Origin of the sequence: Pseudarthrobacter sp. NKDBFgelt, assembly GCF_046097905.1 — a bacterium.
GTDB lineage: Bacteria > Actinomycetota > Actinomycetes > Actinomycetales > Micrococcaceae > Arthrobacter > Arthrobacter polychromogenes.
In genome coordinates this window covers 1-56,046 of record NZ_JBJURL010000016.1, presented here as the reverse complement: position 1 = coordinate 56,046, position 56,046 = coordinate 1, and the positions used below count along the sequence as shown (strand labels likewise).

The window sequence follows — 56,046 nt, the reverse complement described above, 5'->3', positions numbered from 1 at the left end:
GTAGAACCAGCCGCGGGTCTGGCCGATGTACTCCACGATGAAGTCAGCCGGGTTGTGGGTGTCGAACCAGGCCTCGTTCTGGAACGGGTAGTGGACCTGGCCGTACGGCATGGAGCCGGAGTCGAACCAGACGTCCAGGACGTCCTCCACGCGGCGCATGACGGACTGGCCCTCTTCTGGGGTGCGGGGATCGTCCGGGTTGGGCCGGGTGAGTTCGTCGATGAACGGGCGGTGCAGGTCCACCTGGCCGTCCTTGTTCAGCGGCAGGCGGCCGAAGTCCGCCTCGATCTCGGCGAGCGAGCCGTAGACGTCGGTGCGGGGATATTCGGGGTCGCTGGACTGCCACACCGGGATGGGGCTGCCCCAGTACCGGTTGCGGCTGATGGACCAGTCGCGGGCGTTTTCCAGCCACTTGCCGAACTGGCCGTCCTTGACGTTGCCGGGGATCCAGTTGATCTCCTGGTTCAGTTCGGACATCCGGTCCTTGAATTTGGTGACTTCCACGTACCAGGAAGAGACGGCGCGGTAGATCAGCGGGTTGCGGCAGCGCCAGCAGTGCGGGTAGCTGTGCTCGTAGCTGGCCTGCTTGACCAGCCGGCCCTGGGCGCGCAGCACCTGGGTGATGGGCTTGTTGGCCTCGAAGACCTGCAAGCCCACGATGTCGTGCAGGTCGCCGTGCTTGAAGAGGGGCAGGAATTTGGCGCCCTCGTCCACAGAGAGGACCACCGGGATGCCGGCTTCCTCACAGACTTTCTGGTCGTCCTCGCCGTAGGCCGGAGCCTGGTGCACGATGCCGGTACCGTCGGTGGTGGTGACGTAATCGGCAACCAGGAAGCGCCAGGCGTTCTCCATGCCGTACTTTTCGTTGTCCGCGAAATCGCTCCACAGCGGCTGGTACGCCAGGCCTTCCAGCTCGGCGCCGGTGTGGGTGGAAACAACAGCGGCCTGGGCGGCCTCGAAATCGTCGTAGCCCAGGTCCTTGGCGTAGTTGCCCACGAGGTCCGCGGCCAGCAGGAAGCTGCCCGTGACGGGCGCGTCCGCAGCGGCGGCCTTGATGCCGTTGGGGCCGGCCGGCAGCACGGCGTAGGTGATGGAAGGGCCGACGGCGAGCGCGGCGTTGGTGGGCAGCGTCCAGGGCGTCGTGGTCCAGGCGAGGGCCTGGACGCCGGAGAGCTGCCGGGACAGGTCCGACTCCCCTGCCGTGATGGGGAAGGTTACCGTGACCGTCTGGTCCTGGCGGTTCTTGTAGACGTCGTCGTCCATGCGCAGCTCATGGTTGGACAGCGGCGTCTCGTCCTTCCAGCAGTACGGCAGCACGCGGTAGCCGTTGTAGGTCAGTCCCTTTTCGTGAAGCTGCTTGAACGCCCAGAGGACGGACTCCATGTACTCCACGTTGAGGGTCTTGTAGTCGTTGTCGAAGTCCACCCACCGCGCCTGGCGGGTCACGTAGTTCCGCCATTCGTCGGCGTACTTCATGACGGAGGCACGGCAGGCGTCGTTGAACTTGTCGATGCCCATGGCTTCGATCTGGGTCTTGTCCGTCATCCCCAGCTGCTTCATGGCCTCCAGCTCGGCGGGCAGGCCGTGGGTGTCCCAGCCGAACCGGCGCTCAACGCGTTTCCCGCGCTGGGTCTGGTAGCGGCCCACCAGGTCCTTGGCGTAGCCGGTGAGGAGGTGCCCGTAGTGGGGCAGGCCGTTGGCGAAGGGCGGGCCGTCATAGAAGACGAACTCGTTGCTGCCGGGCTCCCCGCCCGGGGCGTCCGCGCTCCGCTGGTCGATACTGGCCTGGAAGGTGCCGTCCTGGTCCCAGTACTTCAGGATGCGCTCTTCGATCTCCGGAAACTTCACGGAGGCGGAAACGGCGGCACCGCCGCTGGACGAAGGGCCGGTGGAGGCTGAGGCCTTGGGGTAATACGACATGTCGACATCCTGGGTTGAGCTTGGCGAACTGCCGGCTTGCGCCTTGTGTTCCGTTCAGGATGCGAGGACGGATCCTGTGGTGTCCGTCCGGACCCCACGCTCACCGCGGTACCACCTCACTTACCGGCGCTGCACGTTTCCCGGGGGAACGTGTGCCGCGACGGCCACTCATTACTGCTGTGACGGGCTTACCCGTCCGGTTCTACTGGCGCGTGGCCCCTGTTGTTTGCCAGGGCGGTCCGCGTGTTCTTCCGGAAGCTCACCGGTGATTGCCGGGTCATAGCCGTTTGAGTCTACTATTTCCGGGCCCGGGCCACCAATAATGGAACCTATGCGAGAGTACGGGGCCGGAGTGCGCGGCGGCAGGCCCCGCCGGTCGTGGTCCCGGTGGTCGGCTGCCGCCGTCGTCCTGGCCATGCCGGGTGCTGCCCTGGTGTTCCTGCGCATGGTTCCGTGGGACGTCGGCACCCCCTGGATCCAGCTTCTGGCCCTCTTTCCCGCGGGGCTGATCACAACGACGGCGGCGCTTGCGGCCGCCGTCGTCCCCCTCTTCCGTAACACCGGACCCCGCAGTGCCGTGGCCCCAGCCCTCGTGGCGGCGCTGCTGGCCGTCCAGCTCGGCTGGGTGCTGGACCGCCTGGTGCCGCCCGGCACGCTGGCCACGCCGCCGTCCGGAAACGTGCAGCCGGCAAACGTCAAGTCCCCTGCCCCGCCAACGGACCTGGCCCCGGGTCCGGTGCTGACAGTCATGGCGGTGAACGTGGGGTACACGGGTGTGGACCCCGGCGCCCTGCTGGCAGAGGTCAGGAACCGCAATGTGGACGTCCTGGCCCTGCCGGAGCTTGCGCCCGCCGGCCTGAAGGCACTGGATAAGGCAGGGCTGGGGACCCTGATGCCGTCGCGCGCCACGGATGTGGACTGGGACAAAGTTGGAAGCGCCCTCTTCTCGCGGTTCCCCCTCGAGCAGGTGGAACGCGTGCCCGGCTCGGCCTTCCATCAAAGCCGCGCCGTGGCCGGCATTCCCACTGCCTCCGGCCCGGTGCACCTGACGGCGGTCCACGTGGACTCACCGCGCAGGGGGCACATCACGTCGTGGCGGGAGGAGCTGCGGCAGCTGGGCGGACTGTGGCAGGTACTACCGGACAGCCGGCTTGCCATCCTGCTGGGCGACTTCAACGCGAGCGCGGACCACGGTGAGTTCAGGGATCTCCTGGCCACGGGGCTGTCCGACGCCGCGCAGGTGACCGGCAAGGGGCTGGCCCCCACGTGGCCCGTAAATTCACCGGCCCCGGCGTTCGTGGCCATCGACCATATCCTGGTTAGCCCCGGCATCGAGGTGGTGGACTTTGACGTGGTCACGCTTCCGGGAACGGACCATGCCGCGGTGGTGGCGCGCCTGGTCCTGCCCTAGGCGCTAGGCCTTGCGGATGAGCTTGTAGTTGGAGGCCTGCGCCACCGGCCGGATGACGATCTGGTCCAGGTTGACGTGGTGCGGAGCGCTGACCGCATAGCGGACCACGTCGGCGACGTCGCCGGCCGTGAGCGGCTTCTCCACGCCCTGGTACACCTTGTCCGCTGCATGCCGGTCACCAAGCCGGTTCAGGGCGAACTCCTCGGTCTGGACCAGCCCGGGCGCCACTTCGATCACGCGGACGTTGTGCTCGGCTTCCTCCAGGCGCAGTGCCTCCGTCAGGGCACGCTGGGCGAACTTGGCCGCGTTGTAGCCGCCACCGCCCTCGTACGCCGCCAGCCCGGCGGTGGAGGTGAGGTTCAGTATTGTCCCTTCGCCGTTGGCCCGCAGCATGGGCAGGAACGCCTTGACGAGTTTCATGGTGCCCAGCACGTTCACCCGGTACATCCACTCCCAGTCCCCGGTGCTGGCGGAGCCGATGGTGTCCGCGCCCCTGGCGCCGCCGGCGATGTTGACCAGCGTGTCGATTCCCCCCGCTTCGGTCACCTGCGACACAAGCCGGGACACGTCGTCGTCCTCGGAAATGTCGGCGGGGAGCGCGACGGCGCCGGTCTCCTTCTCCAGTTCGGCCAGGCGGTCTGCGCGGCGCGCCACAGCAAACACCCTCCAGCCGTCCGCCGCCAGGGCGCGGACGGTGGCCTCCCCGATTCCGCTGCTCGCGCCGGTCACCAAAGCTGCCTTCTTCTGCGAAACGTCAGTCATGGCACCACCATAGCGGGATGGCACGAGGGACGACGCCGATTTTCCCGCCAGGGGGAACTCGCGCCCGGCGCCGCAGCGGGCGGGCGGACAGGCCCGGACATGAAACAATTGGCACATGGCTGAAGACACGCAGGGTACAGACACGCCCACCACCGCCCCCATCAACGTTCCGGACAAGCCGGCCCTCGAAGGCCTCGAAGCTGCCCTCACGCAGCGGTGGCTGGCCGACGGGACCTATAAGTTCGACCGGGAAACCACCCGGGACCAGGTCTACTCGATCGACACTCCCCCGCCCACCGCTTCCGGATCGCTCCACGTGGGGCACATGTTCTCCTACACGCAGACCGACGTGCTGGCACGCTACCAGCGGATGACCGGCAAGAACGTCTTCTACCCCATGGGCTGGGACGACAACGGCCTGCCCACCGAACGCCGGGTGCAGAACTTCTACGGCGTCCGCTGCGACCCTTCCATCCCGTACAACCCCGACTACCGGGCGCCGGCGCAGCCTGCGAAGAACCAGCGGGACTTCGACGTCGTCTCCCGCCGGAACTTCATCGAACTGTGTGAAGAGCTGGCCGTTGAGGACGAGAAGGTCTTCGAAAACCTTTTCCAGACCCTTGGCCTGTCCGTTGACTGGGAGCTCACCTACCGCACCATCGACGACAACTCGCGGGCAGTCTCACAGCGCGCCTTCCTGGCCAACCTGGCTGCGGGCGACGCCTACATGGCAGAGGCACCCACGCTCTGGGACGTCACGTTCCGGACCGCCGTGGCACAGGCGGAACTCGAGGACCGCGAGATGCCCGGCGCCTACTACCGCTACCCGTTCTTCACCGAGAACGGGGAGAAGATCTACATCGAGACCACCCGTCCGGAACTGCTGGCGGCCTGCGCCGCCCTGGTGGCGAATCCCGACGACGAACGGTACCAGCCGCTGTTCGGCAAGAAGGTCACATCCCCCCTGTTCGGCGTGGAGGTTGAGGTCAAGGCGCATCCGCTGGCGAAGGCGGACAAGGGCTCCGGCATCGCCATGGTGTGCACGTTCGGTGACCTCACCGACGTCACCTGGTGGCGCGAACTGCAGCTGCCCACCCGGGCCATCGTGGGCCGCGACGGACGGATTGTCAGCGAAGCTCCCGAATGGATCACCACCGACATTGGCCGCGAAGCCTTCGCCGCGATTGCGGGCAAGACCGTCTTCAGCGCCAAGGAAGAAGTGGTGAAGCTCCTGACCGCCGCCGAACTGCTCGAGGGCGAGCCCAAGAAGATCATGCACCCCGTGAACTTCTATGAAAAAGGCGACAAGCCCCTTGAAGTGGTCACCTCCCGCCAGTGGTACATCCGCAACGGCGGCCGGGACGAGGACCGCCGCGAACGCCTTATTGCACGCGGGCACGAGATCGACTTCCACCCCGCTTTCATGCGCTCGCGCTACGAGAACTGGATTGCCGGCCTGAACGGCGACTGGCTGGTGTCCCGCCAGCGCTTCTTCGGCGTGCCCATCCCGGTCTGGTACCCGCTGGATGCCGACGGCAACCCGGACTACGACTCCCCCATCGTCCCGTCCGACGAACAGCTGCCCGTGGATCCGGCTGCGGACGCCGCTCCCGGGTTCGACGAATCCCAGCGCGACGTTCCCGGCGGCTTCACGGGCGACGCGGACATCCTGGACACCTGGGCCACGTCCTCCCTCACGCCCAAGATCGTTGGCGGCTGGAAGCGCGACGAGGACCTCTTTGGCAAAGTCTTCCCCTTTGACGTCCGCCCGCAGGGCCACGACATCATCCGGACCTGGCTCTTCTCCTCCGTGGTCCGCGCGGACGCCCTGGAGAACACCGCCCCCTGGAAGCACGCGGCCATCTCCGGCTGGATCCTGGACCCCGACCGCAAGAAGATGTCCAAGTCCAAGGGCAACGTGGTGGTACCCACCGACGTGCTGGAGGAGTACGGCTCCGACGCTGTCCGCTACTGGGCGGCCTCCGCAAAGCTCGGAGCCGACACGGCCTACGAGATTGCGCAGATGAAGATCGGCCGGCGCCTGGCCATCAAACTGCTGAACGCATCCAAGTTCGTGCTGAACCTGGGCGCCACGGAAGACTCCGTGCTGTCCACCGACCTTTCCGTCCTGGCCAATCCGCTGGACCGGGCGGTCCTGGCTCAGCTGTCGGAGGTAGTGGCCCAGGCCACCAAGGCCTTTGACAACTACGACTACGCACGGGCGCTGCAGATCACGGAAAGCTTCTTCTGGCAGTTCACGGATGACTACGTGGAGCTGATCAAGGACCGGGCCTACGGCGCCGCCGGTGAGGCCGAACAGGCTTCCGTGCTGGCAGCGTTGGCCACCACCCTGGACACCCTGCTGCGGCTCTTCGCGCCCTTCCTGCCCTTCGCCACCGAAGAGGTGTGGAGCTGGTGGCGCAGTGGCTCCGTCCACCGCGCCCAGTGGCCCGCACCGCTGGATGTCCCGGGCGGCGACACTGCCATGCTCGCAACAGTTGGGGTGGCCCTCAGCGGCGTCCGCAAAGCCAAGTCCGAAGCGAAGGTCAAGCAGCGCACCGAGGTCCTTACCGCGACCATCACGGCGCCGGAATCACTGACCGCGCAGCTGCAGGCCGGCCTGGCTGACCTGAAGGCAGCCTCCAACGCCCGCGAGATCATCCTGGCGGTCGGCGAGGGCGAGCTGAGTGTCAGCGACGTGGCACTTGCCGCGACGGAAGAGCCGGCGAAAGCGTAGCCCAGGTCCGGCCCTGTTTCAGGGCCGGACCTGTTTCAGGGCAAAGGGGAAGCCCCATCAGCGTTTTGCCGTTGGTGGGGCTTCGACTTTTCGGCCATCCGGTGACGTCTTGATGGTCTGGCAGGATCCTCTGAATCTTCAGGTCTTCCTACCACGTCACTGGTAGCTTGCATCTGGCTTTGCCGATGGCTGCGTCAGATGACATATCACTGAATCTTTGGTTCCTGCGTCCCTCTTCTTTCGAAGTGGGTAAGAACCATTGTTGTCCTGCCCACCGGCAAGCGCAAGAGCCCCGGTAGAACTACTTGGTTGTAGTTCTACCGGGGCTCTTGGAGCCCTGCCGTGAGAACCGGGCGGACCAGTCCTAAGTGAACTCGGGCCGTTCGGTGCGGCTGCGCTTGAGCTCAAAGAAGTGCGGGTAGGCGGCAATGGCTGTGGTGGCGTCCCACAGTTTGCCGGCCTCCTCCCCGCGGGGAATCCTGGTAAGTACGGGACCGAAGAACGCGGTTCCGTTGAAGGCCACGACCGGAGTTCCGACGTCCTGGCCCACCAGCGAGATGCCCTCCTGGTGGCTTGCCCGGAGTTGGTCGTCGAAGGCATCCGTTGAGGCGGCCGCGGCAAGGGTGGCGGGAAGCCCGCAGTCGGCAAGCGCCTTGGTGATGACCACGTCACGGTCCTGCTCGCCGGATTCGTGGATCAACGAGCCCATGGCATCGTAGAGCGCCTTGACTGTTGAATCGCCATGCTGCTGCTGCGCTGCAATGATCACACGGACCAGGCCCCAGGCGTTGTCCATGGATTCGCGGTAGGCAGGTTCAAGGTCGCGGCCCTCGTTGAGGACCGCCAGGCTCATGACGTGCCATTCCGTTTCGATGTCGCGGACGCCTTCCACTTCGCCGATCCAGCGGGACGTGATCCAGGCGAAGGGGCACAGCGGATCGAACCAGAAATCGGCCTTATTCTTCACGGAATTCGTCATGGGGCATTCCTTCGCTGGTCTCCGTGGCGCAGGGATGCCACGGTGTGTCGGGGGGGGTGGTGCGGGGTGTCGGCGCCGGACCGGTACAGACCGACCCGGGACTGGCTGTTCAGGGAGTAGCCGTACGGTCGAATCAGGCAGACTTACGGCGTTTGGTGACGTGCGGAACGATGGTTGGTTCGGCACCCTTCAGGACAACGTCCTCCGTGATGACCACGCTGGCGACGTCTTCGCGGCTTGGGAGATCGAACATCACGGGCAGCAGTACTTCCTCCATAATGGCACGCAGCCCACGGGCGCCGGTCCCGCGCTCCAGCGCCTGCTCGGCGATGGCGTCCAGGGCGGTGTCGTCAAACACCAGCTCAACGCCGTCTATCTGGAACATCTTCTGGTACTGCTTCACCAGGGCGTTCTTGGGTGTGGACAGGATCTGGATCAATGCGTCGCGGTCCAGGTTGGACACGGTGGTGATGACGGGCAGCCGGCCGATGAATTCGGGAATGAGGCCGAATTTCAGCAGGTCTTCCGGCATCACCTCGCCATAGGAGTCCACCTTCTTGCTGGCCTCGTTGAGGGGGGCTCCAAAGCCGATGCCCTTCCGCCCGGACCTGGATCCGATGATCTCCTCGAGGCCCGCGAAGGCGCCGGCAACGATGAACAGCACGTTGGTGGTATCGATCTGGATGAATTCCTGGTGCGGGTGCTTCCTGCCGCCCTGGGGAGGAACGGAAGCAACGGTCCCCTCAAGGATCTTCAGCAGCGCCTGCTGGACGCCCTCGCCCGAGACGTCCCGGGTGATGGAGGGGTTTTCGCTCTTGCGTGAAATCTTGTCGATCTCATCGATGTAGATAATGCCCTGCTCGGCCTTCTTGACGTCGTAGTCAGCGGCCTGGATGAGCTTGAGGAGGATGTTCTCCACATCCTCGCCCACGTAGCCGGCCTCGGTCAGGGCCGTCGCATCGGCGACGGCGAACGGGACGTTCAGCCGCCGTGCCAGGGTCTGGGCCAGGTAGGTCTTGCCGCACCCTGTAGGCCCGATCAGGAGGATGTTCGACTTGGCGATTTCGACGTCGTCATGATGCCCGCCATCAGCAAGGCTTCCGGACTTGGGTGCGTGGCCGGCCTGGATGCGCTTGTAGTGGTTGTAGACCGCGACGGCGAGGGAACGCTTTGCGGGTTCCTGGCCGATGACGTATTCCTGCAGGAAATCAAAGATCTCGCGGGGCTTGGGGAGTTCGAAGCTCCCCAGATCGGCAACTTCCGCGAGTTCCTCTTCGATGATCTCGTTGCAGAGCTCAATGCATTCATCGCAGATGTAGACACCGGGCCCGGCAATGAGCTTGCGCACCTGCTTCTGGCTCTTTCCGCAGAAAGAGCACTTCAGCAGATCCGTGCTCTCGCCAATCCGAGCCATATGTGAACCCCTTAGTATCTTGCTGCCAGGCAGCCTCGCACCGTTGCTGGAATCTTCACCAGCCTGCATGGACCGGTTGTGACAACATCCACTCTAGGTCACATTAGCTTCCCAGGGTGGAAGGAAAAGGCCGGTGGGGCCAATTGATTGGCCCCACCGGCCCATTACTTTACCGCTACCTGGTGATTGCCTGCGGTTTGATCTTGCGGGAATCCAGGACCTGGTCGATCAGGCCGTACGTCTGGGCTTCCGCGGCCGTGAGGATCTTGTCGCGCTCGATGTCGTTGTTGACCTGCTCCGACGTCCGTCCGGAGTGGTGTGCCAGCGTGTCCTCGAGCCAGGAGCGCATGCGCATGACTTCGGCAGCCTGGATTTCGAGGTCCGAGGCCTGGCCGCCCTGGCCGCCGGACAGGGCCGGTTGGTGGATCAGGACCCGGGCATTGGGCAGGGCAAGGCGCTTGCCGGGAGTACCTGCCGCCAGCAGGACCGCCGCGGCGCTTGCAGCCTGGCCCAGGCATACCGTCTGGATCTCCGGTCGGATGTACTGCATGGTGTCGTAGATGGCCGTCATGGCGGTGAAGGAACCGCCCGGGGAGTTGATGTACAGCGTGATGTCGCGGTCCGGGTCGGTGGACTCGAGGACCAGCAGCTGGGCCATGACGTCATCGGCGGAGGCATCATCCACCTGGACACCGAGGAAGATGATGCGGTCCTCGAAGAGCTTGGTGTAAGGGTCCTGGCGCTTGAAACCGTACGGTGTGCGCTCTTCGAACTGGGGCAGGACGTAGCGGCTGGTCGGGAGGTTGCCGGCAGTCGATCCGAAGTTGTAGGTCATTTTTTGGTGCTCCTGATCTAAGTGTTCTAAATGCCGGATTACTTCTCGGACGCTGACTCGCCGGAGGTTCCGTTGGCAGTTCCGCCGCCACCTGACACCGAACCGGCGTGGGCGGCAATCTTGTCGAAGAAGCCGTACTCAAGCGCTTCGGTGGCCGTGAACCACTTGTCACGGTCGTTGTCCTTGAGGATGGTCTCAACGGTCTGCCCGGTCTGCTCGGCAGTCAGTTCGGCCATGACCTTCTTCATGTGGAGGATAAGCTCGGCCTGGATCTTGATGTCAGAGGCCGTGCCGCCAATGCCGCCCGACGGCTGGTGCATCAGGACGCGGGCGTTCGGGGTGGCATAGCGCTTGCCCTTGGTGCCGGACGAGAGCAGGAACTGCCCCATGGATGCAGCGAGGCCGGTGGCAACCGTCACGACGTCGTTCGGGATGAACTGCATGGTGTCGTAGATGGCCATGCCGGCGGTCACGGAGCCGCCCGGTGAGTTGATGTAAAGGTAGATGTCCTTTTCCGGGTTCTCCGCGGACAGGAGCAGCAGCTGCGAGCAGATGGCATTGGCGTTGTCGTCACGCACCTCTGAGCCGAGCCAGATGATCCGCTCCTTGAGGAGCCGGTTGTAGATGTAGTTGTCCTGGGCTGCAGGATCGACAGTCGCCATCCGGGGGGACTCTGGGTGCTGTGACATGTGTACTAACCTCTCGCTGGTGACGGTGACATCACTGAAAATCACTACTTGGACACTAACCGGTTTCACCGGCGTTTTGTTCGCGCAGCCGCGGCTGTTCGCTGACGGCGCACGATCGGCCGGGCAGGTCCGGCAGCGGCCGGATTTTAACGCGAAGGGCCCCCGGATCGTGTGATCCGGGGGCCCTTAGGCGGCGCGTCCTAAAGCCTAGGCCTTGGCCTCTGCCTTGTCCTCGTCAGCTGCGCTCTCTTCGGTTTCAACTTCAACAGCCTCGGCTGCCGGAGCTTCCTCTTCGCCGCCGGGGCGCACGAAGTCGCTGAGGTCGACAACCTTGCCCTCGGTGTCAGTGACCTCGGCCTGGCCGAGGACAACAGCCAGCGCCTTGCGGCGGCGGACCTCGGAGACCATCATGGGCACCTGGCCGCTCTGGTCGATGATCTGGGCGAACTGGTTCGGGTCCATGCCGTACTGGCTTGCCGTGGTGACGATGTAGTCGATCAGCTCGTTCTGGCTGACGTTGACTTCTTCCTTCTCGGCAATGGCGTCGAGGATGATTTCGTTCTGGAAGGCACGGGCCGTGTTGGCGCGGACCTCTTCGCGGTGTTCCTCGGTGTCGTGCTCGCCTTCGCCGTGTCCGTTGCCCTCCTTGAAGTGGGCTTCGAGCTGCTCCTCGACCACGGAATCCGGAACGGGAACCTCAACGAGCTCAACGAGCTTGTCCAGTACCTTGTCCCGGGCCTCGACGCCCTGCTCAACAACCTTGGAGTCGGCAGCCTGCTTGGCCAGGTCCTCGCGGAGTTCGGCCAGGGTGTCGAACTCGGAAGCGAGCTGGGCGAAGTCGTCGTTTGCCTCGGGGAGTTCGCGCTCCTTGACGGCCTTCACAACAACCTTGACCTGGGCCTCTTCGCCGGCGTGGTCACCGCCCACCAGGGTGGTGTTGAAGATGGCGTCCTCATCGGCGCTGAGGCCGGTGACGGCTTCGTCGAGTCCGTCGAGCATGGTGCCGGCACCAACCTGGTAGGACAGGCCGGCGGCGGAGTCAACCTCTTCGCCGTCGATGGTGGCGGTGATGTCGATGGTGAGGAAGTCACCGTCGGCAGCGGGGCGCTCGACCGACTTGAGCGTGCCGAAGCGGCCGCGCAGTTCGTCGAGGGCCGTGTCCACGTCTGCTTCGGACGATTCGGCGGCTGCAACCTCAACCTTGATGCCTGCGTAGTCCGGGAGTTCAATCTCGGGACGGACGTCAACCTCGGCAGCGAACTTCAGGCCGCCGTCGGTAGCCGACGGGTCCGGAACCTCGGTGATTTCAACCTCGGGACGGCTCAGGGGACGGATGCCGGATTCCTGCACGGCAGCCTGGTACCAGCCGTTGAGGCCTTCGTTGATGGCAGTCTCCAGGACGTAGCCGCGGCCAACGCGCTGGTCGATGAGCTTTGCCGGTACCTTGCCCTTACGGAAGCCAGGGACCTGGATCTGCGAAGCAACGGTCTTGTAGGCCGAGTCGATGCTGGGCTTCAATTCCTCAAAGGGGACCTCAACATTGAGCTTGACCCGCGTGGGGGTGAGGTTCTCGACAGCGCTCTTCACGGTCTAAGTACTCCTGGGTTTGTGGGATGGGTTTCTGCAAACGCAATGTTTTGCCCAGGCCAACAGGTCCGGGCCGCAGAGTCGGGGTGACAGGATTTGAACCTGCGACTTCCTGCTCCCAAAGCAGGCGCTCTAGCCAAGCTGAGCTACACCCCGTAAGTGCACAGGCAAGTCTACGGTCATACGCGGCGAGTTTGCACATTTGACACGTAGGCCATGGATTAGGTTTAGTTGTATCCGGCTTGAACAGCCAGCCCGAAGTCGCAAGCCTGCTAATGTTGCAGATGCAGCTTCTTCCGGGGACGTAGCTTAATGGTAAAGCCTCAGTCTTCCAAACTGATTACGCGGGTTCGATTCCCGTCGTCCCCTCCAGAAATGAAGGCCCCTCAGTTGAGGGGCCTTTTTCATGTCCTAAAAACGACGGCACCGGCAAGCCATCGTGGGGCGCTTTGAGGGCTCAGGTGCCGCAATCTGCGGCGGAAGACGGCGTGTCCGTGCCGAAGTGCCCCAGTCCGGTTCGCCCCAGGACCACCGGCGCCGTGTTCAGGACTGGCAGGACGGGCACCAGTACAGCTTGCGGCCCACCAGCTCTGCGGCCAGCACCGTGGTGCCGCAGACCCGGCAGGGCAATCCGTCACGCTTGTACACAAAATGGGCGTTGTCCCGGGCGGGAAAGGTGCCGCTCTTCATCGCGGCGGCTTCGGCCGCGGGTTTGGACGCCTTGCCGTTTCCCGTCCAGTAGCGGGGCGTCGTGGTGATGATCCTGCCGTCGGCAACGCCGTCGTTCATCACGGAGACGACGTCGCGCCACAGCTTCCGCGCCTCACTGTCCGCAAGGTTGCTGCCCGGCAGCCAGGGGTCCAGCCGCCGCCGGAACAGGACTTCCGCCCGATACACGTTGCCCACGCCGGCAATGATCTTCTGGTCCATCAGGAGCGCGGCCACGGGTGCCTTGCGGCTGTGGAGGTTGGCGGCGAAACGCCCGGCGTCGCCCCGGCGGTTGACCAGGGGATCCGGCCCCAGCCGGGCCCGCACCATGTCAGTCTCGGCCAGGGTGATGGCCTCACACGTGGTGGCACCCCGGAGGTCGGCCCAGCCGTTGCTGCTGGCCAGCCTGACCCGGACGGCGCCCACCGGTGCCGGCGGACCAGCGTAGGCGTCGTCCCCGTCGCTGCCCGCGCCTCCGCCGTCGTCGCTTCCTTCCGCAAAGGTTTCCCGCTCCCCCACGCGGCGCGGCGCACCGATGCTGGACGATCCGGCGAAAGTGCTGTCGCCGCCGAAGCTCCAGGCCCCGTACAGCCCAAGGTGCACGTGCAGCACCAGGGCGTTGTCGAAGTGCAGGAACAGGTGCTTGCCGTGCGCTTCGGCCGCGAGGAGGGTGTGCCCGTCCAGCAGCGCGGCGCCTGCGCTGAATTTGCCCTGCGGACTGGACACACTGAGCCGGCGGCCGCCAAAGACGTCCCCGAACTGCCGCGCCAGCCTGCGGACGGAATGCCCTTCAGGCACTACTCGATAACCTCGCCGGTTGTTTCGTAGGCGGCAATCATGCCGATGCGGCGCACATGGCGTTCATCGTTGCTGAAAGGCTCCGCCAGGAAGGCCTCGATGAGCTCAGTGGCTTCCTCCACGGTGTGCTGGCGGCCCCCCACGGCAACGACATTGGCGTCGTTGTGCTCGCGGGCCAGGACGGCGGTGGAGTGGTTCCAGGCCAGGGCGGCACGAACGCCTTTGACCTTGTTGGCGGCAATCTGCTCACCGTTGCCCGAGCCGCCCAGCACGATGCCCAGGGCGTGGATGCCTGCCTGCTGGTCCGCAACCACCGCAAGGGCGGCGTTGATGCAGAACGACGGGTAGTCATCCTGTGCGTCGTAGGCCTTGGGACCGTGGTCCACCACCTCGTATCCCTTGGCGGACAGGTGCTGCACCAGGTGGGCGCTGAGCTCCATGCCTGCGTGGTCGGTGGCGATATGGACCCGCGGGAAAGCAGGGGAAGAAGTCACGAGCAGAATCCGTTCGGTTGGGGGCGCCGGCAGCCGGCCGGGACGGCGCAGGCGAGGGTCAGGACAACAGGGTCAAGGATACTAGGACTCCGGCTGGGCGGCTGGTGGCTGGCCGCCCCCTCCGCGGCGTGCCCTTGCGGCAACACGGGTCAAGACTTCAGCCAGCCTGGCAGCGGACGCGGGGCTGCCGCCGCTCACCGCGAGGCGCTGGCCGTCAGTTTTGCTGACGACGACGGCAGGGCCGCTGCTGACGAGCATGGCTGAGGTTGCGCCGTGGTGCCGGTAGCCCCACCCGCCATAGTCTGCCGCCTTCACTTCTGCCGCCGTGGCGCCGGAGATGGCTCCCGCCGGCACGTTCATGACCGGCACGATGCCGGCCAGGAGGACCTTCAGGCCCTGCCGGTCGGCTTTGATCCGGGCAAACAGGAAGGCGGCGCCCACCACTGCGAGGAGCACCAAAAGCATCCCAAGCCAGGGCACGGCGACCGTGATCAGCGCGGAGGGAAACAGCGACGCTATGGCGATCATGATGAAGACCGAACTGCGGGCGTGCACCCAGAGGCGGATGCTGTCCCGCGCCAGGTCCGGGTCCGCTTCCCTGGCGAGGGTGAGTTGCAACGCGCGGTCATCGTCGAGCGACCACTGCTGGTCGGCCTTGAAAACGAAGGCGATGATGACGCCCAGCGCCACGGCCGCACCGCTTCCCAGCGCGAGGACCGTCATGTCCACATGGGATTCCCGGGCATCTGCCAGCCCTGCCTGCCCCACCAGGCCGGCAGCGACGACGCTGGTGACAAAAAGGCTGAGGAACAGTCCGGCACCCATCATGATCCGTCGCATGATGGCAGGCCTGTTGAGGCTCACAGCCTGGGAGAGGACCAGCCAGCCCGCCGCCACGATCGCCGCCGCCCCCACCCCCACATAGGTGCCGAAGGGCGCGAAGGCCGCGCCGCCGTCGTCCGTCCACCTGACGGCGAGCGGCTCGGGAAGGTCCGGCCGGATCAGGAAGGCGCACACCACAAAACCGGCGGCAAGGACCACCGGAAACCCTGCGGCGAAGCGCAGCGCCCTGGCGTCCACCGAATCCATAAGCTTGCCCATGATCCAACGCTACTCCGGCTGCAGGCACCTGGCGTCCTGACTCTTTCCCCGTCCGCTGTGAGCCGCGCTACGTTTCCGGCGCTGAAGGAATGCAAGAATGAGCAGTGCCGCCGCTGGGCACCGCCAGCTGCGCAGACGCAATCTTTCTGGAGGTCCCTGTGCCAGGTATGAATCTCACGCGAGTTGAAGCCAATGAACGTGCCAAGCTGATTTCCGTCGAGTCCTACGAGGTCAGCCTGGACCTGACCCGCGGCGCAGACGTCTTCGGCAGCACCACCACCGTGAAGTTCAGCGCCAGGCCCGGGTCCTCCACTTTCATTGACGCTGTCACCTCCGCCGTCCACAGCGTCACCCTGAACGGCAGGAGCTTGGATCCGGCCGCGGTGGCCGACGGCGTGAGGATCCAGCTGCCGGAGCTCGCGGAGCAGAACGAGCTCACCGTCGTGGCCGATGCGCCCTACATGAACACCGGTGAGGGCCTGCACCGCTTCGTGGACCCGGTGGACAACGAGGTCTACCTGTACACCCAGTTCGAGGTTCCGGATTCGCGCCGGATGTTCGCCGTGTTCGAACAGCCCGACCTGAAGGCGGCGTTCACCTTCACGGTCACCGCGCCCTCGCACTGGGACGTCATCTCCAACTCCCCCACGCCCGCACCCCTGGAGACCACGCCCGGGGACGACGGCGGCGCCCGTTCCGTCTGGTCCTTCTCCCCCACGCCGAGGCTGTCCTCCTACGTCACGGCGCTGATTGCCGGCCCCTACCAGTCCGTGCGCAGTGAAGTGGTGAGCTCCGACGGGCGGACCATTCCGCTGGGCGTCTTCGCCCGGAAGTCGCTGATGCAGTACCTGGACGCCGAGAACATCTTCGACCTCACCCGCCAGGGCTTCGCATTCTTCGAGGCGCAGTTCGGCTGCCCCTACCCGTTCGAGAAGTACGACCAGCTGTTTGTTCCGGAGTTCAACGCCGGCGCCATGGAAAATGCCGGGGCGGTGACCATCCTGGAAGGCTACGTCTTCCGCAGCAACGTCACGGAAGCCCAGATCGAACGCCGTGCCATCACGGTGCTGCACGAGCTCGCCCACATGTGGTTCGGGGACCTGGTGACCATGCGCTGGTGGAACGACCTGTGGCTCAACGAGTCCTTTGCCGAATACATGTCCCACCTCGCGGCGGTGGAGGCGACGTCCTTCACCAGCGCGTGGACCACCTTCGCCTCCGTGGAGAAGTCCTGGGCCTACCGCCAGGACCAGCTGCCCACCACGCACCCGATCTTTGCCGAGATCAACGACCTGCAGGACGTCGAGGTCAACTTCGACGGCATCACCTACGCCAAGGGCGCCTCCGTCCTCCGCCAGCTGGTGGCGTGGGTTGGCCCGGAACAGTTCATGGCCGGGGTGCGTGAATACTTTGCCAAGCATTCCTGGCAGAACACCGAGCTGAGCGACCTCCTGGTGGAACTGGAGAAGGCCAGCGGCCGCGACCTTGACGACTGGGGCCGGCAGTGGCTGGAAACCGCCGGGGTGAACACCCTGACGCCGGAGCTTGAAGTGGACGGCGACGGCGTGCTCACGTCCTTCGCGATTGTGCAGTCTGCGGTTGAGGAGTGGCCCACGATCCGGCCGCACCGCCTGGCGGTGGGTTTCTACAACCTCAACGGGTCCGGCAAGCTTGAGCGGGTGCACCGCGAGGAGCTGGATGTCGACGGCGGACGCACCGAGGTGCCCGGGCTGGTGGGGCTTGCCCGGCCGGACCTGGTCCTGGTCAACGATGACGATCTGGCCTACGCCAAGGTCCGGCTGGACGAAAAGTCCCTGGCAACAGCCACGGCCCACCTGAAGGACTTCAGCCAGAGCCTGCCGCGGACCCTGGTCTGGAACTCGGCCTGGGACGCCGCCCGCGACGGCGAGACACCGGCACGGCGGTACATTGACCTGGTCCTCGCCAATGTGGCGGCGGAGTCTGATTCCTCCGTGATCCTGGTCCAGCTCCGCCAGCTGGCCACCACCCTGAATTTCTACGTTGCGGAGAAGCACCGCGAGGCCACCGCGGTGGCAGCCGCGGACCGGCTGTGGGACCTGGCGTCCGGGGTGGCCGGCGGATCCGACGCGCAGCTGCAGTTCGTCAAGTCCTTTGCACTGCTGGCCCGCAGCGGGCCCCAGCTGGACACGGTGGCGGGGCTCCTGGACGGTTCGGCCACCCTGGAGGGGCTGGCCGTGGACCAGGACCTGCGCTGGGAGCTGGTGGCTTCCCTGGTGGCCGGCGGACGCCTCGGCCAGGACGGCATTGATGCCGAACTCCAGCGCGACAACACCTCCAGCGGCCAGAACGCCGCGGCCCTTGCCAAAGCTGCCATCCCCACCCCCGAAGCCAAGGCGGAAGCCTGGGAGTCCATCGTGGTCAAGGGCGAACTCTCCAACGCGCTCCAGGGTTCGGCGGTCACCGGCTTCATGCGGGTCCTGGACCGCACCCTGCTGGAGCCTTACGCCGAGAAGTACTTCGAGGCGGTGCCGGGCATCGTCGAAACCCGCACCCACGCACTGGCCCAGCAGATCGTCGTCGGACTCTACCCGGCGCTGCTGACCACCCAGGCGACCGTTGACCGCACGGACGGCTTCCTGGCGGCGCTTCCGCCGGCGAGCGCCGCGCTGCGCCGGATGATGCTGGAAAACCGCGACGGCGTTGCCCGGGCACTGCGCGCCCGCGCGGCTGATGTCCTCCCGGGCGAGGCGTAGGAGGCCGGGATGGGACTCAGTGAGCACCGGTATGGGCTGACCGTCCAGTGGACGGGCAATTTGGGTGAGGGGACGTCCTCCTACCGGGGCTATTCCCGGGCCCACAACATCCTGATTCCCGGGCTGCCGGTCCTGAAGGGCTCAGCGGACCCCACGTTCCACGGGGACAAGGAGCGCTACAACCCGGAGCAGCTGCTCCTGGCGGCCCTGGCCCAGTGCCATATGCTCTCCTACCTGCACGTGGCCGTAAAGCACGGCGTGGTGGTCACGGACTACCGCGACGAGGCGTCCGGGACGCTGAAGCTGAACCGGGACGGCAGCGGCCAGTTTGAGAGTGTAACGCTGCGCCCGACGGTTACGGTGGCGGATCCGGCGCAGGTGGAGCTGGCCGGCCGGCTGCACCATGAGGCGAACCAGGTGTGCTTCATTGCCCGCAGCGTGAACTTCCCGGTGGGGCATGAACCGGTGACGCTAACGGCCTGATGGCCCAACCAGGTAGCGCTAAGTGTCGTTTTCAGGGCTCAAAACGACACATAGCGCTACTCAGTTCTGCGAGGGCCTCGAGCGCCTCAGTGGCAGGGACAGGATCGCGGGCGACGTCGACCACGGCGTCCGACTCCCCCGTCGCGTCGGCGTAGGCGTTCCCGCCCAGTGAACGGTCCGCCCTGAGCCAGGATGCATCCTGGGGCGGAACCGCGCGCCAGGCAAATGACGTCATGCCCGGCCGCCACGGCGCTGCGGACGATTTCTGCGGAGAGGAAGGCCGTTCCGCCGAGGACGAGAATGCGCATGTTGAGAGGCTGCGGCGATAGTGTTGAAGGAGAACAGAGCCGTCCGCGCCGGGCGTAACCGGCAGCACGGCACTCCCTTCCCGGCACAGCCAAACAACAGCAGGAGTACTACCCCCTTATGGTCAGCACGTTGTCCATCCTTCCTTCCGCCGCCAGCGAGCCGGACGGCATCAGCGTCACCGGCATCGTGATCAGCCTCGGCGTCGGCGTTGCCATCTGGCTGGTGGCCACCTTCGTCATCTCCCGCATCACCCGGCGCGTGGCGGCAGGCAGCAACTTCTTCAAAAAACCCACCTTCAAGTGGGCCGCCCCTGCCTTCAGGGCCCTGGACCATGAACGGCGCGTACAGCGTGCGGAAACCATCGGTTCACTGCTCAACAGCATCGTGGGAGTACTGGTGGTGGTCATCACCGGCATGTACGTCCTGCAGAACCTGGACATCAACATCGCACCCCTGCTGACCAGCGTCGGCATCCTGGGTGTGGCCATCGGCTTCGGCGCCCAGCAGCTGATCCGCGACTTCCTGGCAGGTATTTTCATTACCATTGAAGACCAGTTCGGTATCGGCGACGTGATCGAAACCAGCGAGGTGGTGGGCGTGGTGGAATCAATGGGCCTGCGCATAACCCGCGTCCGGTCCGACGACGGCGCCATCTGGTACCTGCGCAACGGCGAGATCCTGCGGGTCGGCAACCGCTCCCAGGGCACCTACGTGCCCCTGCACGAGTCGCCGGACGGCACCACGGACCAGGGCTCGGACCACGGCGCCGAGAACACCAAGACCGAGCAGAAAGCCGGAGAATAGCGATGACGATTCCCATCGAACCGCAGAGGCCGCAGCTGATGCAGAACGATCCGTTCAGCAAGCCCGGCTACACCGACAACTTCTATGATGCCGTGGGCGGGCACGACACCTTCGTGAAGCTGATCGATGTCTTCTACGACGGCGTGGCGACGGATCCCCTGCTGCGGCCGATGTACCCCGAAGAGGACCTTGCACCGGCGAAGCGCCGCTTCCTGATGTTCCTTGAGCAGTACTGGGGCGGGCCCACCACCTACGGCGAGGAACGGGGCCACCCCCGGCTCCGCATGCGGCACATGCCGTTCAAGGTGACACCTGAGGCCAAGGACCGCTGGCTGTTCCACATGCGCAAGGCTGTGGACGCCCTGGAACTTCCGCCGCTGTACGAGGGCACCCTGTGGGACTACATGGAGCGCGCTGCACTGTCCATGGTGAACAGCCCTTCAGCGCCGTGACCGATGGCGCCGTAACCGCCGGTTAGAGGAGTCCGCTTCCGGTCCGCGCCAGGACGTGGCCGCGGGTGCCCGTGAGGCGGAACCAGCGGCCGGCCCGGTAGAGCTTCTGGTCGCCATCGGCAAGGAACCCCAGGGCCAGGGCGGCGAAGGCGGCGCCGGCGGGCAGCCCCGAGGCATCGAGTTCCCGGCCCCACACCGCTGCGCGGGCGTTGTTGACGATCAGGGCACCGGGCTTGTCCGGCACGATTCCGGCCACCTCCGCAATGCCTGCCTCGGCGGCTTCCCTTAATTCGGCATCGGAGCGGGAGCCGATCAGCTCCCACCCGCTCCGCGGGGCGCTCACACCTGTCCAGGACTCGGTGACGGTGGACGGCGGAACGGGAAGTTCGACGTCGTCCTGGCCGGCGCGGGCCAAACGGTCCAGGACCGCGGACAATGCCACGGTCACATCCGTCGCCGAGGGTTCTGCCAGGGCCATGGTGCGTAGCCCGAGGATCGTGGGAGTCGATTCGCCCAGGAGCCTCGGCCGGAGCACGCACACATACGCGGCGAGGACGGAACCTGCCGCCTGAAGCCGGATGGCGCCGTCGTCAATGGCTTTTGCCCGCGTGGCGAAGGTCTTCAGATCGGCAAGATCCTGGGAGTCGGCAAAACGGAAGGAAGAGGTGAGGAGATCAGACACACCAAGAACACTACCGGCTGGGGCTTTGTTGAGCAGTGCCGGGGCGCCGTCTAGAGTCGAACCATGACTGAAGCCGACGCCGGACTGCTGGCGCTCCCCAGCGAAGATCCCACCTCATCGCTCATCTCCCTCCTTGACCTCGGTGAGCTGGAGGGGGCGCGGACGGACGAGGACATCTTCCTGGGACCTTCACAGCAGCAGCCCCACCACCGGGTGTTCGGCGGCCAGGTCCTGGCCCAGTCGCTCGTTGCATCCATCAGGACTGTGGCCCCTGACCGTTTTGTTCACTCGATGCACGGCTACTTCCTTCGGCCGGGCGACGCCAACAAGCCCATCACCTTCGGCGTCCAGCGACTCCGCGACGGCCGGTCCTTTTCGGCACGCCGGGTCCATGCCTACCAGGAAGGCACGCCCATCCTGTCGATGATCGCCTCCTTCCAGGGGGAGGATGAGGGGATTGAGCACCAGTCCACGATGCCCAGTGGCATTCCGGACCCGGAGTCGCTGCCCAGTACCGCTGACCTGCTGGGAAAATTCGACCACCCGGTGGCGCGGCACTGGGCCTATGAGCGTCCTTTCGACATCAGGCACGTGGATCCGCCGCTGTACGTCTCCGCGAAGGGCCAGCGGGAAGCCCGCAATGCGGTCTGGATGAAGACTTTCGGGCCGATGCCGGACAACCCCAACCTGCACCGGGCGGCCCTGGCGTACGCCAGCGACTACACCCTCCTTGAGTCCATCCTGCGCCGCCACGGCCTGAGCTGGATCACCCCCGGAATGAACGTGGCCAGCCTCGACCACGCGATGTGGTGGCACCGCCCCGCCCGCGTGGACGAGTGGCTCCTGTATGTCCAGGAATCACCCAGTGCGCAGGGCGCCCGCGGGCTGGCGACAGGGAAGATCTTCAACCAGGCGGGGCAGCACGTGGCATCCGTTGCGCAGGAGGGCATGGTCCGGGTGCCCACAGACCTGAAGAACAAGGTGGTGGGCGCCTTCCAGTCCAAGGTGATGGAGCACCAGATCCGCAAAGCCGGCCGGGACTGACCGGAAATCCCGCGCCCGGCGTAGAACACGTAACAGGCCGGCACCCAACGTGGGTGCCGGCCTGTTCCGTACTGTCTCTGCCTGCGCTGGTGATGGAGCAGTGCCCCTTGTTATACCGCCGCGGGTCAGTCGCGGGTGAGGCGGCGGTGCGTGACGCGGTGCGGCTTGGCGGCATCCGGGCCGAGGCGCTCCACCTTGTTCTCCTCGTAGGATTCGAAGTTGCCTTCGAACCAGTACCACTTGGAGGGGTTCTCCTCGTCGCCTTCGTAGGCCAGGATGTGCGTGGCCACCCGGTCCAGGAACCAGCGGTCGTGCGAAACCACCACGGCACAGCCGGGGAACTCGAGCAGGGCATTCTCCAGGCTGCTGAGGGTTTCGACGTCGAGGTCGTTGGTGGGCTCATCGAGGAGCAGCAGGTTGCCGCCCTGCTTGAGGGTCAGCGCCAGGTTCAGGCGGTTGCGCTCACCGCCGGAGAGCACGCCTGCCTTCTTCTGCTGGTCCGGGCCCTTGAAGCCGAAAGCGGCAACATAGGCGCGGGACGGCATTTCGACCTGGCCCACCTGGATGAAGTCGAGTCCGTCGGAGACGACCTCCCACAGGGACTTGTTGGGGTCGATGCCCCCGCGGCTCTGGTCCGCGTAGGAGATCTTGACCGAGTCGCCGATCTTGAGGTCTCCGCCGTCGAGCGGCTCAAGCCCCACGATGGTCTTGAAGAGCGTGGTCTTGCCGACGCCGTTGGGGCCGATGACGCCCACGATGCCGTTGCGGGGAAGGCTGAAGGACAGTCCGTCGATCAGGGTGCGGTCCTCGAAACCCTTCTGGAGGTTCTTGGCTTCCAGCACCAGGCCGCCCAGGCGGGGTCCCGGCGGGATCTGGATCTCTTCGAAGTCCAGCTTGCGGGTGCGGTCCGCTTCTGCGGCCATCTCCTCATAGCGGGCAAGGCGGGCCTTGGACTTGGTCTGGCGACCCTTGGCGTTGGAGCGGACCCATTCCAGTTCCTCGCTGAGGCGCTTGGCCTGCTTGGCGTCCTTCTTGCCCTGGATTTCCAGGCGGGCACGCTTCTTCTCCAGGTACGTGGAGTAGTTGCCCTCGTAGGGGTACAGGTGGCCTCGGTCCACTTCGGCGATCCATTCCGCCACGTGGTCCAGGAAGTACCGGTCGTGGGTGACGGCCAGGACGGCACCCGCGTAGGAGGACAGGTGCTGCTCCAGCCACAGCACGCTCTCTGCGTCGAGGTGGTTGGTGGGCTCGTCCAGCAGCAGCAGGTCGGGCTTCTGCAGCAGCAGTTTGCAGAGGGCAACACGGCGGCGCTCACCACCGGAGAGGTTGGTGACGTCGGCATCCGCCGGCGGGCAGCGGAGGGCATCCATGGCCTGCTCCAGCTGGGAGTCCAGGTCCCAGGCCTCCGCGGCGTCGATGGCTTCCTGCAGCTGTCCCATTTCCTCGAGGAGGGTGTCATAGTCAGCGTCGGGGCTGGCCATTTCCTCGGAGATTTCGTTGAAGCGCTGGATCTTGCCGTAGATCTCGCCCACGCCTTCCTGGACGTTGCCCAGGACAGTTTTTTCTTCGTTGAGCGGGGGCTCCTGCAGCAGGATGCCCACGGTGTAGCCGGGGCTCAGCCGGGCCTCACCGTTGGAGGGGGTGTCCAGTCCAGCCATGATCTTGAGGATGGTGGACTTACCGGCACCGTTCGGGCCCACGACGCCGATCTTGGCGCCAGGGAAGAAGGACATGCTTACGTCGTCAAGAATAAGTTTTTCGCCAACGGCTTTGCGGGCCTTGGTCATTGTGTAGATAAATTCCGCCATGGTTCCAAATCTAGTGGGTTGGCAGGCATATCTCACATTCCGCGCGACAGGCTCAGGTGCCTACAAAGCACTTGCCGCTGGCCAGGACAGGCAGGACGGTCACTGCCACGGCACCGTCGCGGACCTGGCCGATCACGCAGTCGCGCCCTTGGAGCACTGCCGCCTCGATGGCATCTGCTTCCAGGCCTGTGGGTGTCCGGCTCTGCGACACTTCAAGGGCCCCAGGCGCAATGCCCGCTCCCGTCAGTGCATCGCTCACCTGGGCAGTGGCGGGTTTGGGTGTTCCCGCCGCAAGTCTGCCCAGCGCGTCAGTGACGGTCTGCCGGACAGTTTCCGTGGCAGCGGCTTCAGCGGAGGCGTTCGAGGCGGCCCCGGAGGTATCCGCCAGGGGTCCGGCGTCCTGCGTCCCGGGAGTGCCGGCGCCTGTCTGATCTGCGGCCGCTGAGCCGGCAGCCTGTGACGGTGCCATTCCTGGCTCTGCTACTCCTGGCTCCGTAACTCCAGGCGCTGCTGAACCGGGTTCGTTGACAGACGGCGTCCCGCCGACGCAGCCTGCGAGGGATCCCGCCAGGGCGGCGACGGACAGAGCAGCCAGCAGGCGGCGTATGGGGCGCTGCGGTGACAACCGGGCAGGTTTCCTTGAGCCGGCGCGGGCAACCTGCGGGTTTCCCGCCATGACAATCTGCCGGGAGTCGAGGGTAAGCCGCATGCAGTCATTCTGCCACGGGCTGGTGAATCTCCACCGCAAACCGGACGGGAAAGACCTCGACGGGCAGGACACGGCCGGGGGTGCCGTGGCCTGCCCGCAAAGGTAGCCATGGAAACGACAGCAACAGCTTTCCTACACTCCGGATTCGGCGAGTTCCCCCGTTTCCAGGTCCAAGGGGACCATTTCGCCATTTGTGTCCTCGATGAAGGCAACAGCCGGATCCGCGCCGCCGTCCGGGTCTTCGTCGCTGTCTTCAGGTTCTTCGAACGGTCCGTCTGCGGCACGGTGTTCGCCCTCGGCGAGGGGAGGCTCCTGGTCCACGAGCGAAAGGATCGGCTTGGCAGAGGAACGGATGAAGTTGGCCGTGCCCCACGTGAGGTCGTGGCCCACAGCGTCGGCATCAATGGTGTGCGAGTAGTACACCCGCCCGTCCCTTTCCCAACTGCGGATCTTCAGCTTGCCGACGACTATGACGGGCTGCCCCTTCCTGATGCTGCAGCCGATGCTTCCCGCCAGGTGGCGATAGCCCTGGACCAGGAACCAGTTTGTGTGCCCATCCGACCAGGTGCCTGTTTCCCTGTCACGCCGCCGCGAGGTGGACCCAATCCGGAAAGAAGCGGTGGCCACTCCCCCTGGTGTTGTGGAGCTCTTGATCTCGGTGGCAACGAAGCCCCGGATCGTTATGGTGTCGCTCATCTCTACGTCCTGTCTTCAATGGTGGTGCCTTTACCCGGCAGAACCAGCATCGCCGTCGCCCTCCTCGGGATCGAGGGCGTGGCGTGCCTATGTGGACAACCCGGCCCAGTACCTGCCCGTGGAGGAAAAGTGGGTGGGCGGGGCGCTGGTGACGGTGCCGGCGCTCCGGGCAATGTAAACTTTTTGAGGCGCCGGAGATCAGCTCCGGAAGGCAATGCCTCAGTAGCTCAGGGGATAGAGCAGCGGCCTTCTAATCCGCCGGTCGGGGGTTCGATTCCCTCCTGGGGCACCAACCAGAAACACCCCGGTTCACGGAACCGGGGTGTTTCTCTCTGTCACCACTGCCCCATCACTTCTGCTCCCGGAGCATCGGCGGCAAAGCAGCGCCAAGCGTAAGGTCAGCGGGGTGCGCTTCAGGCCTGCAGCCGATGCGGTGCCTCCACCAGCGCCCGGACCACGCTGCCCGCCGCCCCCAGCAGTGCCCCGGCATCCCCCACCGTGGATGTCATGACGTGTTCGGGGGAAAGCGCACCGGGCGCGTACTTCGCCAGGCTTTCCAGGAGCGGGCCGTGCAGCCACTGGTCAAGGACGGCGAAGTGCCCTCCGAGCACCACGGCGCGGACATTGGCCACCCGGGACGCCGATGCCACGGCAACCCCCAGCGCCCTCCCCGCCTGCTGCACGGCCGTCAGCGCGGCGGGACTGCCGGCGGCCAGGGCGCCCAGCAGGTCCGCCATGCTTTCGGTCCTGGTCCGGCCCTTGACGGTGATTCCGGCAGCAGAAAAAATCGCGTCCTGGCCCGCGACAGTCTCCAGGCAGCCCGTCCCGCCGCAGGAACAGGGTGCGCCCTCGGGGTCCACCACGATGTGCCCCACCTCCCCGGCATTGCCTTCAGGGCCAGTGAAAAGCTCCGAATTCAGGACCAGCCCGCCGCCAACGCCCACTTCGCCCGAGATGTACAGGAAATCCCGCCCGTGCGGGCTGTGGGCCAGCTCTGCGAGGGCGGCGGCATTGGCCTCGTTGAAGAGGGAAACCCCCAGTGGCACGCCGGGAAGCAATCGGGCCACATCCAGCTTCGTGTCCACCCAGCCCAGGTTGGGGGCCACGGTGACAGTCGAACTGCCGGGCTCAACAAGGCCGGGAACGGCAAGTCCTCCCCCCAGGACGTCGACACCCAGGGCAGACGCCGCCAGCCGCACCCCCGAGGCCAGCTCGGCGAGGGCCGACATCACGGCGCCGCTTGCACTGTCCCGGTTGTCCCTTTCCCGGACCTCTTTCACCACGAGCTCCCCGGAGAGGCTCGTCACGCCCGCGGCAATGTAATCAACGTTGATCTCCATACCCATGACGCCCCGTGACGGATTCAGCTCCAGCCCCACCCCCGGCCGGCCCCGCTCCCCCTGCCTGCTCAGGCCGACTTCGCGGAGGATGCCGGCGTCCAGGAGATCCAGGACGATGCTCGAAACGGATGCTTTTGTCAGCCCTGTGGCCGCAGCCAGCTGGGCCCGGGTCAGGTGGAATCCGGCGGGTGACTGCACCACCCTGCCAAGGACCAGGGCGAGGTTGTTCCGCCGCACGTCCGCCATGTTGCCCGGCGCCCCGGCATCGGACGGTGCAGTAGCAGGTGCGGTGCTCGCCATGGCCGCTCTCCTTGGGTTCGATCCGGGACCGTTTCCTTCGGCCCCTATTGACCCTAGCGTAGTCACGCTTATATAGTTCAAGCGATAAACTAACTTGCCCAACCGGCGGCAAACTGACTGCAAGGATGCATCATGACTCTCTCCCCGACTCCCGCTGACAAGTTCACCTTTGGCCTCTGGACCGTTGGCTGGACCGGTGCCGATCCGTTCGGTGTTGCCACCCGCGCGGACCTGGATCCCGTGGAGGCCGTGCACCGGCTGGCGGAACTCGGCGCCTACGGCATCACCTTCCACGACAATGACCTGGTGCCCTTCGATGCCACGGTTTCGGAGCGGGAACTGATCCTGAAGAACTTCAAGGCAGCCCTGGCCGAGACCGGCCTGAAGGTCCCGATGGTGACCACCAACCTTTTCAGCCACCCGGTGTTCAAGGACGGCGGCTTCACCTCCAACGACCGCTCCATCCGCCGCTTTGCCCTGTCCAAGGTGCTGCGCAACATCGACTCCGCTGCCGAGTTCGGCGCCGAAACCTTCGTGATGTGGGGCGGGCGTGAGGGCAGCGAATACGACGGGTCCAAGGATCTTTCGGCAGCCCTGGACCGGATGAAGGAAGGCGTGGACACCGCCGCCGCCTACATCAAGGACAAGGGCTACAAACTGCGCATCGCCCTCGAACCCAAGCCCAACGAACCCCGCGGCGACATCTTCCTCCCCACCGTTGGGCACGGCCTGGCGTTCATCGCACAGCTCGAACACGGCGACATCGTGGGCCTGAACCCCGAAACCGGGCACGAGCAGATGGCCGGACTGAACTTCACGCACGGCATCGCCCAGGCACTGTGGGCCGGCAAGCTCTTCCATATCGACCTCAACGGCCAGCGCGGCATCAAGTACGACCAGGACCTCGTGTTCGGCCACGGCGACCTCACCAGCGCCTTCTTCACCGTTGACCTGCTCGAGAACGGCTTCCCCGGCGGCGGACCCCGCTACGACGGCCCCCGCCACTTCGACTACAAGCCCTCCCGCACCGACGGCTACGACGGCGTTTGGGAATCCGCGAAGTCCAACATGTCCATGTACCTCCTGCTCAAGGAACGCGCCCTCGCCTTCCGCGCCGACCCGCAGGTCCAGGAAGCCCTCACCGCCTCCGGCGTCTTCGAGCTCGGCGAGCCCACCCTCGCCGCCGGCGAAACCACCGCCGACCTGCTCGCCGACACCACCGCCTTCGAAGACTTCAACGCCGACAAAGCCGCCGAACGCTCCTTCGCATTCGTCCGCCTCAACCAGCTCGCCATCGAACACCTCCTCAACGCACGCTAAAGATATGGCACTCGTAGCAGGCATCGACAGCTCCACCCAGTCCTGCAAAGTGGTGATCCGTGACGCGGACACCGGAGCACTGGTCCGCCAGGGCCGGGCCAGCCACCCTGAGGGCACCGAAGTCCACCCCGACCATTGGTGGACTGCCCTTCAGGAGGCAGTGGCAGCGGCCGGTGGGCTGGAGGACGTGGCTGCAGTCTCCATTGGGGGCCAGCAGCACGGCATGGTCTGCCTGGACAGCGAAGGCGAAGTGGTCAGGCCTGCGCTGCTGTGGAACGACACGCGGAGCGCCGGTGCGGCGAAGGAACTGATTGCCACCGCGGGCGACGGCGACGCTGCCGCCGGCGCCCGCTACTGGGCCAGCGCCACTGGCACCGTCCCGGTAGCGTCGCTGACGCTGACCAAGCTGCACTGGCTGGCTGCGAACGAGCCGGACAATGCGGCGAAGACAGCGGCCGTGTGCCTGCCGCACGACTGGCTGACCTGGCGGCTGCTGGGCCACGGCCCCGGCAGCGGTCCCGGGAACCTTGAGGCGCTGGCCACGGACCGGTCGGATGCCTCCGGGACGGGCTACTACTCGACGGCGACGGGCGCGTACCTGCCGGAGGTCCTGAAAACGTCGCTGGGGCATGTTCCGCACCTTCCCGACGTCCTGGGTCCCCTGGACGTGGCGGGCAAGGCTTCCTCAGGCGTCCTCGTTGCCGCGGGTGCCGGGGATAATGCGGCAGCGGCACTGGGTGTCGGCGCCGGCGTGGGCGATGTGGTGATGTCGCTGGGTACGTCCGGCACTGTCTTTGCCGTGTCCGGCACGCCGGCCGCCGATCCGTCCGGGCTGGTGGCCGGGTTCGCCGACGCCGCAGGGCACTACCTCCCGCTGGTGTGCACGCTGAACGCCACCCGCGTTTTTGATGCCACGGCCGCACTGCTGGGCGTGGGCATCGGGGAGTTCAACGAGCTGGCGCTGTCAGCCGAAAGCGGCGCCGGCGGCCTGACTCTGGTGCCCTATTTCGACGGCGAGCGCACCCCCAACCTGCCGGATGCCACCGGCTCGCTGCACGGCATTACCCGCGGGAACTATACGCCTGCCAACCTGGCGCGTGCCGCCGTCGAAGGTGTTGTCTGTTCCCTGGCGGACGGGCTGGCAGCCCTCCAGGACCAGGGGGTGGAGGCCCGCCGGGTCATACTGGTGGGCGGCGGCGCCCAGTCCACGGCCGTTCAGCAGGCGGCGGCACAGCTGCTGGGAATCGACATCAGCGTGCCGAGCCCCGGCGAGTACGTGGCCGACGGCGCCGCCCGCCAGGCCGCCGGGGCACTCACCGGACACTTCCCGCAGTGGGCGCTTGACGCCGTCGACCTCCCCGGAGGCAAGGACGACGCCGGCGTGCTGGCCCGCTACCGCCGGTTCGCCTCGATGCACGCCTAGCACCCGGCGCATGGAAAAGACCCGGACCGCGCACGCGGTCCGGGTCTTTTTGGTGGGGCGCAGGCTCCTGCCGTGACGTTAGCAGGAGCCCGCGGTCTGGACAGGAGATCCAGAGCGTGTCAGGCGTACGGGAGGACAAGCTCCGCGTAGCGGTCCTTCACTGTGGACAGGACTGTGTTGCCGTCCGTGTCCCAGATCTCCTGATTGAAGATTTCCACTTCGATGTCACCGGTGTACCCGGCGTCGCGCACCCAGGTGCCGATGGTGGCGAAGTCCACCACACCGTCGCCCATATATCCGCGGGACAGCAGCGGATCGGCAGCGATGGGCATGTTGAAGTCGCACACCTGGTAGGAAGCGATGCGGTTCTCCCGGCCGGCGCGTGCAATCTGCGCCTTGAGTTCGGGATCCCACCAGACATGGAAAGTGTCGACGGCGACGCCCACCGTGGAGGCGTCGAACGGTGCCGCAAGGTCCAGCGCCTGTCCCAGGGTGGAGATCAGGGCACGGTCCGCGGCGTACATCGGGTGCAGCGGCTCCAGGACCAGGCGGACCCCGTTCTCCTCTGCGAAGGGGACCAGGTCTGCCAGGCGGTCCGCGACCCGACGGCGTGCAGCCACCACGTCCCTCTCCCCCGGAGCCAGCCCGCCGACCACCAGGAACAGCTCCCGGGTGTCCAGCGCGACGGCTTCCAGGATGGCCGCCCGGTTGTCCGCGAGTGCCGCGGCCTGCCCCTCCGTGTCCGGCGCGGTGAGGAATCCGCCCCGGCACAGGGAGGAAACGCGAAGGCCGGCGTCCTTGATCAGGCGGGCCGCCTTGTCCAGGCCGGCTTCCTCCACGCGGTCGCGCCAGGGACCGATGGCGGGGATCCCGGCGTTGACGCAGCCGTCTACCACCTGGGCGAGGGTCCACTTCTTGGTGGTGGCGCTGTTGATGGAGAGGCGCGCGAAATCTGAAGTGCTGGTCACACGCCCACCCCGTTGATCCGCAGGTAGTCGGACATCCGGAACGCAGCCAGTGCGGGGTCCCTCAGCAGGCCGGCCTGGTCCGCCAGTTCGAAGGTCCTGGCAAGGTGGCACACGGACCGGCCGGAGTGCAGGCCGCCCACCATCTGGAAGCCGGGCTGCCTGCCGTTGAGCCAGGACATAAACGCGATACCGGTCTTGTAGTAGAACGTGGGGGCGCTGAAGATGTGCTTGCCCAGTTCCCGCGTGGAGTCCAGGATTTCGCGTGCCTTGGCGGCGTTGCCGGCGTCGTAGTTGTGCAGTGCCACCGAGGCGGCCGGGTAGATGGCTGCGAAGATGCCCAGGAGGGCGTCCGAGTGGTGGGTGCCGTCGCCGTCGATCAGTTCGGGGTAGTTGAAGTCGTCGCCGGTGTAGAGGCGGACGCCGTCGGGGAGGGCCGCGCGGAGGGCAACCTCATGGCCGGCATCCAGCAGGGAGACCTTGACGCCGTCCACCTTGTCCGCATGGTCCTTGATGAGGCCCAGGAATGTCCCGGTGGCGGTTGCGACATCGTCCGAACCCCAGTAGCCGGCCAGGGCGGGATCAAACATGGTGCCAAGCCAGTGGAGGATCACCGGCTGGTCCACTTCCTGCAGCAGGGTGGAGTAGACCTTCAGGTAGTCGTCAGGGCCGTTGGCAACCTTGGCCAGGGCACGCGAGGCCATCAGGATGACCTTGGGGCCGGCTTCGGTGATCACGGCGATCTGTTCGCGGTAGGCCTCAAGCACGGCCTTGATGCCGGCTTCGCCGGCCGGCAGGGAGTCGATGTCCAGCTGGTCCGTGCCGGCGCCGCAGGAGACCAGGTCCCGGACCGACTTCCCGGCTGTCGCCGCGTTTCCGGCTGAGACCACCGAGGCTGCCTCGACGCCTGTCCGCTTGATGAGCTGCTGGGTGGCTGCCCAGTCAAGGCCCATGCCCCGCTGGGCGGTGTCCATGGCATCTGCCACGCCGAGCCCGTAGGACCACAGCTCATGGCGGTAGGCCATGGTTGCGTCCCAGTCGAGCCGGGCTGGGGCGCCGGGGGTGTTGTCAGCGAGGACTTCCGGGATGACGTGCGCGGCAGCGTAGGCACGCCGGGCAGTCAGCGGGGCGGTGGGGCGGGCCCAGGAGGTGCCGCCCTGCAGCCGGTATTCGCGGGTGCCGCCGTCGTGGGAGGGAAGGATGAGCGAGGTCATTAGAGGGTGATCTCCGGGATATCGAGGGTGCGGCGTTCATCGTTGGACTTCAGGCCGAGTTCGGCAAGCTGGACGCCGCGGGCGGCGGAAAGCAGCCCGAAGCGGTGCTCGCGGCCGGCGACGACGTCGCGGAGGAATTCTTCCCACTGCAGCTTGAAGCCGTTGTCCAGCTCGGCATTGGCCGGGACTTCCTGCCACTGGTCGCGGAAGGACTCGGTGACGGGCAGGTCCGGGTTCCAGACCGGCTTGGGGGTGTGGGCGCGCTGCTGGGCGACGCACTTGTTCAGGCCTGCGACGGCGGAGCCGTGGGTACCGTCAACCTGGAACTCCACCAGTTCATCGCGGTAGACGCGCACTGCCCAGGACGAGTTGATCTGGCCGATGACTTCGTCGCCGCCCGGGGTCTCGAGCTCGAAGATGCCGTAGGAGGCGTCATCCGCCGTGGCCTTGTATTCCTTGCCTGCCTCGTCCCAGCGCGCCGGGATGTGGGTGGCGGTCTTGGCGTTGACGCTCTTGACCTTGCCGATGATGCCCTCAAGGACGTAATTCCAGTGGCAGAACATGTCAGTGGTCATTCCACCGCCGTCTTCCTTGCGGTAGTTCCAGGAGGGGCGCTGCGCGGCCTGGATGTCGCCTTCGAAGACCCAGTAGCCGAACTCCCCGCGGATGGAAAGGATGCGGCCGAAGAAGCCTTCGTCCACCAGGCGGCGCAGCTTGACCAGGCCGGGCAGGTACAGCTTGTCGTGCACGACGCCGGCCGTGACGCCGGCATCCTTGCCGATGCGGGCAAGTTCGATGGCCTCTTCAAGGGTTTCCGCCGTGGGCTTCTCGGTGAAGATGTGCTTTCCGGCGAGCATTGCCTTCTTCAGGGTGGCTGCGCGGAGGCTGGTCATGGAGGCGTCGAAGATGACATCCACGGTGGGATCGTTGATGACCGATTCCAGGTCCGTGGTCCATTCAGCGACCTTATGCTTTTCGGCGAGTTCGCGGATCTTGGCTTCGTTCCGGCCCACGAGGATGGGTTCAACCTGGACGCGGGTGCCGTCTTCCAGGGTGAATCCGCCTGCATCGCGGATGGGAAGGATGGACCGCAGCAGGTGCTGGCGGTAGCCCATCCGTCCGGTGATGCCGTTCATGGCGATGCGGATGGTTTTTGTTTCGAAGCCCATGTGTCCTCCACGGTGAGTGAGCAGTTGTACTCAAGCTGGTCTGGGAAAGCGCATTCCCACTACGACAATGATGCACCGAGGCGGTAACAGTTGGCAAGCGCTTTCCGGAAGAACTTCAAACTGCCATAATGTTGTGACCCCTTATTGGCCCCCGTTATCCAGGAGATCCTGTGGCTGCAAGTACCCTTACCGAGGTGGCCCGGCTGGCCGGGGTCTCCCCCGCCACCGCGTCCCGGGTGTTGAACGGCTCGGCACGCAAGCCGGGCAAGGACATCGCGGACCGGGTGCGCCAGGCGGCCGAATCCCTGGGGTACATTCCCAATGCCCAGGCCCAGGGGCTCGCGAAATCCAGCTCGGGCCTCATCGGCCTGATCGTCCACGACATCGCCGACCCCTATTTCGCAGCCATAGCCAGGGGCGTCCAGGCTGCCGCCCGGGAGCAGCGCAAGATGGTGCTCCTGGCCACCACCGGCGGGGCCCCCGGCGAGGAGCGCGAAGCCGTTGCAGCCTTCGCTGCCCGGCGTGCCGACTCGATCGTCATTGCGGGATCCCGCTCGTGCCGGACAGAGGACCAGGACGACAACACTGAACTCGCGGCGGAGCTTGACCGGTACTGCCGCAACGGCGGCAGGGTGGCCGTCGTGGGCCACCCGGTGGTCGGCGCCACCGCAGCGGAGGGCTATCACGTAGTGGCTGTGCCCAACCAGGAGCTCGCGGGGGCCCTGGCAGGTGAACTCGCTGCCGGCCGGGACGGAGATTTCGTCATTATCGGCGGCCCGGAAGGCCTCCTCACGTCCGACGACCGGATCCGTGGCTTCCAGGAAGGCCTGGCCCGGGCAGGCCGCGCACCCGCCGAGATCCTGCGCACGGCCTTCAACCGCGCGGGCGGCTATGAAGCCGGCCTCCAGCTGGCGGCCAGGATCAAGGCCGGCGCGTCCGGGGGCGGGGACGCCGCGGCCCCCAAGCTGTGCATCTTCGCCGTTAATGACGTCATGGCCATCGGCGCCTCGGCGGCACTGCGCGCTGAAGGGCTTCGGATACCCAGGGACGCCACTATCGCCGGCTTCGACGACATCGAAACTCTGCGGGACTTCCGCCCCGCACTCTCCACCGTACGGCTGCCGCTGGAGGAAATCGGCCGGCTTGCAACCCGGGCTACGGCCCGCCTTTCCGGCGGCAGCGATGCAGACGAGGACGAAGAACAGCCGACCGTCACCGGTGAAGTGACGCTTCGGCGCAGCACCGAGGCGGTGGCCTAGGAATGAAGTCCGCATTGACGAGCATCCCAGCCCATCACCCGGCCGGTAGCCGGGGTGCGGGAGGGACCAGTCCGGCCATCCTGGTCCTGCCCGGCGGCGGCTATGCCCGCCAGGCCGACCACGAAGCCGAGCCTGTGGGCGAGTGGCTCGCCGCCCTGGGTATCCACGCGTTCGTGCTGAGGTACCGCGTGGCACCTGACCGGCACCCGGCACCCCTGGAGGACGCCAAGGAGGCCATGCTGCATATCCGCAACGGATCCCACGGCCTCGCAGTGGATCCGGACCGGGTGGGCGTCCTCGGCTTTTCCGCCGGCGGGCACCTTGCCGCCACGCTGTCCACATCCACGTCAACCGGAAGCGCCCGCCTGGACGTGCCGGAAGCTGTCCCGGACCTGACCGTGCTGTGCTACCCCGTAGTGTCCTATACGCAGTCCGTGCACCAGGGGTCGGTGGACAACCTCCTTGGCAGCGCGCCGTCGTCGGACCTTCTTGATGAACTCTCCGCAGAACGGAACGTGACGGCAGCAACCCCTCCGGCGTTCGTCTGGCACACTGCGGATGACGCGGCCATCCCGGCCAGCCACAGCCTGGACTACGCGGGGGCACTCATGCGGGCCGGCGTTCCTGCTGAACTGCACGTCTTTCCCCGCGGGCGCCATGGCCTTGGCCTCGCGGCGGAGGAACCGGGGCCGGACCAGTGGACGCGGCTGTGCGCCGCCTGGCTGGAACGAGCGGGCTGGGCCTCCCCGCCTTCCGCGGCAGGCGGCCGGGACTAGCCAAGTGCCCGGATGGTCCAGGACGCCGCGTGCGTCTCCCCGGGCTTGAGGTGGAGCAGGTCAGTGCCTGAGTTGAAGGCGTCCGGCGGGCAGGTCATGGGCTCGACGGCCAGTCCCAGGCGGTCCGGACCCACGGGTTTGTCGGCGGTGTGGATTTGCACCCATGGCCACTCGGCACCCCATTCCAGTTCCACGCCCGTTCCCGCCGGGTCCTGTACCCGGACGCGGGCCACCCCCTGTTTGTCCCGGGAGATCCCGGTGAAGGCGTGGTCGATCTTCAGGGAACCAAGCCGGCGGGGGCTGCGGAAGTCGAATTCGTGCCGTTCCACGCTCTTCATGCCTGTCGGGAGCAGCCTGTCCGGCGTCACTTCCAGGAATTCGTGCGCCGGCAGTTCCAGGGTCCAGTCATCCAGTTTCCCTTGCCCTGCCACCAGATACGGATGCGGGCACACTCCGTAGGGGGCGGTGGCCTGTCCAACATTCACCGTGCTCACCGTGCTGCGCAGCCCGCCAGGACCCAGCGAATAGGTCACGGAGACCTCCAGGTCGGACGGGTAGTTCCGGCCGGCGCCGATCCTGCAGGCCAGCACCACCGAGTCCGCGGCTGCCTGCCGCAGCTCCCAGTCCTGCCCGGTGGCGAGCCCGTGCAGTGCGGAGCCGCGCTCGGGCTCGTTGATCACAGCTTCGAAGTCCTTGCCGGCGTAAGTGTACCTGCCGTCCGCCAGCCGGTTGGGCCACGGCACGCAGATGACTCCGCGGTAGTCGGGGATGCGCCCCTCCGGACCAAAACCCACCACGAGATCCCGTCCCTGGTGCCGCAACTCCCGCAGCGCGCCCCCGCGGGTTGTGACGAGCGCAGTGTAGGGGCCGCTGGCAATACTGTGTTCCGTGGATGGCATGGAACTCCTCAGGGCAGGGACGTTCTTGTTAGCGCTAACCAGCCTAGCGCACCTGCGCAGATCTCCTCCAGCAGCAACGCCGCACCTGCTCTGCCGCTCCCCCGTGCTGGCTAAAGTTGCACCATGAACCATAGGGACGCGGTGAATGTCCGGGTGCTCTCTGCCATCCGCATGGCGCTGCAGGAACGGTCCGATCCCGTGCGGGGAGCCGGTGCGAGGGCCTACATGAAGTCCACAATGCCCTGCCTCGGAGTGCGCGTGCCCGAGGTGCGCCGAATCGCATCAACGGCGGCCGCCGGGGCCCCCTTCGAGTCGCCGGGCCAGCTCCGTGCCACTGCCCTGGAGCTGTGGCGCGGCGCAACTGCGCGGGAGGAACGGTATGCAGCAATCGACCTGACCGCCAACCGACTGGCTGCCGGGGACATGGGCATGCTGCCGGTCTACGAGGAATTCATCCGCAGTGGCGCCTGGTGGGATTTTGTGGACGGCACGGCTGGACGGCTGTGCGGGCTTCTCCAGGCCAACCGGGCGGAGATGACGGGCGTGCTGCTCCGCTGGAGCACCGATCCGGACTTCTGGATCCGGCGGGCCGCCATCCTGTCGCAGCTCAAGGCGAAGGCCGCAACTGATCCCGTGCTGCTGGCGCGCGTTGTGGAAGCGAACCTGGCGGACCCGGAGTTCTTCATCCGGAAGGCCCTAGGCTGGGCACTGCGCGAGTACGGCAAAACGGACCCTGGGTGGGTGGCCGCCTTTGTGGCTGGACACGCCGCAGCCATGAGTCCCCTGACCCGAAAAGAGGCGGTCCGCCACCTGGCGCCGGCTATATAACGGGGCGTTCGACGACGTTCCCGTGGGTCTTGCGGAACAGCCGGCGGGTGCGCGGATCCCAGAAAATCAGGTACAGGCCGAAGAGCAGGCCGGTCACGGCCGCGGCCACGCGTGCCAGGGCGAGCGCAAATCCCAGGTCCTCGGTCTGCAGGTAGGGGAAGACTTCCAGCTGGTCCGAAATGGCATAGATCATGAAGAAGGAGACAACAAAGTAGAGCGCTTTGACCTGCCAGTCGTTCCTGATGCCGGTCACGGCGAAGAGCGGTATCAGCCAGACGACGTACCAGGACTGGATCATGGGAGCCAGCAGGACCACGGCGGCAAAGGCAAGGGTGAGGCGGCGGATCAGCCGGTCATGGTCCCCGCGGAAGATCTGCCAGGCGATGACACCCACGGCAAGCAGCTTCCCGGCGTCGGACACAAAACCTGCCAGGGTGGCACCGTCGAGTCCGAACGAGTTGGCCAGCGAGGCGACCACCATGCCGATCAGCCCCACAGGCGCGTACCAGATGGAGATGCTCCCCGGGGCTGAGAGGCCATTGATCCAGCCGAAGCCGAAACCGTTGACCAGGCTCATCGCGGCCAGGATGCCCAGGCTTAGCGCTGCCGTCAGGCCCCAGAACGTGAACTTCCGGACCCAGCCCGCGTCCTTGCCCGCCCACAGAAGCCCAATGAACGGCAGGAACACGATGGTGATGGGCTTTATGGCGATGGAGAGGGTCACCAGGACAACGCCGCGGACAACCCTGTGGGTGGCGGAGTAATAGAGTCCGGCCAGTGCCAGTCCGATCATCAGGGCGTCATTGTGGACGCTGGCGATGAAGTTCGTCAGGAACAGCGGGTTGGCGGCAGTCAGCCACAGGGCACGGTGCGGGTTGACGCCGTGGAGCTCAGCGAGCTTGGGAACGTAGATAACGCACAGCACAACTCCTGCAAGCGCCACCAGGCGGAACAGCATCACGCTGGCCTCGGGCTGGACGTTGGTGGACCAGACAACAAACTGCTCGATCCACAAAAAGAGCTGGCCGTAAGGAACGGGGGCTTCGGTCCACATCTTGTCCGCGCCCAGCTGGAAGTAGTTGGACAGTGCCGAGATGCCGTTCTCGTACGGGTTGAAGCCCTCCACCATCAGCCGGCCCTGCCCGATGTAGGCGTAGACGTCCCGGCTGAAGAGGGGCACGCTGAACATCATGGGCAACCCCCATGCCACGACAGCCATCAGGGTGGCTTTGCGTGCCTCGACGCCCCACACACGCACCCTCTGCCCGAGCCTGAGCCAGGCGCGCACCAGGAGCATGCCGCCGACGGCCAGCAGGATGATGGAAAGGGCCACGCCGGCAGCTTCAGCACGCATCCAGATGAACAACGGCATCCGGCGGAGTTCCGAAACCGGAGCCAGCCAGCCCACGCCCAGGGATCCGATCAGCATGAACATGGAGCCCACGAATCCGGCAAGGAGCGGGGAACGGGGATTATCCACTTCCGCACCGCCCGCTGCGGCAGTAGCGGCGGCCGCCGTCTCCCTCGTCGCAGGCACAGGCGCCGTCATCTCAGGAACGTCCAATCTTTCTCGTTTGCGGTTCCGCCTGGCGGGATGGAACCGGCCGGGGCGCGTCACCACGGAGCGGCACGACCCGCCGCGTCTCCGAAATCCTAGCACCGGCCGGTGGCCGGGAGGTGAAACGGTAGGCTGGTCCGGTGCCTATATCTAACGAACGAATCGTCTGGATCGACTGTGAAATGACCGGTCTGGACATCAAGAACGATGCCCTGATCGAGGTGGCGGCCCTGGTCACCGATTCGGAACTGAACATCCTTGGCGACGGCGTCGATGTGGTCATCAAACCCGATGACGCCGCGCTGGCCCAGATGAACGACTTTGTCCGGGACATGCACACGAAGTCCGGGCTCCTTAAGGAACTCCCCCACGGCAAGACAATGGCCGAGGCCGAGGCCGCCGTCATGGAATACATCTCCAAATGGGTCCCGGACCCCCGCAAGGCACCGCTGGGCGGCAACTCCGTGGGGACCGACCGGGTGTTCCTGTCCCGCGACATGCCCGCAGTAGTGGAGCACCTGCACTACAGGGTGATTGACGTCAGCACCATCAAGGAGCTTTCGCGCCGCTGGTTCGCCCGAGCCTACTTCCAGTCGCCGGCGAAGAAGGGCGGGCACCGCGCCCTGGGGGACATCAAGGACTCCATTGACGAGCTCCGCTACTACCGCGAGGCTGTGTTTGTGCCCTCCCCGGGACCGGACAGCGCCACAGCGCAGCGGATCGCCAAGCGCATCACGGCGGCCGGAGACGGGCAGCCTGAAACGTAATCTGCGCCACCTTTCGGGGTTTTTTCCGTGAAAACGGCAAAAGTGGACAAAGCACCCCTGAAGAGCAGGTAAGCTATATGAGTTGCCTTTCCAGAGGGCCGGTCCGCCGGTAAATCTGCAGGTACATGGTGGGCTTAGCTCAGTTGGCAGAGCGCCTGGTTGTGGTCCAGGAGGTCGCGGGTTCAACCCCCGTAGCTCACCCTCACGGGACGGTATGTGCAGCCGTCCTCCAAGGAGGCCGCACCGGATATCCGGTGCGGCCTCCTTATTTTTTTGACTGCTGTGCACACTCTCTTTTTGCACGAAACACCGCCGAAGGACCACCTGAAGATGACCGTTCTGCCAATCACCATCTGGGGAGAACCCGTACTGCACCGCCGGGCTTCCGAGGTGGAAGTATTTGACGACGAACTGCGCACCCTGATAGCGGACATGTTCGAAACGAATGACGCCGCCAACGGCGTGGGCCTGGCGGCGCCCCAGGTAGGGGTTGGCAAAAGAATCTTCGTGTACAAGTACGCCAACGACGACGACGCTCCTCCCAGCGGCGTGGTGGTCAACCCCGTCCTGACGCTGTCAAAGATTTCCGGCGCTGTTCCGGATCCTGACGAGGAAGAAGAAGGGTGCCTGTCCTTTCCCAGCGGACAATACCCGCTCAAGCGCGCCGAATGGGCGCGTGTTGAAGGTTTCGACGGGTTCGGCCAGCCGGTCAAGTTCGAGGCCACGGGCTGGTTTGCCCGCGTGATCCAGCACGAATATGACCACCTGGACGGCAAGCTATACGTGAACCGGCTCATGGACCGTTACAAGCGCAAGGCCATGAAGCTGGCTAAGAAGAACGGCTGGGGTGTTCCCGGCCTGACGTGGATGCCCGGCGTGGATCCGGACCCGTTCGGCCACTAGGTGTAATGACCGGACACGTTTGCATCGGCTGGCCTGCCCGGTATCGCCCGACCCATAGTGTTGACCGTGAGCCACGAGCCCTGGAATCAGGCGGCAGTGCGCAGTTCAGTTGGTTCGGGAAGCCGCTGACTGAATGGCCTTGGCGAGGTCGCGGGGACGGCTCCACATAGGCCAATGCCCCGTCGGGAGGTCAATGACGTCGAGGTGCTCGATGTTCGCGACTTCGGCAAAGATGGCATGGCCTGCGCGGGCCAACTCCAGCACCTGCGCGCTTGGGATCGAGCAGCACACGAGTGTGGTCCGGACCTTGCGGCGGGCATCGTTCGTGAGCACGACGGGCTGACGAAGCACGGTGCCGGGCTCAGGGACGGCCCGGGCCCGAAAACGCTCGAGGACCTCTGCGCTCAGGCCCTCGAGGCTCGCCTGCTGCGCGAGGACGTCGAGGGACGGCAGCGGAAGCTCCTCCAACCCCTCCGGGATGCCTGGGCCGAAGGCGCTTCCCGTCACCACAGGGCCGGAGTCCACCCAGACCACTCGCTGGACCAGCTCAGGGTGTCGGTCAAGGACGAGGCTGACGGGCGCGTTCGCCCCGCTGTGAGCGACGAGGGTTGCGGGCTGATCCCCGGAGGCCCCGAGTTGGGTGATGACGTCCAGGACCGCTGCGGCTTGATCGTCGAGAGTCCTCGCCGCACGCTCGGGATCGTCCACGTCGAGACCGGGCAGTGTCATCGCGGTTGCACGGGAGTGGTCGGTTGTCAGGTGTTCAAGCACTTCGTCCCATGCCCAAGCGCCCAGCCAGTGGCCGGCAATGAGAATAATGATCGGACTGCTTGCAGTAGTTGTCATGTCAATACCCTCGCAGGCGCCACGGACAAGGGTATGTCACTATTTATGTCATGAATTCGCCGGGGCTTGAACTGTGAAGCGAGTCGAAAGGCTCCATGCTCTATCCGAGATGTTGCGCCGCAGCGGCACGCGCGGGGTTTCCGCCGAACGGTTGGCGGGAGAATTTGAGGTATCTGTGCGCACAATCAAGAGAGACCTCGATGCGTTGGACAACAGCGGCGCGCCTATATGGTCCCGCCCTGGTCCGGGCGGTGGCTACGGATTGGCTGCAGGCGGGTCTTTGCCGCCTGTCAGCCTGTCCCCTGCGCAGGCCGTGGCGCTCATGGCAGCCGTGGCCGCTGCACCCGATGCCCCCTACGCCGATCTGGCAGCAGCAGGCGTCCAAAAGATCCTGGACGTCCTCGATCCCAAAACCCGGGCGCGGGGCGACGAGCTGGCCCACCGCGTCTGGGTCAACGCGCTTCCCGCCTCTTCGCGCGCAATCAAGTCGGCACTGGAAGAGGCGATGGCCGAGCAGCGGGTGATCCGCATTCGTTACACATCGAGAGACGGGACCTCGACCACCCGCGACGTTGAGCCGGTGCTGTTCGCCTCCACCAACGGCCAGTGGTACCTGGTTGGGTGGTGCCGATTGCGCAACGCGATGCGATGGTTCACCGTCTCTGGCATCGAGCGAGCCAGCGTCACCAAGACGGGTTGCGGCGGCCACGCCATCCACGAGGTCGGAGAACCACCAGCAAACGCCAGGCCGGTGCACGGTCGGGGCGAATGAGCAGCTCAAGCACCTCGTCAGGACAACAGGGCCCGACGGCGGCCGTTGCCTGAATACCCGGTCCGATCGGCAGCCACGGGTGACGTCGAACGCGGTACAGCCGGGTTCCGGCTCAGCGGGCGGCAACCGTCTGCTGGCCGGGGCAGGAACCCAGGACGCGCTTCATGGCGTCCTTCTCCGCTTCGGTGACCCACAGGCCGTAGGCGGCCTTCACCGAAACCTGGCGGGCCACATAGTGGCAGCGGATCGACGTGTTTTTGGGAAGCCAGGTGGCGGCGTCACCGGCGCCCTTCTTCTGGTTGGCAGGACCATCTGCGGCAATGAGGTTCAGTGGATCGTTGGCGAGGTTCTGGCGCTCCCCCGCCGTCAGCGACTGTGCGCCTTTCTGCCAGGCGTCACCGAGGGCAACCACATGGTCTATCTGGACCGCCCGGCTGCTGTCTGAGCCGCGGCGGAAGTCCACGAACTGCCCGGTGTAGGGCTCATGGAACGTACCGGCTGCCACCCGGCATCCGGAGCCGTCCGTCAGCACTACGTCGGTGAGGTCGCGGCGCAGGATGTCATTGCGGGTATCGCAGCCGTTCCGGTCCACGTCCTGCCAGGCCTGGCCAAAGGCATCCCGGCTGTAGTCCGACGCGGCGGCGCGTCCCTTGACGGCCAGCCCGTCCAGTGCGGCGAGGGCAGAACCTGCGGGCACCGGGTGCACAGGCTTAACAGGTTTCATCCACGCGGGCTCAAAGACAGGAGCTTCAGTGGGGCCGGAAACCGCAGGCTCCGCTGCGGCAAACTGTCCGGCGGTGAAGAACCAGGACAGGGCCACCATGGCCGCTATTGCAGCTGCCGCCAGGATTCCCCACGCCTGGCGTGAACGCCGTCTCGCCCGCCGATAGGAAGACCAGCTCACGGTCATGGGGTTCCTGGCCTTGCCGTACTCTCATGCACCAGACGAGCCTAGGACACCCCTCCGGCACCCCCGCTGATATCCACAGTGTGGAGGGAAAGTGGAAGGTTACACCGGCGGGGTTACTGCTCCCGCATCACTCTTCGGAGGTCTTCCTCGGCAATAGCCAGCAGCCCTTCGAGCTGGCGCACCCGGTCCTCTCCGACGTCGCCCGTTTTGTGGGCGGCGCGGGCGCCCTCAAGCAGCCGGACAGCCTCCTTGTGGTTGGCTTTGGCGATGTCGAGGGCGTGCTCAAGGGTTGTTTCGTGCTGGAGCGTCGAATCATTTTCCATTCCACCAGTGTGGTCCCGTTTCCCGGCTGATTCCAGCATCATCAGCCGGGAAATCGGGAGACCCTGGCCGGAAACCTAAACGGCGATGGCTGCGAGGGCGGCTGCAGTTTCCTTGGCCGGGAACGACGGCGGGTTCACGCCGGCCATCTCCTCCATGACGCGGACCACCTGGCAGCTGTAACCGAACTCGTTGTCGTACCAGACGTAGAGCACCAGGTTCTTCTCGTTGGAGATCGTGGCCAGGCCGTCAACAATGCCCGCGCGGCGGGAACCGACGAAGTCGGTGGACACCACTTCGGGTGAGTCGATGTAGTCGATCTGCTTGCGCAGGTCCGAGTGCAGGGACATCTCCCGCAGGTAGTTGTTGACCTCGTCCTTGGTGGTCCCGTTCTCCAGGCTCAGGTTCAGGATGGCCAGGGACACGTCCGGGGTGGGGACGCGGATGGAGCTGCCGGTCAGCTTGCCAAGCAGTTCGGGGAGGGCCTTGGCCACGGCCTTGGCGGCGCCGGTCTCCGTGATCACCATGTTCAGTGCCGCCGACCGGCCGCGGCGGTCGCCCTTGTGGAAGTTGTCGATCAGGTTCTGGTCATTGGTGAAGGAGTGGACGGTCTCCACGTGCCCGTGGACCACGCCGAATTTGTCGTTGATGGCCTTGAGCACCGGCGTGATGGCGTTGGTGGTGCAGGACGCTGCGGACACAATCTTGTCCGTATCCTCGATGGTGCCCTGGTTGATGCCGTGCACGATGTTCTTCAGGTCGCCCTTGCCGGGGGCAGTCAGGAGCACCCGCGCAACGCCCTTGCTCTGCAGGTGCTGGGAGAGGCCTTCCGCGTCACGCCAGCGTCCGGTGTTGTCCACCACCAGGGCGTTGCTGATGCCGTAGGCGGTGTAGTCGATGGTGGCCGGGTTGTCCGAGTAAATGACCTGCACCTGGACGCCGTTGGCCGTGATGGTGTTGGCTTCCTCGTCAATCCGGATGGTGCCTTCAAAGGAACCGTGCACGGAGTCGCGGCGCAGCAGGCTGGCCCGCTTGGAGAGATCGTTGTCCGAGCCCTTGCGCACAACGATGGCGCGAAGCCGGAGGCCGTGGCCGCCGCCGGCCTTTTCGATCAGGAGGCGGGCCAGGAGCCGGCCGATCCGGCCGAAGCCGTAAAGCACCACATCGGTGCTGGTGCGGTCATCGCCGCCGCGCTTGCCGACGACGTCGGCCAGTTCCGCGCGGAGGAATTCTTCAAGGGTGGCGCCGTTGCCCTCTTCCTTGAACTTCTGGTTCAGCCGTGCAATGTCGATCGCTGCCGCGCCGAGCTCCAGGTTGGCCAGGGTGTTCAGGAGCGGAGCGGTCTCCTCCAGCAGCAGTTCGTCCTTGCTCATGCGGCGCGCAAAGCGGTGCGCCTTGAGGATGTTCATGGTGGACTTGTTGATCAAACTCCGGCCGTGGATGCTGGTGACCACGTTGTTTTCGCGGTACAGCCGGCCGATCACCGGGATCATGGCCTCGGCGAGGGCCTCGCGGCCCATCCACGTATCAAGACAAGAATCTGACGTCTGGCTCACAGAAATACCTTCCTCGGTTCAGCCGTGTACGTCCTCGTACACGGTTGTCGGCCACCACATGTCGTGCAGGGGCGCCTGCGCCCGCGGGGGTCGGCCCCCGGGCGCCTGGATCACACGCAAAGAAAAACCGCCGGCTGCGAACGCAACTCCGGCGGGAGAACTCCTGCGTCCGCATCCATTCTAAATTGGCTGGCGTCCGTAATTCGGCCCTGACCGAGTGAAATCACTCACAGGTAAAGCCGTTGCGCCAGGACATCAGTTGTGGAGGGCCGAATAGAGATTGAGGCTGGAGGAGAAAACCACCCAGGACAGGTAGGGCAGCATCAACAGGCCTGCTGCGGGGCTGACCGGACCGAAGCGCAGGATGAGGAAGGCAACCGAGGTGCCAAGGGCGGCGATCATCAGGAAAGCCGCCCAGAGGGACGCACCGCCAAACACGGGAAAGAGTCCGAAAAAGGCCAGCGGCCATGCGGCGTTGAGCACCAACTGGGTGAGGTAGCCCGCCAGCGTGCCTCCGGTGAGGGCTCCCTTGCGCCAGACCAGCCAGGCGGCCACCGCAACCGCGGCGTACAGCAGCATCCACATGCTCCTGAACATCCAGCCGGGCGGCATCCAGGGGGCTTTGACCGACCCCGCGAACCAGCCGCTGGAATGCAGGATGATGGGGACCGACGCCGCGGCCCATGCAGCCAGGGAGAGCGAAAAGAAGCCGGCCAGGGCAACAGCCTGTTGGCTGCGTCCGGGGACTTGCTGCGGACGAGCAGCGCCGGGGCTGACTTGCGGGTCATGATTTGCGGGCACGGTTCAGGATCCCCAACACATCGTCCAAGGTCAAACCAGTGTGGATGGATGGGTTGACCGATACGCCGGGTTCTGTGCTCCCGTTCCGTTACCGGCGCGGGAGTAGCGGCCATCCATCTACGAACGCCGTTGCCGGCGCCCTCCAGCGGCCTACCCGGACACTCGGGCGGGCAGCCCTCAAACGTGTCCTGTCTGGCCTTGCTCCGGGTGGGGTTTACCTAGCCTTCCCGGTCACCCGGGAAGCTGGTGGTCTCTTACACCACCGTTTCACCCTTACCTGGTTCGTGCCGCTTTCAAACCGGCGCGACCCAGGCGGTCTGTTCTCTGTGGCACTGGCCTGCGGGTTACCCCGAGTGGGCGTTACCCACCACCCTGCCCTGCGGAGCCCGGACGTTCCTCGAGCCACTTGCGTGACGCGCGGCCGCCTGGTCAACCCATCCAAACTCCAGTCTACCGGTGGGCTTGCCCTTTCCCGCCGCCGGTAGGATCGGACGGTGCTGATTCTGCTTCCCCCTTCCGAAGGCAAGACACCCGCCGTCCGCGGATCCGCCGTCGACTGGCCGTCCCTGAGCTTCCCCGAGTTGAACGCCTGCCGCGCCAAAGTGCTGGATGCGCTGGGAACGGTGAGCGCACACGCGGACGCCCTCGCGCTGCTGGGTGTGGGCGCATCGCTCAAGGACGACGTCCGCCGCAACACGCGGCTTCATGCCGAACCGGCGGCGCCCGCCCACCGGATCTATTCGGGGGTGCTTTATGACGCCCTGGGCTACAAAACCCTCACGGCTGCGCAGCGCCGCAAGGCGGACGCGTCCGTGCTGGTGGTTTCCGCGCTCTGGGGTGTGATCCGTTTTGGTGACAGCGTGCCTGCCTACCGGCTGTCCATGGGTACTGCACTGCCCGACGTCGGCCGCCTCGCCTCGTTCTGGAAGCCGCAGCTCACCGATGCCCTTGCCGGAGCGGTGGAGGGGCAATTGCTGGTGGACTGCCGCTCAAGCACCTATGCGGCGGCGTGGGCGCCGCCCGCTGCCCAGACCGTGTCCGTCAACGTTTTCACCGAAGTGAACGGGGTCCGCAAGGTGGTGAGCCACTTCGCCAAGCACACCCGGGGCGAACTGGCCCGGCACCTGCTGGTGCGGCGAGGGAAGGCCCCGGCAACGCCGTCGGAACTCCTAAAGGCAACGCGGGAAGTGTGGGCCGCGGAACTGGTTGAGGGTTCAGCCCGGAAGCCGCACGCCCTGAACATCATCCTGCCGGGCTGAGAGTCAGGCCCACTCCTCCGAGCGGACCAGGATGGCGCCGGAGTCCGGGCAGAAGACGATGTCGTCGGCAGCTGCGGCCTTGACCTCGGCAAGGTCGCCGGGGCTCAACTTCATGCCGGACGCCTCGGACGTGCCATGGAACAGCCTGGCGGCGCCCACTCCGCGCCTGGCCAGCGTCTTTTCATAGACGGCCAGCAGGCCCGCATCGAGGCCCGCGGCGAATTCGGAGCGCTGCGCGCGGAAGCCACCCGCTTCCGCTTCCACAGCGGCCAGTTCCGCGTCCAGCTCGGCGCGGATGGTGCCGAACGATCCCTGGATGTCGTCCACAATCCCCTGCTGCCGGGCCTGGGTGGCCCGCAGGGAATCAAGGCGCTCCATCACCTCGAGTTCAATGTCCTCCAGGTCCGAGCGCCGCTTGTTGAGCGAGGCGATGTCCTTCTGGAGGGCCACCAGGTCCTTGGACAGACCCGTGCCGCTGTTCAGCCGTGCCTCGTCCCGCTGGATGCGCGAGGCAACCTGCTCCACGTCCGCCTCGGCGCGCCTGAGTTCGGCTTCGGCGTCGTGGACAGCCACTTTCGCGGCGCCCAGCTCACCGTTGGCGACGGAAAGGGCGGCTTCGAGGTCCTTGATGCGCGGATCGGTTTCCAGCGCGCGGCGGCGGTTGGCAAGCGACTTCAGCTTGGCATCCAGCCCCTGCAGTCCAAGCAACTTCAACTGTTCCGCCGGTGCTGCCTTCGCCACTGTAACCTCCGCTTGATCCCTTCCGGCCGGAGCCGGGCGCCTGGACGGCGCTTCCTAGACTCTAGCGCCTGCCCTGCTCCCCCGCCTCGCTGTGTCCCCACCGGCGCCGGGCTTAGCCCGGAGTGAGGATGAAGTCCCAGGGATCGCTGTTGGTGGTGCTGACCTGGATTTCGACGTCATGGCCCTGGTCGGCGAGGACATTGCCCAGCGCGGCTGCCGCAGCCGGCAGCCACAGCCACTCGCTGGCGAAGTGCGAAACGTCAATCAGGTAGGGCCGGCCGTTGTGGGCGGCTTCCCTTGCTTCCGACGCCGGATGGTGGCGGAGGTCCGCCGTGACGTAGACGTCGGCGTTGCTGGCCCTGACCTCGTTGAAGAGCGAGTCACCCGCGCCGCCGCAGACGGCAATGCGCCGTACCAGGCCGTCCTTGTCGCCGGACACCCGCACTCCCCCTGCCACGGAGGGCAGGATGCCAAACACCCGGGCAGCAAAGTCTCCCAGGCTCATGGCCTCCGGCAGGTCCCCCACCCGCCCGATGCCCTCTTCCGGCAGTCCGTTTGCCGCAACCGTGAGCGGGGCCGCGTCCTGCAGGCCCAGGGCGTCGGCCAGGACATCGGAAACGCCCCCGACGGCGGAATCGCCGTTGGTGTGGACGGTCAGCAGGGCTGTGCCGGACTCGATCAACCGGTGGACGGCCCGGCCTTTGGGCGTGGTGGCAGCGACTGACGTGACACCCTTCAGCAGCAGCGGATGGTGGGTGATCAGGAGTTCGGCACCCCACTCAACTGCTTCTTCGATGACTTCCAGGGTGGGGTCCACGGCAAACATGACCCTCGTGACAGGAGCCGAGGGGTGCCCCGCCACCAGCCCCACCTCGTCCCAGTTCTCCGCCAGGGACTCGGGCCACAGTTCCTCCACGGCCAGGAGCATCTCGCCCAAAGTGGGGACCTGCGGCTGCCCGGCCGCCGCATCCTTACCGGACGCCTCTTTGCCGGAAGAAGCCTCGCCGCCGCGAGGCCCGCCGTCGTGATTTTCAGGGCCGGTAACGTCGGTGTCCACAGGTTCCATAGTCTTAGTTTTACCCCATCGCGTCCTCCGCACCGCACGGCGACGGGCGGCGCCCGCGGCGCACAGGGAATCATCCGGCGCCCCCAACCATTGAAGAGGTCATGAAAACTTTTGTTTTAGGCGGAGGCTGCTTCTGGTGCCTCGACGCTGTCTACCAGAAGACCAAGGGTGTCAGCGCTGTGGTGTCCGGCTACACGGGCGGCCACGATCCCAACCCCGACTATTACTCCGTGTGCAACGGCACCACCGGGCACGCCGAGGTGGTGGCTGTGACGTTCGACGAGGAGATCATCCCGGAAGAGGTGGTCCTTGACATGTTCTTCGCCCTGCACGATCCCACAACGCTGAACCGCCAGGGCTACGACGTGGGAACCCAGTACCGTTCCTCGATGTTCTACGAGACCACCGAGGAGAAGATACTTTTCGAGGAAGCGATTGACCGCAACCAGTCGCTGTGGGCCCATCCGATCGTCACGGAGGTCAGCCGGCTGCCCCGCTTCCACGTGGCGGAGGACTTCCACCAGAACTACTACGCCAAGCACCCCGAGCAGGGGTACTGCCAGGTGATCATCAACCCCAAGCTCGCCAAGGCCCGGAAATATTACTCTGCATGGCTTAACGCTTAGCCACGGTTACGCGGCCTCGTTAGGCTGACCTCAGTATCCACCCCTCAGAGATAGGCGTACGTACATGGCACGGATCTATGACGATGTGACCCAGCTGGTCGGCGGCACCCCGCTGGTCAAGCTCAACCGGCTCAGCGAGGGGCTGGATGCAACCGTCGCCGTCAAGCTCGAGTTCTATAACCCGGCCAACAGCGTCAAGGACCGTATCGGTGTGGCAATCGTCGACGCCGCGGAGAAGTCCGGTGCACTGAAGCCGGGCGGGACCATCGTTGAAGGCACCTCCGGAAACACCGGCATCGCCCTGGCCATGGTGGGCGCGGCCCGCGGCTACAAGGTCATCCTGACCATGCCGGAGACCATGTCCACCGAGCGCCGCGTCATGCTGCGCGCCTTCGGCGCCGAGATCGTCCTGACCCCCGGCTCAGAGGGAATGCGCGGCGCCGTGGAGAAGGCCCAGGAAATCGTGGCCAACACGGAAAACTCCATCTGGGCCCAGCAGTTCGCCAACGAAGCCAACCCTGAAATCCACCGCAACACCACGGCGGAGGAAATCTGGGCTGACACCGACGGCGCCGTGGACATCTTCGTTGCCGGCGTGGGCACCGGCGGAACCGTCACCGGCGTCGGCCAGGTCCTGAAGGAGCGCAAGCCCGGCGTCCAGATCGTGGCGATCGAACCCAAGGACTCCGCAATCCTCAACGGCGGCGCCCCCGGCCCGCACAAGATCCAGGGCATCGGGGCCAACTTCGTGCCCGAAATCCTGGACACCAACATCTATGACGAGGTCCTGGACGCCACCCTCGAGGACTCCGTTCGCGTGGCCCGCGAGCTCGGCGTCAAGGAAGGCATCCTTGGCGGCATCTCCTCCGGAGCGATCGTCTGGGGCGCACTGGAGCTGGCGAAGCGCCCCGAAAACGCGGGCAAGCTGATCGTCGCCATCGTCTGCGACTTCGGTGAGCGTTACATCTCCACCGTGCTCTATGACGACATCCGCGGCTGACCAGGCCGCTCTTCGCCCGTTTCCTGTAGAAAGAACTCTGTGGGCTTTTTCGCAAGACTAAAGGAAGACCTCGACGCCGCCCGGTCCCACGACCCGGCGGCTCGAGGTTCTTTCGAGAACTTTTTCGCATACTCCGGGCTGCATGCCATCTGGATCCACAGGCTGACGCACCGGCTGTGGCAGAATCCGGCCCTGCGTTTCCCGGCGCGGCTGCTCTCGCAGCTGGGCCGCTTCCTGACCGGGATCGAGATCCATCCGGGGGCCACCATCGGCCGCCGCTTCTTCATCGATCACGGAATGGGCGTGGTCATCGGCGAAACCGCGGAAATCGGTGAGGACGTGATGATCTACCACGGCGTCACCCTGGGCGGCCGGTCACTCGCACGGATCAAACGCCACCCCACCATCGGCGACCGCGTGACCATTGGCGCCGGTGCAAAGATCCTGGGCCCCATCACCATCGGCAGGGACAGCGCCGTGGGCGCCAACGCCGTGGTGGTCAAGGACGCCCCGCCGGAATCGATCGTCACAGGCGTCCCCGCGAAGTGGCGCCACCGTGACGCCCAGCGCGAAACCAAGCCGGCGGTTGACCCGGCGGAATACGACATCGAATACCGCATCTGACGGGGCCGGCCCTTGGGCCGTCCAGCAAAACAAGAGCAAGAAGAAAAGGCGGGCAGTTTCCGGATCACCGGAAACTGCCCGCCTTTTGTGCCCTGAGGCGGAACCTAGTGGGTGTCCACCGCTTCGATTTCGGACTTGTCCTCGCCCCACAGGGTGTGGAACGTGCCTTCCGCATCGACGCGGCCATAGGTGTGGGCGCCGAAGAGGTCGCGCTGGCCCTGGATGAGGGCTGCGGCGACGCGCTTGCGGCGCAGTCCGTCGTAATAGGCCAGTGAGGAGGAGAAGACCGGAACCGGGATTCCCAGCTGGACAGCCGTGGCCACCACGCGGCGCCAGGCGGGAAGGGCGCCGGCGATCGCGTCCGTGAACGCCGGAGCGAACAGCAGGTTGGCGGGCTTCTCTTCAGCGGCGTAGGCCTTGGTGATGTCCTTGAGCAGTTCTGCGCGGATGATGCAGCCGGCCCGCCACAGCGAGGCGATCTCGTCCAGCTTCAGGTCCCAGTTGTATTCCTTGGCTGCCGAGGTGAGCATGTCCAGGCCCTGGGCGTAGGAAACCAGCTTGGAGGCGTAGAGCGCCTGGCGGACGTCCTCGACGAAGGTCTCCGGGATTTCGACGTCGGCCTCGTGGCCTGCCAGCAGTTCCTGGCCCAGCTTGCGCTGGCCGGCCTGGGAGGACAGTGCACGGGCGAACACGGATTCGGCGATGCCGGAGACCGGGGAACCCAGTTCCAGGGCCGAGATAACGGTCCAGCGGCCGGTGCCCTTCTGGCCTGCGGCGTCCACCACGACGTCCACGAACGGCTTGCCGGTCCTGGCGTCCACGTGGCCCAGGACCTCGGCGGAGATTTCGATCAGGAAGGAGGACAGCTCGCCCTTGTTCCAGTCGGTGAAGATCTTGGCCTGCTCCGCGGGCTCGATGCCGGCACCGGAACGGAGCAGGTCGAAGGCTTCGCCGATGACCTGCATGTCGGCGTATTCGATGCCGTTGTGGACCATCTTGACGAAGTGGCCGGCGCCGTCGGTGCCCACCCAGGCGCAGCAGGGCTCGCCGTCGACCTTTGCGGAGATCTTCTCGAGCAGCGGGCCGAGGGCCTTGTAGGACTCCTTGGAACCGCCGGGCATGATGGAGGGTCCGTTCAGGGCACCTTCCTCGCCGCCGGAAACGCCGACGCCTACGAAGTGCAGGTCCTTCTTGGCGAGGGCGGCCTCACGGCGGCGGGTGTCCTCGTAGTGGGAGTTTCCGGCGTCGATGATGATGTCGCCGGGTTCCAGCAGGGGCTCAAGCTGCTCGATCACGGAGTCAACCGGCTTGCCGGCCTTCACCATGATGAGGACCCGGCGCGGCTTCTCGAGGGAGTCCACCAGCTCCTGCAGGGTTTCGGTGCGGATGAAGTCGCCATCCGTACCGTGCTTTGCCAGCAGGGCGTCCGTCTTTTCGACTGAGCGGTTGTGCAGGGCGACTGTGAAGCCGTTGCGGGCCAGGTTGCGGGCCAGGTTGGCGCCCATCACCGCGAGGCCGGTGACACCGATGTGTGCAGACATCAAAACTCCAATTCGTACTGTGCGATGGATGTGCAGTGGCTCCCGGTGCTCGGAAGACCGTTGCAGACCAAGGGTCTGAATAAAGCATATATATTCATGAAGTCACAGGAAAGTAACGCCCACGTAATGGAACAGTTTGTGTCGCTGCCAGTCAAGGACGGCTGCTTCCCGACCCACCTGTTCCCACTAGGCTTAGCTGCATGACCAGCAGCCTGCACCACCGTGCCATTGAGAACCTGGGCACGCGCATCATCTCGGGCGAGCTTCCTGCCGGCCATATCATGCTTGCCGAAAAGCTTGAGGATGAGCTCAAGGTTTCGCGTTCGGTGATCCGCGAGGCCGTCCGTGTGCTGCAATCCCTTGGGCTGGTGGAAACCACCAAGCGGGTGGGAATCCGGGTCCTGCCGCCGAGCCGCTGGAACCCCTTTGACCCGCAGGTCATCCGCTGGCGGCTCGCCAGCAAGGCGCGCGGTGCCCAGCTGCGGTCCCTGGCCGAGCTGAGGTCGGCCGTGGAACCGGCAGCTGCCGAACTTGCCGCGCAGAACGCCCCCGCGCCGCTGCGGCTGGAGCTGGTGGATGTTGCCCATGCAATGCGCGACGCCGGCCACAGGGGGGAAGTGCCACGCTTCCTTGAGCTGGACATCCAGTTCCACTCGCTGCTGCTCTCCGGATCCGGGAACGAGATGTTTGCGAACCTCATGGGCCAGGTGGCCGAAACCCTGACGGGCCGGACCGTGCATGGGCTGATGCCCGACCATCCGCACGAGGCAGCACTGCAGTGGCACGTGGATGTGGCGGAGGCAATTGCCCGGGGCGACGCCGGCGCTGCCCGCGAGGCCTCCGACAAGATCATGAGGCGGACCATGTCGCAGATGTCAGACACCTGGACGGAACAGCCCCGGGTTTTTATCCCCGTGCACCGCTGACCCCGGCCCGCGGTTCACGGTCCGCGGCCGGAGCATCGAACCGCTGCGGCATTCCAGACGCACGGCAGTTGGTGCATGACACAGCAGGAAACGGCTTTTTGTTTCCGTAAGTTCACGGTATATTCAATTCAGGCCCTCCACCGCGGCATCCCCCAATAGTCGCGGTGGAGGGTTTTCCATTGCCCTGAAAGGCCTGTTCCGGCCGTCGGGCCTCCCCTAGGCCGCATCTGCAACCGCCTCCCGCAGCCGCCAGCCCCCGCCCATCCCGTCCCTTTCCAGGAGCATGGTGGTGAGGGCTGACCCCGCGTTCCTGCCCAGCCGGACCTGAAGCTGGAGGACCTCGACGTCCACCCTGCTGAGCCCCTTGGGCATCCGGCGGCGCGTCTCCCACCAGTTGACCCGTTCGAACCACCTCACCGGTTCGGCACCCACGGCCCATTCCCTGCCACTGCTGAGCACCGCCGTCGGCCTGCCGTCGGTGCCTGTCCTCACAATCACGTGTTCCATGCCTGCAAGCTATGGCAGGGGGCCGACATTCACGCCGGGCCGGGACACCGCACGGGAAATCCGGGCAGCAGTATAGGGGGCAGTAGTAAAGAGGCAACAAAAAACCCCGCAGCTTCCGCCTTAAGGCGGAGACTGCGGGGTTTGTTGGTGGGTCCTACCGGGATCGAACCGATGACATCCACGGTGTAAACGTGGCGCTCTACCAGCTGAGCTAAAGACCCATGGTTGCCGGATCAGACGCTGCTGCGCCCTGACCAACGAACATAGACTCTACCCGACGCCGGGCATAAAGTGCGAATCGGCGCACCCGCCCTGCCCATTCCGCCGCCTGGCTATACCGGCGGAAGCTCAGCGGCGAGCCAGGTCAACGATTCGCTGACACCAGCTTCAAGCTTGACGGTCGCCTTGTCGTCCCCGCGGGTGGCCCCACGGTTGATGATGACCACCGGTTTGCCGTCCTTCGCCGCGTGCCTGACAAACCGGAGGCCGCTCATCACCGTGAGGGAGGAGCCCGCGACCACCAGCGCCGCGGCGTCGTCGACCATCCGGTACGACGTTTCAACCCTGTCCTTGGGCACGTTCTCCCCGAAGTACACGAAGTCCGGTTTCAGTGTTCCTCCACAGGCTGGGCACACAGCAACAACAAAGCTGCTGATCAGGGATTGGTCCTCCACGGTTGAATCGGCATCCGGCGCCATTTCCACCAGGCCTGATTCCTTCGCCCGGTCAAGGAAGCCGGGATTCAATTCCTCCAGCATTCCTGCCAGCAGGCGGCGGGAGTAGGTCCGGCGGCAGTCCAGGCACACTATCTGGTCATACCGGCCATGGAGGTCCACAACATTGACGCTGCCGGCGTCCTGGTGGAGCCGGTCCACGTTCTGCGTGATGAGGCCCGTCAGGTGTCCACGGCGTTCCAGTTCGGCAGCGGCACGGTGGCCCTGGTTGGGATCAGCGTGGCGGAGGTGTGACCATCCGATGTGGTTTCTCGCCCAGTAGCGCTGGCGGTTCGCGGCCGCCTTGACGAACTCCTGGTATGTCATGGGTGTCCGCGGCGGCGACCCCGGCCCACGGTAGTCGGGAATGCCCGAGTCGGTGCTTAGGCCGGCACCGGTAAGGAGGGCGAACCGGCCCCCTCCCAGCAGGTCCCTGATGCGGACCAGGACCTCCAGCTCATCGGCGGAAGGCATGGCGGGAGGAACCGGCGGCATGCTGGCAAAGCCCGTGAGGCCCACACCATGCCGCTGCTCAGCCATAATCCGTCAGGCCTTATCCAGCCCGGCCAGCGCCTTGCGGTATTCGCCGAGGTCCCGGGCTTGTCCGCGCGGGTTCACCACGGTGTAGCGGATGGTTCCCCCGGCATCGATGATGAACGTGCCCCGCAGCGCCATTCCGCTCTCGGGGTCGAAGACACCATAGAGGCTTGCTGCAGCGCCGTGGGGCCAGAAGTCCGCCAGCAAATCGAAGGTATACCCCTCCCGCTGGGCGTAGGCGCGCAAGGTGAACTTACTGTCAACGGAAACCGCCAGGACAACGGCATTCCCGTCTTCGAACCGGGCCAGGTTGTCCCTGATTTCGCAGAGCTCGCCGGTGCAGATGCCGGAGAAGGCAAACGGATAGAACACCAGCACCACGTTCTGGCCGCGCAAGGCGGACAACCTGACCGGCTCGCCGTACTGATTGACGAGTTCAAAGTCGGGTGCCGGAGCGCCAACGGCGGGGACGGCAACGGAGGCAGCGGCAAGCGCTGCCGTCACTTGTTCTTCCTGCTCACCAGCCGCGTTGCGCTCCAGTCCTTGGACACGCCTGCCGACGTCGTCACGTGCAGTCCGGCGGTCGGCGCCGCTTCCTGGATGTCCGCCGGGGAGACGTATCCAGTCCTTCCGGACTTGGGTGTCAGGACCCAGACGACGCCGTTTTCGCTCAGCGTGGTCAGCGAATCCATGAGGCTGTCCACCAGGTCCCCGTCGCCGTCGCGCCACCAGAAAACGACGGCGTCCGCCACTTCATGGTCGTCCTCGTCCAGCAGCTCGGAACCCGTCAGGTCCTCAATATCGTCACGCAAGTCGAAATCGACGTCGTCGTCGTAACCGAACTCCTGAATCAGATCCCCATTCTTGAAACCCAATTTTTCCGCCACATTTACCGAAGTGGCGGCGTCGGCCTCGCTCACGTGTACCTCCAATGCCTTTTATGCGCGGTGCGCATAGTGATTTCCATTACTCCCAGCCAACACCCTTTGTGCCTGAGCTTCAAGCTGCCGCCCCCGTGAGGTGGCATATTCTGCGTCACACCAGGTTCCGCCAACCCGCAGCACAGCGGCTTTTCGTCACACAACCAGTATGACGGCGAAATACAACCGGGCCGCCCAAGCCGCGGCTACGCATCGCGTTGGGGACAGAGTTAGAGTGGCAGGTGACAACTATGCCTGCGGGGCAACAACCCTGTAACTCCAATGCAGACGTAGGAATGCTAGGACCCTGCCCGGCACACATGACCGGGCTGTTGTAACCGATACGTCGCACACGGCGTATGTACGCCGGGCGGTCACCCTGCCCGGCCTGAGTGCGCCATCAATGCGCGCAAAGAGAGGTTGGACGTGGCTGCAGGAGAAGATACCTCCCATATCCTCAGCGGGTTGACTAACCAGCTGCCTGATCGTGATCCGGAAGAGA

Annotated in this window: 53 protein-coding genes, 5 tRNA genes, 1 other RNA gene and 1 pseudogene (1 of these 60 only partly in view); 24 read left to right on the top strand and 36 right to left on the bottom strand. The window is 65.6% G+C overall.

Annotated elements, in window-relative coordinates; translation table 11 throughout:
* A protein-coding gene (gene ileS / locus ACKAE7_RS06695; protein WP_188808708.1) for an isoleucine--tRNA ligase crosses the window boundary here: on the bottom strand, positions 1–1,920 show its 5' portion. The gene continues 1,410 nt to the left of window position 1, outside the view; the window shows 1,920 of its 3,330 coding nt (coding positions 1–1,920); the start codon lies at positions 1,918–1,920; its stop codon lies off the left edge, out of view.
* 331 nt (positions 1,921–2,251) lie between these two features.
* Between ileS and ACKAE7_RS06690 the strand changes: the two genes are divergently transcribed.
* Positions 2,252–3,331: an endonuclease/exonuclease/phosphatase family protein gene (locus ACKAE7_RS06690; protein WP_408978756.1), complete on the top strand. Its 1,080-nt coding sequence runs from the start codon at positions 2,252–2,254 to the stop codon at positions 3,329–3,331.
* A gap of 3 nt (positions 3,332–3,334) precedes the next feature.
* On the opposite strand, the gene ACKAE7_RS06685 is transcribed toward ACKAE7_RS06690, so the two are convergent.
* A complete protein-coding gene (locus ACKAE7_RS06685; RefSeq protein WP_408978755.1) occupies positions 3,335–4,093 on the bottom strand; it encodes an SDR family oxidoreductase in 759 nt (252 codons plus the stop codon).
* Between the two features lie 115 nt (positions 4,094–4,208).
* On the opposite strand from ACKAE7_RS06685, the gene valS reads away from it, so the two are divergent.
* Positions 4,209–6,830 (top strand): valine--tRNA ligase, encoded by a 2,622-nt coding sequence (valS, locus tag ACKAE7_RS06680; protein ID WP_408978754.1) that lies wholly within the window; start codon positions 4,209–4,211, stop codon positions 6,828–6,830.
* Between the two features lie 364 nt (positions 6,831–7,194).
* On the opposite strand, the gene ACKAE7_RS06675 is transcribed toward valS, so the two are convergent.
* The 6 genes from ACKAE7_RS06675 to ACKAE7_RS06650 form a co-directional block, all read right to left on the bottom strand.
* Positions 7,195–7,809 (bottom strand): DsbA family protein, encoded by a 615-nt coding sequence (locus tag ACKAE7_RS06675; RefSeq protein ID WP_191035956.1) that lies wholly within the window; start codon positions 7,807–7,809, stop codon positions 7,195–7,197.
* 133 nt (positions 7,810–7,942) lie between these two features.
* Entirely contained in the window at positions 7,943–9,223 is a 1,281-nt protein-coding gene (clpX, locus tag ACKAE7_RS06670; protein ID WP_188729320.1) for an ATP-dependent Clp protease ATP-binding subunit ClpX, read from the bottom strand.
* A 175-nt stretch (positions 9,224–9,398) separates the two neighbouring features.
* Entirely contained in the window at positions 9,399–10,058 is a 660-nt protein-coding gene (locus tag ACKAE7_RS06665) for an ATP-dependent Clp protease proteolytic subunit (protein ID WP_188729318.1), read from the bottom strand.
* A gap of 38 nt (positions 10,059–10,096) precedes the next feature.
* Positions 10,097–10,720 carry an ATP-dependent Clp protease proteolytic subunit gene (locus ACKAE7_RS06660; protein ID WP_188730089.1) on the bottom strand — a complete coding sequence of 208 codons (624 nt, stop codon included), beginning with the start codon at positions 10,718–10,720 and terminating at the stop codon, positions 10,097–10,099.
* Between the two features lie 234 nt (positions 10,721–10,954).
* Positions 10,955–12,334, bottom strand: a complete 1,380-nt coding sequence (gene tig, locus ACKAE7_RS06655) for a trigger factor (RefSeq protein ID WP_191035955.1) — start codon at positions 12,332–12,334, stop codon at positions 10,955–10,957.
* 81 nt (positions 12,335–12,415) lie between these two features.
* Positions 12,416–12,490, bottom strand: a tRNA-Pro gene (locus ACKAE7_RS06650).
* Positions 12,491–12,632: 142 nt separating this feature from the next.
* Between ACKAE7_RS06650 and ACKAE7_RS06645 the strand changes: the two genes are divergently transcribed.
* Positions 12,633–12,706 (top strand) — tRNA-Gly (locus ACKAE7_RS06645).
* A 171-nt stretch (positions 12,707–12,877) separates the two neighbouring features.
* Here ACKAE7_RS06645 and ACKAE7_RS06640 read toward each other — a convergent pair.
* The 3 genes from ACKAE7_RS06640 to ACKAE7_RS06630 form a co-directional block, all read right to left on the bottom strand.
* Positions 12,878–13,840, bottom strand: a complete 963-nt coding sequence (locus ACKAE7_RS06640) for an Fpg/Nei family DNA glycosylase (RefSeq protein ID WP_190612234.1) — start codon at positions 13,838–13,840, stop codon at positions 12,878–12,880.
* Positions 13,840–14,334, bottom strand: coding sequence for a ribose-5-phosphate isomerase (locus ACKAE7_RS06635; RefSeq protein ID WP_408978753.1), 495 nt, complete (start codon positions 14,332–14,334; stop codon positions 13,840–13,842). Before ACKAE7_RS06635 ends, ACKAE7_RS06640 begins: the two co-directional genes overlap by 1 nt.
* A gap of 81 nt (positions 14,335–14,415) precedes the next feature.
* On the bottom strand, positions 14,416–15,435 hold the full coding sequence (locus ACKAE7_RS06630; RefSeq protein WP_408978752.1) for a hypothetical protein: 1,020 nt from the start codon (positions 15,433–15,435) through the stop codon (positions 14,416–14,418).
* Between the two features lie 167 nt (positions 15,436–15,602).
* On the opposite strand from ACKAE7_RS06630, the gene pepN reads away from it, so the two are divergent.
* Together pepN and ACKAE7_RS06620 are read left to right on the top strand one after the other, a co-directional pair.
* Positions 15,603–18,170, top strand: a complete 2,568-nt coding sequence (gene pepN, locus ACKAE7_RS06625) for an aminopeptidase N (protein WP_408978751.1) — start codon at positions 15,603–15,605, stop codon at positions 18,168–18,170.
* 9 nt (positions 18,171–18,179) lie between these two features.
* Positions 18,180–18,653 (top strand): OsmC family protein, encoded by a 474-nt coding sequence (locus tag ACKAE7_RS06620; protein ID WP_408978750.1) that lies wholly within the window; start codon positions 18,180–18,182, stop codon positions 18,651–18,653.
* Between the two features lie 67 nt (positions 18,654–18,720).
* Here ACKAE7_RS06620 and ACKAE7_RS06615 read toward each other — a convergent pair.
* Positions 18,721–18,961 (bottom strand): annotated as a pseudogene (locus ACKAE7_RS06615) (epimerase); the annotation flags it as partial.
* A 118-nt stretch (positions 18,962–19,079) separates the two neighbouring features.
* Here ACKAE7_RS06615 and ACKAE7_RS06610 point away from each other — a divergent pair.
* Both ACKAE7_RS06610 and ACKAE7_RS06605 read left to right on the top strand, forming a co-directional pair.
* The gene (locus tag ACKAE7_RS06610) at positions 19,080–19,766 is read left to right on the top strand and encodes a mechanosensitive ion channel family protein (RefSeq protein ID WP_188808697.1); all 687 of its coding nucleotides are present in this window, start codon (positions 19,080–19,082) and stop codon (positions 19,764–19,766) included.
* Between the two features lie 2 nt (positions 19,767–19,768).
* Positions 19,769–20,218, top strand: coding sequence for a globin (locus tag ACKAE7_RS06605; RefSeq protein ID WP_281359071.1), 450 nt, complete (start codon positions 19,769–19,771; stop codon positions 20,216–20,218).
* Positions 20,219–20,240: 22 nt separating this feature from the next.
* Here ACKAE7_RS06605 and ACKAE7_RS06600 read toward each other — a convergent pair whose 3' ends face one another.
* Positions 20,241–20,900 (bottom strand): hypothetical protein, encoded by a 660-nt coding sequence (locus ACKAE7_RS06600; protein WP_190612226.1) that lies wholly within the window; start codon positions 20,898–20,900, stop codon positions 20,241–20,243.
* Between the two features lie 63 nt (positions 20,901–20,963).
* Here ACKAE7_RS06600 and ACKAE7_RS06595 point away from each other — a divergent pair, with 63 nt between their 5' ends.
* A complete protein-coding gene (locus tag ACKAE7_RS06595) occupies positions 20,964–21,944 on the top strand; it encodes an acyl-CoA thioesterase II (protein WP_188808695.1) in 981 nt (326 codons plus the stop codon).
* 125 nt (positions 21,945–22,069) lie between these two features.
* Here the strand turns inward: ACKAE7_RS06595 and ettA are convergent, their stop codons facing one another.
* From ettA to ACKAE7_RS06580, 3 genes are all read right to left on the bottom strand, one after another.
* Positions 22,070–23,752 (bottom strand): energy-dependent translational throttle protein EttA, encoded by a 1,683-nt coding sequence (gene ettA / locus ACKAE7_RS06590; protein WP_188808694.1) that lies wholly within the window; start codon positions 23,750–23,752, stop codon positions 22,070–22,072.
* A gap of 52 nt (positions 23,753–23,804) precedes the next feature.
* The gene (locus ACKAE7_RS06585) at positions 23,805–24,461 is read right to left on the bottom strand and encodes a DUF6993 domain-containing protein (protein WP_229666248.1); all 657 of its coding nucleotides are present in this window, start codon (positions 24,459–24,461) and stop codon (positions 23,805–23,807) included.
* 132 nt (positions 24,462–24,593) lie between these two features.
* The gene (locus ACKAE7_RS06580; RefSeq protein ID WP_408978749.1) at positions 24,594–25,157 is read right to left on the bottom strand and encodes a single-stranded DNA-binding protein; all 564 of its coding nucleotides are present in this window, start codon (positions 25,155–25,157) and stop codon (positions 24,594–24,596) included.
* Between ACKAE7_RS06580 and ACKAE7_RS06575 the strand changes: the two genes are divergently transcribed.
* Both ACKAE7_RS06575 and ACKAE7_RS06570 read left to right on the top strand, forming a co-directional pair.
* Positions 25,147–25,335 (top strand): hypothetical protein, encoded by a 189-nt coding sequence (locus ACKAE7_RS06575; protein WP_408978748.1) that lies wholly within the window; start codon positions 25,147–25,149, stop codon positions 25,333–25,335. The genes ACKAE7_RS06580 and ACKAE7_RS06575 overlap by 11 nt on opposite strands.
* Positions 25,336–25,373: 38 nt before the next feature.
* Positions 25,374–25,449 (top strand) — tRNA-Arg (locus ACKAE7_RS06570).
* Positions 25,450–25,570: 121 nt separating this feature from the next.
* Here the strand turns inward: ACKAE7_RS06570 and ACKAE7_RS06565 are convergent.
* Positions 25,571–26,797, bottom strand: a complete 1,227-nt coding sequence (locus ACKAE7_RS06565; protein ID WP_408978747.1) for an ROK family protein — start codon at positions 26,795–26,797, stop codon at positions 25,571–25,573.
* Positions 26,798–26,929: 132 nt separating this feature from the next.
* Here ACKAE7_RS06565 and xylA point away from each other — a divergent pair, with 132 nt between their 5' ends.
* Positions 26,930–28,117 carry a xylose isomerase gene (gene xylA / locus ACKAE7_RS06560; protein WP_190612217.1) on the top strand — a complete coding sequence of 396 codons (1,188 nt, stop codon included), beginning with the start codon at positions 26,930–26,932 and terminating at the stop codon, positions 28,115–28,117.
* A gap of 4 nt (positions 28,118–28,121) precedes the next feature.
* Positions 28,122–29,540: a xylulokinase gene (gene xylB, locus ACKAE7_RS06555; RefSeq protein WP_408978746.1), complete on the top strand. Its 1,419-nt coding sequence runs from the start codon at positions 28,122–28,124 to the stop codon at positions 29,538–29,540.
* Between the two features lie 119 nt (positions 29,541–29,659).
* Here xylB and ACKAE7_RS06550 read toward each other — a convergent pair whose 3' ends face one another.
* Genes ACKAE7_RS06550 through ACKAE7_RS06540 form a run of 3 tightly spaced genes read right to left on the bottom strand, consistent with a single transcriptional unit; the run spans position 29,660 to position 32,888 of the window.
* A complete protein-coding gene (locus ACKAE7_RS06550) occupies positions 29,660–30,508 on the bottom strand; it encodes a sugar phosphate isomerase/epimerase family protein (protein ID WP_408978745.1) in 849 nt (282 codons plus the stop codon).
* Positions 30,505–31,719, bottom strand: coding sequence for a dihydrodipicolinate synthase family protein (locus ACKAE7_RS06545; RefSeq protein ID WP_408978744.1), 1,215 nt, complete (start codon positions 31,717–31,719; stop codon positions 30,505–30,507). Before ACKAE7_RS06545 ends, ACKAE7_RS06550 begins: the two co-directional genes overlap by 4 nt.
* Positions 31,719–32,888: a Gfo/Idh/MocA family protein gene (locus ACKAE7_RS06540; protein ID WP_190612206.1), complete on the bottom strand. Its 1,170-nt coding sequence runs from the start codon at positions 32,886–32,888 to the stop codon at positions 31,719–31,721. Before ACKAE7_RS06540 ends, ACKAE7_RS06545 begins: the two co-directional genes overlap by 1 nt.
* Positions 32,889–33,058: 170 nt before the next feature.
* Here ACKAE7_RS06540 and ACKAE7_RS06535 point away from each other — a divergent pair, with 170 nt between their 5' ends.
* A complete protein-coding gene (locus ACKAE7_RS06535) occupies positions 33,059–34,147 on the top strand; it encodes a substrate-binding domain-containing protein (RefSeq protein WP_191035944.1) in 1,089 nt (362 codons plus the stop codon).
* Between the two features lie 2 nt (positions 34,148–34,149).
* Positions 34,150–34,923, top strand: a complete 774-nt coding sequence (locus ACKAE7_RS06530; protein WP_408978743.1) for an alpha/beta hydrolase — start codon at positions 34,150–34,152, stop codon at positions 34,921–34,923.
* Here the strand turns inward: ACKAE7_RS06530 and ACKAE7_RS06525 are convergent.
* Positions 34,920–35,822, bottom strand: coding sequence for an aldose 1-epimerase family protein (locus ACKAE7_RS06525; RefSeq protein ID WP_408978742.1), 903 nt, complete (start codon positions 35,820–35,822; stop codon positions 34,920–34,922). The genes ACKAE7_RS06530 and ACKAE7_RS06525 overlap by 4 nt on opposite strands.
* A 123-nt stretch (positions 35,823–35,945) precedes the next feature.
* Between ACKAE7_RS06525 and ACKAE7_RS06520 the strand changes: the two genes are divergently transcribed.
* A complete protein-coding gene (locus tag ACKAE7_RS06520) occupies positions 35,946–36,650 on the top strand; it encodes a DNA alkylation repair protein (RefSeq protein ID WP_408978741.1) in 705 nt (234 codons plus the stop codon).
* Here ACKAE7_RS06520 and mptB read toward each other — a convergent pair.
* Positions 36,643–38,199, bottom strand: a complete 1,557-nt coding sequence (gene mptB / locus ACKAE7_RS06515; protein WP_188808683.1) for a polyprenol phosphomannose-dependent alpha 1,6 mannosyltransferase MptB — start codon at positions 38,197–38,199, stop codon at positions 36,643–36,645. The genes ACKAE7_RS06520 and mptB overlap by 8 nt on opposite strands.
* Before the next feature lie 149 nt (positions 38,200–38,348).
* On the opposite strand from mptB, the gene orn reads away from it, so the two are divergent.
* The 3 genes from orn (at position 38,349) to def (ending at position 39,878) form a co-directional block, all read left to right on the top strand.
* The gene (gene orn, locus ACKAE7_RS06510; protein ID WP_188729280.1) at positions 38,349–38,975 is read left to right on the top strand and encodes an oligoribonuclease; all 627 of its coding nucleotides are present in this window, start codon (positions 38,349–38,351) and stop codon (positions 38,973–38,975) included.
* A 128-nt stretch (positions 38,976–39,103) separates the two neighbouring features.
* Positions 39,104–39,176, top strand: a tRNA-His gene (locus tag ACKAE7_RS06505).
* A gap of 129 nt (positions 39,177–39,305) precedes the next feature.
* Positions 39,306–39,878, top strand: coding sequence for a peptide deformylase (gene def, locus ACKAE7_RS06500; RefSeq protein WP_188729278.1), 573 nt, complete (start codon positions 39,306–39,308; stop codon positions 39,876–39,878).
* 105 nt (positions 39,879–39,983) lie between these two features.
* Here def and ACKAE7_RS06495 read toward each other — a convergent pair whose 3' ends face one another.
* Complete coding sequence (locus ACKAE7_RS06495) at positions 39,984–40,724, bottom strand: alpha/beta fold hydrolase (RefSeq protein WP_408978740.1); 741 nt, start codon at positions 40,722–40,724, stop codon at positions 39,984–39,986.
* 73 nt (positions 40,725–40,797) lie between these two features.
* Between ACKAE7_RS06495 and ACKAE7_RS06490 the strand changes: the two genes are divergently transcribed.
* Positions 40,798–41,496, top strand: coding sequence for a helix-turn-helix transcriptional regulator (locus ACKAE7_RS06490; RefSeq protein ID WP_408978739.1), 699 nt, complete (start codon positions 40,798–40,800; stop codon positions 41,494–41,496).
* 112 nt (positions 41,497–41,608) lie between these two features.
* On the opposite strand, the gene ACKAE7_RS06485 is transcribed toward ACKAE7_RS06490, so the two are convergent.
* From ACKAE7_RS06485 to rnpB, 5 genes are all read right to left on the bottom strand, one after another.
* Positions 41,609–42,406 (bottom strand): HNH endonuclease family protein, encoded by a 798-nt coding sequence (locus tag ACKAE7_RS06485; RefSeq protein WP_408978738.1) that lies wholly within the window; start codon positions 42,404–42,406, stop codon positions 41,609–41,611.
* Between the two features lie 113 nt (positions 42,407–42,519).
* The gene (locus ACKAE7_RS06480; RefSeq protein WP_104186106.1) at positions 42,520–42,729 is read right to left on the bottom strand and encodes a hypothetical protein; all 210 of its coding nucleotides are present in this window, start codon (positions 42,727–42,729) and stop codon (positions 42,520–42,522) included.
* Positions 42,730–42,804: 75 nt separating this feature from the next.
* Complete coding sequence (locus tag ACKAE7_RS06475) at positions 42,805–44,283, bottom strand: glyceraldehyde-3-phosphate dehydrogenase (RefSeq protein WP_188729271.1); 1,479 nt, start codon at positions 44,281–44,283, stop codon at positions 42,805–42,807.
* Positions 44,284–44,538: 255 nt separating this feature from the next.
* Positions 44,539–45,084 carry a TspO/MBR family protein gene (locus ACKAE7_RS06470; protein WP_408978737.1) on the bottom strand — a complete coding sequence of 182 codons (546 nt, stop codon included), beginning with the start codon at positions 45,082–45,084 and terminating at the stop codon, positions 44,539–44,541.
* Positions 45,085–45,129: 45 nt separating this feature from the next.
* Positions 45,130–45,521: RNase P RNA component class A (gene rnpB, locus ACKAE7_RS06465), an RNA gene on the bottom strand.
* A gap of 57 nt (positions 45,522–45,578) precedes the next feature.
* Here rnpB and ACKAE7_RS06460 point away from each other — a divergent pair.
* Positions 45,579–46,343, top strand: coding sequence for a YaaA family protein (locus tag ACKAE7_RS06460; protein WP_408978736.1), 765 nt, complete (start codon positions 45,579–45,581; stop codon positions 46,341–46,343).
* A gap of 3 nt (positions 46,344–46,346) precedes the next feature.
* Here ACKAE7_RS06460 and ACKAE7_RS06455 read toward each other — a convergent pair whose 3' ends face one another.
* A complete protein-coding gene (locus ACKAE7_RS06455) occupies positions 46,347–47,084 on the bottom strand; it encodes a zinc ribbon domain-containing protein (protein WP_188808610.1) in 738 nt (245 codons plus the stop codon).
* Positions 47,085–47,196: 112 nt separating this feature from the next.
* Positions 47,197–48,141, bottom strand: coding sequence for a Nif3-like dinuclear metal center hexameric protein (locus ACKAE7_RS06450; protein WP_190612568.1), 945 nt, complete (start codon positions 48,139–48,141; stop codon positions 47,197–47,199).
* 110 nt (positions 48,142–48,251) lie between these two features.
* Here ACKAE7_RS06450 and msrA point away from each other — a divergent pair, with 110 nt between their 5' ends.
* The 3 genes from msrA to epsC all read left to right on the top strand — a co-directional run bounded on the left by msrA (position 48,252) and on the right by epsC (position 50,400).
* Positions 48,252–48,776 carry a peptide-methionine (S)-S-oxide reductase MsrA gene (msrA, locus tag ACKAE7_RS06445; RefSeq protein WP_066276756.1) on the top strand — a complete coding sequence of 175 codons (525 nt, stop codon included), beginning with the start codon at positions 48,252–48,254 and terminating at the stop codon, positions 48,774–48,776.
* Positions 48,777–48,840: 64 nt separating this feature from the next.
* Positions 48,841–49,776, top strand: a complete 936-nt coding sequence (gene cysK, locus ACKAE7_RS06440) for a cysteine synthase A (protein ID WP_104186137.1) — start codon at positions 48,841–48,843, stop codon at positions 49,774–49,776.
* Between the two features lie 39 nt (positions 49,777–49,815).
* Complete coding sequence (gene epsC, locus ACKAE7_RS06435; protein WP_104186112.1) at positions 49,816–50,400, top strand: serine O-acetyltransferase EpsC; 585 nt, start codon at positions 49,816–49,818, stop codon at positions 50,398–50,400.
* 104 nt (positions 50,401–50,504) lie between these two features.
* Here epsC and gndA read toward each other — a convergent pair whose 3' ends face one another.
* On the bottom strand, positions 50,505–51,941 hold the full coding sequence (gene gndA, locus ACKAE7_RS06430) for an NADP-dependent phosphogluconate dehydrogenase (protein WP_408978735.1): 1,437 nt from the start codon (positions 51,939–51,941) through the stop codon (positions 50,505–50,507).
* A 200-nt stretch (positions 51,942–52,141) separates the two neighbouring features.
* On the opposite strand from gndA, the gene ACKAE7_RS06425 reads away from it, so the two are divergent.
* Entirely contained in the window at positions 52,142–52,867 is a 726-nt protein-coding gene (locus ACKAE7_RS06425; protein WP_104186114.1) for a FadR/GntR family transcriptional regulator, read from the top strand.
* Positions 52,868–53,083: 216 nt separating this feature from the next.
* Here ACKAE7_RS06425 and ACKAE7_RS06420 read toward each other — a convergent pair whose 3' ends face one another.
* From ACKAE7_RS06420 to ACKAE7_RS06400, 5 genes are all read right to left on the bottom strand, one after another.
* Entirely contained in the window at positions 53,084–53,374 is a 291-nt protein-coding gene (locus ACKAE7_RS06420) for a hypothetical protein (RefSeq protein WP_188808608.1), read from the bottom strand.
* Between the two features lie 145 nt (positions 53,375–53,519).
* A tRNA-Val gene (locus ACKAE7_RS06415) sits at positions 53,520–53,595 on the bottom strand.
* Between the two features lie 111 nt (positions 53,596–53,706).
* A complete protein-coding gene (locus ACKAE7_RS06410) occupies positions 53,707–54,627 on the bottom strand; it encodes an NAD-dependent protein deacetylase (protein WP_188808607.1) in 921 nt (306 codons plus the stop codon).
* Between the two features lie 6 nt (positions 54,628–54,633).
* Positions 54,634–55,128, bottom strand: a complete 495-nt coding sequence (locus ACKAE7_RS06405; protein WP_408978734.1) for a peroxiredoxin — start codon at positions 55,126–55,128, stop codon at positions 54,634–54,636.
* Positions 55,125–55,544 (bottom strand): DUF3052 domain-containing protein, encoded by a 420-nt coding sequence (locus ACKAE7_RS06400; protein WP_066276773.1) that lies wholly within the window; start codon positions 55,542–55,544, stop codon positions 55,125–55,127. Before ACKAE7_RS06400 ends, ACKAE7_RS06405 begins: the two co-directional genes overlap by 4 nt.
* Positions 55,545–56,046: the final 502 nt, after the last annotated feature.

Bases quoted from the DNA above. Each gene is read 5' to 3' on its own strand.
- ettA (WP_188808694.1), bottom strand. From the start codon at position 23,752: ATGGCGGAATTTATCTACACAATGACCAAGGCCCGCAAAGCCGTTGGC.
- ACKAE7_RS06580 (WP_408978749.1), bottom strand. From the start codon at position 25,157: ATGAGCGACACCATAACGATCCGGGGCTTCGTTGCCACCGAGATCAAG.
- cysK (WP_104186137.1), top strand. From the start codon at position 48,841: ATGGCACGGATCTATGACGATGTGACCCAGCTGGTCGGCGGCACCCCG.
- ACKAE7_RS06565 (WP_408978747.1), bottom strand. From the start codon at position 26,797: ATGGCGAGCACCGCACCTGCTACTGCACCGTCCGATGCCGGGGCGCCG.
- ACKAE7_RS06660 (WP_188730089.1), bottom strand. From the start codon at position 10,720: ATGGCGACTGTCGATCCTGCAGCCCAGGACAACTACATCTACAACCGG.
- def (WP_188729278.1), top strand. From the start codon at position 39,306: ATGACCGTTCTGCCAATCACCATCTGGGGAGAACCCGTACTGCACCGC.
- mptB (WP_188808683.1), bottom strand. From the start codon at position 38,199: ATGACGGCGCCTGTGCCTGCGACGAGGGAGACGGCGGCCGCCGCTACT.
- ACKAE7_RS06530 (WP_408978743.1), top strand. From the start codon at position 34,150: ATGAAGTCCGCATTGACGAGCATCCCAGCCCATCACCCGGCCGGTAGC.
- ACKAE7_RS06620 (WP_408978750.1), top strand. From the start codon at position 18,180: ATGGGACTCAGTGAGCACCGGTATGGGCTGACCGTCCAGTGGACGGGC.
- ACKAE7_RS06495 (WP_408978740.1), bottom strand. From the start codon at position 40,724: ATGACAACTACTGCAAGCAGTCCGATCATTATTCTCATTGCCGGCCAC.
- xylA (WP_190612217.1), top strand. From the start codon at position 26,930: ATGACTCTCTCCCCGACTCCCGCTGACAAGTTCACCTTTGGCCTCTGG.
- ACKAE7_RS06425 (WP_104186114.1), top strand. From the start codon at position 52,142: ATGACCAGCAGCCTGCACCACCGTGCCATTGAGAACCTGGGCACGCGC.
- msrA (WP_066276756.1), top strand. From the start codon at position 48,252: ATGAAAACTTTTGTTTTAGGCGGAGGCTGCTTCTGGTGCCTCGACGCT.
- ACKAE7_RS06480 (WP_104186106.1), bottom strand. From the start codon at position 42,729: ATGGAAAATGATTCGACGCTCCAGCACGAAACAACCCTTGAGCACGCC.
- ACKAE7_RS06610 (WP_188808697.1), top strand. From the start codon at position 19,080: ATGGTCAGCACGTTGTCCATCCTTCCTTCCGCCGCCAGCGAGCCGGAC.
- ACKAE7_RS06540 (WP_190612206.1), bottom strand. From the start codon at position 32,888: ATGGGCTTCGAAACAAAAACCATCCGCATCGCCATGAACGGCATCACC.
- ACKAE7_RS06675 (WP_191035956.1), bottom strand. From the start codon at position 7,809: ATGACGAATTCCGTGAAGAATAAGGCCGATTTCTGGTTCGATCCGCTG.
- ACKAE7_RS06605 (WP_281359071.1), top strand. From the start codon at position 19,769: ATGACGATTCCCATCGAACCGCAGAGGCCGCAGCTGATGCAGAACGAT.
- ACKAE7_RS06685 (WP_408978755.1), bottom strand. From the start codon at position 4,093: ATGACTGACGTTTCGCAGAAGAAGGCAGCTTTGGTGACCGGCGCGAGC.
- ACKAE7_RS06485 (WP_408978738.1), bottom strand. From the start codon at position 42,406: ATGACCGTGAGCTGGTCTTCCTATCGGCGGGCGAGACGGCGTTCACGC.
- pepN (WP_408978751.1), top strand. From the start codon at position 15,603: ATGAATCTCACGCGAGTTGAAGCCAATGAACGTGCCAAGCTGATTTCC.
- gndA (WP_408978735.1), bottom strand. From the start codon at position 51,941: ATGTCTGCACACATCGGTGTCACCGGCCTCGCGGTGATGGGCGCCAAC.
- clpX (WP_188729320.1), bottom strand. From the start codon at position 9,223: ATGGCTCGGATTGGCGAGAGCACGGATCTGCTGAAGTGCTCTTTCTGC.
- ACKAE7_RS06630 (WP_408978752.1), bottom strand. From the start codon at position 15,435: ATGGGCAAGCTTATGGATTCGGTGGACGCCAGGGCGCTGCGCTTCGCC.
- valS (WP_408978754.1), top strand. From the start codon at position 4,209: ATGGCTGAAGACACGCAGGGTACAGACACGCCCACCACCGCCCCCATC.
- ACKAE7_RS06585 (WP_229666248.1), bottom strand. From the start codon at position 24,461: ATGCGGCTTACCCTCGACTCCCGGCAGATTGTCATGGCGGGAAACCCG.
- ACKAE7_RS06690 (WP_408978756.1), top strand. From the start codon at position 2,252: ATGCGAGAGTACGGGGCCGGAGTGCGCGGCGGCAGGCCCCGCCGGTCG.
- ACKAE7_RS06665 (WP_188729318.1), bottom strand. From the start codon at position 10,058: ATGACCTACAACTTCGGATCGACTGCCGGCAACCTCCCGACCAGCCGC.
- ACKAE7_RS06420 (WP_188808608.1), bottom strand. From the start codon at position 53,374: ATGGAACACGTGATTGTGAGGACAGGCACCGACGGCAGGCCGACGGCG.
- ACKAE7_RS06545 (WP_408978744.1), bottom strand. From the start codon at position 31,719: ATGACCTCGCTCATCCTTCCCTCCCACGACGGCGGCACCCGCGAATAC.
- xylB (WP_408978746.1), top strand. From the start codon at position 28,122: ATGGCACTCGTAGCAGGCATCGACAGCTCCACCCAGTCCTGCAAAGTG.
- ACKAE7_RS06595 (WP_188808695.1), top strand. From the start codon at position 20,964: ATGACTGAAGCCGACGCCGGACTGCTGGCGCTCCCCAGCGAAGATCCC.
- ACKAE7_RS06410 (WP_188808607.1), bottom strand. From the start codon at position 54,627: ATGGCTGAGCAGCGGCATGGTGTGGGCCTCACGGGCTTTGCCAGCATG.
- ACKAE7_RS06520 (WP_408978741.1), top strand. From the start codon at position 35,946: ATGAACCATAGGGACGCGGTGAATGTCCGGGTGCTCTCTGCCATCCGC.
- ACKAE7_RS06525 (WP_408978742.1), bottom strand. From the start codon at position 35,822: ATGCCATCCACGGAACACAGTATTGCCAGCGGCCCCTACACTGCGCTC.